Annotated in this window: 53 protein-coding genes and 2 tRNA genes; 18 read left to right on the top strand and 37 right to left on the bottom strand. The window is 34.0% G+C overall.

Annotation, left to right across the window (positions count from 1 at the left end):
• The first annotated feature begins 142 nt into the window (after positions 1-142).
• The 3 genes from groL (at position 143) to FND99_RS19170 (ending at position 5,999) form a co-directional block, all read left to right on the top strand.
• Positions 143-1,774: a chaperonin GroEL gene (groL, locus tag FND99_RS19160; protein WP_144339543.1), complete on the top strand. Its 1,632-nt coding sequence runs from the start codon at positions 143-145 to the stop codon at positions 1,772-1,774.
• A gap of 291 nt (positions 1,775-2,065) precedes the next feature.
• A complete protein-coding gene (locus FND99_RS19165; RefSeq protein WP_144339544.1) occupies positions 2,066-3,268 on the top strand; it encodes an alkaline phosphatase family protein in 1,203 nt (400 codons plus the stop codon).
• 367 nt (positions 3,269-3,635) lie between these two features.
• Positions 3,636-5,999, top strand: a complete 2,364-nt coding sequence (locus FND99_RS19170) for a hypothetical protein (protein WP_144339545.1) — start codon at positions 3,636-3,638, stop codon at positions 5,997-5,999.
• Positions 6,000-6,196: 197 nt separating this feature from the next.
• On the opposite strand, the gene FND99_RS19175 is transcribed toward FND99_RS19170, so the two are convergent.
• Both FND99_RS19175 and FND99_RS19180 read right to left on the bottom strand, forming a co-directional pair.
• Entirely contained in the window at positions 6,197-7,726 is a 1,530-nt protein-coding gene (locus FND99_RS19175) for a SulP family inorganic anion transporter (protein ID WP_144339546.1), read from the bottom strand.
• Between the two features lie 63 nt (positions 7,727-7,789).
• Complete coding sequence (locus FND99_RS19180) at positions 7,790-8,002, bottom strand: hypothetical protein (RefSeq protein WP_144339547.1); 213 nt, start codon at positions 8,000-8,002, stop codon at positions 7,790-7,792.
• Positions 8,003-8,832: 830 nt separating this feature from the next.
• Here FND99_RS19180 and FND99_RS19185 point away from each other — a divergent pair.
• From FND99_RS19185 to FND99_RS19195, 3 genes are all read left to right on the top strand, one after another.
• Entirely contained in the window at positions 8,833-10,071 is a 1,239-nt protein-coding gene (locus FND99_RS19185) for a TMEM143 family protein (protein WP_144339548.1), read from the top strand.
• A 160-nt stretch (positions 10,072-10,231) separates the two neighbouring features.
• Positions 10,232-10,696 carry an Mpo1 family 2-hydroxy fatty acid dioxygenase gene (locus FND99_RS19190; RefSeq protein ID WP_144339549.1) on the top strand — a complete coding sequence of 155 codons (465 nt, stop codon included), beginning with the start codon at positions 10,232-10,234 and terminating at the stop codon, positions 10,694-10,696.
• Between the two features lie 294 nt (positions 10,697-10,990).
• On the top strand, positions 10,991-11,737 hold the full coding sequence (locus FND99_RS19195) for a hypothetical protein (RefSeq protein ID WP_144339550.1): 747 nt from the start codon (positions 10,991-10,993) through the stop codon (positions 11,735-11,737).
• 61 nt (positions 11,738-11,798) lie between these two features.
• On the opposite strand, the gene FND99_RS19200 is transcribed toward FND99_RS19195, so the two are convergent.
• The gene (locus tag FND99_RS19200; protein ID WP_144339551.1) at positions 11,799-12,596 is read right to left on the bottom strand and encodes a zinc-dependent peptidase; all 798 of its coding nucleotides are present in this window, start codon (positions 12,594-12,596) and stop codon (positions 11,799-11,801) included.
• Positions 12,597-12,746: 150 nt separating this feature from the next.
• Here FND99_RS19200 and FND99_RS19205 point away from each other — a divergent pair, with 150 nt between their 5' ends.
• On the top strand, positions 12,747-13,349 hold the full coding sequence (locus FND99_RS19205) for a dihydrofolate reductase family protein (RefSeq protein ID WP_144339552.1): 603 nt from the start codon (positions 12,747-12,749) through the stop codon (positions 13,347-13,349).
• 269 nt (positions 13,350-13,618) lie between these two features.
• Here FND99_RS19205 and FND99_RS19215 read toward each other — a convergent pair whose 3' ends face one another.
• From FND99_RS19215 to FND99_RS19295, 17 genes are all read right to left on the bottom strand, one after another.
• Positions 13,619-13,915 (bottom strand): type II toxin-antitoxin system RelE/ParE family toxin, encoded by a 297-nt coding sequence (locus FND99_RS19215; RefSeq protein ID WP_144339554.1) that lies wholly within the window; start codon positions 13,913-13,915, stop codon positions 13,619-13,621.
• Positions 13,908-14,153, bottom strand: coding sequence for a ribbon-helix-helix domain-containing protein (locus FND99_RS19220; RefSeq protein ID WP_144339555.1), 246 nt, complete (start codon positions 14,151-14,153; stop codon positions 13,908-13,910). The genes FND99_RS19215 and FND99_RS19220 overlap by 8 nt, the downstream gene beginning before the upstream one ends.
• A 162-nt stretch (positions 14,154-14,315) precedes the next feature.
• Positions 14,316-14,389: transfer RNA gene (locus FND99_RS19225), tRNA-Arg, on the bottom strand.
• Between the two features lie 93 nt (positions 14,390-14,482).
• Positions 14,483-14,932 carry a GatB/YqeY domain-containing protein gene (locus FND99_RS19230; RefSeq protein WP_091492577.1) on the bottom strand — a complete coding sequence of 150 codons (450 nt, stop codon included), beginning with the start codon at positions 14,930-14,932 and terminating at the stop codon, positions 14,483-14,485.
• A gap of 205 nt (positions 14,933-15,137) precedes the next feature.
• Positions 15,138-17,114, bottom strand: coding sequence for a cell division protein FtsZ (ftsZ, locus tag FND99_RS19235; RefSeq protein ID WP_144339556.1), 1,977 nt, complete (start codon positions 17,112-17,114; stop codon positions 15,138-15,140).
• Positions 17,115-17,212: 98 nt separating this feature from the next.
• Positions 17,213-18,634 carry a cell division protein FtsA gene (ftsA, locus tag FND99_RS19240; RefSeq protein WP_144339557.1) on the bottom strand — a complete coding sequence of 474 codons (1,422 nt, stop codon included), beginning with the start codon at positions 18,632-18,634 and terminating at the stop codon, positions 17,213-17,215.
• A gap of 6 nt (positions 18,635-18,640) precedes the next feature.
• Positions 18,641-19,363 (bottom strand): cell division protein FtsQ/DivIB, encoded by a 723-nt coding sequence (locus tag FND99_RS19245; protein ID WP_144339558.1) that lies wholly within the window; start codon positions 19,361-19,363, stop codon positions 18,641-18,643.
• A complete protein-coding gene (gene murC, locus FND99_RS19250; RefSeq protein WP_144339559.1) occupies positions 19,350-20,699 on the bottom strand; it encodes a UDP-N-acetylmuramate--L-alanine ligase in 1,350 nt (449 codons plus the stop codon). Before murC ends, FND99_RS19245 begins: the two co-directional genes overlap by 14 nt.
• A 134-nt stretch (positions 20,700-20,833) precedes the next feature.
• Positions 20,834-21,922, bottom strand: coding sequence for an undecaprenyldiphospho-muramoylpentapeptide beta-N-acetylglucosaminyltransferase (gene murG / locus FND99_RS19255; protein WP_144339560.1), 1,089 nt, complete (start codon positions 21,920-21,922; stop codon positions 20,834-20,836).
• Positions 21,923-21,967: 45 nt separating this feature from the next.
• Positions 21,968-23,278, bottom strand: a complete 1,311-nt coding sequence (locus FND99_RS19260; RefSeq protein ID WP_144339561.1) for an FtsW/RodA/SpoVE family cell cycle protein — start codon at positions 23,276-23,278, stop codon at positions 21,968-21,970.
• Between the two features lie 77 nt (positions 23,279-23,355).
• Complete coding sequence (gene murD, locus FND99_RS19265) at positions 23,356-24,687, bottom strand: UDP-N-acetylmuramoyl-L-alanine--D-glutamate ligase (protein WP_144339562.1); 1,332 nt, start codon at positions 24,685-24,687, stop codon at positions 23,356-23,358.
• Positions 24,688-25,920 (bottom strand): phospho-N-acetylmuramoyl-pentapeptide-transferase, encoded by a 1,233-nt coding sequence (gene mraY / locus FND99_RS19270; RefSeq protein ID WP_144339563.1) that lies wholly within the window; start codon positions 25,918-25,920, stop codon positions 24,688-24,690. It lies immediately after the preceding gene.
• A gap of 78 nt (positions 25,921-25,998) precedes the next feature.
• A complete protein-coding gene (locus FND99_RS19275; protein WP_144339564.1) occupies positions 25,999-27,462 on the bottom strand; it encodes a UDP-N-acetylmuramoyl-L-alanyl-D-glutamate--2,6-diaminopimelate ligase in 1,464 nt (487 codons plus the stop codon).
• Complete coding sequence (locus tag FND99_RS19280) at positions 27,459-29,465, bottom strand: penicillin-binding protein (RefSeq protein ID WP_144339565.1); 2,007 nt, start codon at positions 29,463-29,465, stop codon at positions 27,459-27,461. Before FND99_RS19280 ends, FND99_RS19275 begins: the two co-directional genes overlap by 4 nt.
• Positions 29,456-29,803: an FtsL-like putative cell division protein gene (locus tag FND99_RS19285; protein WP_144339566.1), complete on the bottom strand. Its 348-nt coding sequence runs from the start codon at positions 29,801-29,803 to the stop codon at positions 29,456-29,458. Before FND99_RS19285 ends, FND99_RS19280 begins: the two co-directional genes overlap by 10 nt.
• 12 nt (positions 29,804-29,815) lie before the next feature.
• Positions 29,816-30,724 carry a 16S rRNA (cytosine(1402)-N(4))-methyltransferase RsmH gene (gene rsmH / locus FND99_RS19290; protein WP_211356645.1) on the bottom strand — a complete coding sequence of 303 codons (909 nt, stop codon included), beginning with the start codon at positions 30,722-30,724 and terminating at the stop codon, positions 29,816-29,818.
• Positions 30,699-31,172 carry a division/cell wall cluster transcriptional repressor MraZ gene (locus FND99_RS19295; protein ID WP_026730580.1) on the bottom strand — a complete coding sequence of 158 codons (474 nt, stop codon included), beginning with the start codon at positions 31,170-31,172 and terminating at the stop codon, positions 30,699-30,701. Before FND99_RS19295 ends, rsmH begins: the two co-directional genes overlap by 26 nt.
• Before the next feature lie 377 nt (positions 31,173-31,549).
• On the opposite strand from FND99_RS19295, the gene FND99_RS19300 reads away from it, so the two are divergent.
• The gene (locus FND99_RS19300) at positions 31,550-32,314 is read left to right on the top strand and encodes an alpha/beta fold hydrolase (RefSeq protein ID WP_144339568.1); all 765 of its coding nucleotides are present in this window, start codon (positions 31,550-31,552) and stop codon (positions 32,312-32,314) included.
• 44 nt (positions 32,315-32,358) lie between these two features.
• Complete coding sequence (yihA, locus tag FND99_RS19305) at positions 32,359-32,979, top strand: ribosome biogenesis GTP-binding protein YihA/YsxC (RefSeq protein ID WP_144339569.1); 621 nt, start codon at positions 32,359-32,361, stop codon at positions 32,977-32,979.
• Between the two features lie 91 nt (positions 32,980-33,070).
• Here yihA and FND99_RS19310 read toward each other — a convergent pair whose 3' ends face one another.
• The 3 genes from FND99_RS19310 to gldB form a co-directional block, all read right to left on the bottom strand.
• Positions 33,071-33,466, bottom strand: a complete 396-nt coding sequence (locus FND99_RS19310) for a hypothetical protein (protein WP_144339570.1) — start codon at positions 33,464-33,466, stop codon at positions 33,071-33,073.
• Positions 33,467-33,902: 436 nt separating this feature from the next.
• Entirely contained in the window at positions 33,903-34,238 is a 336-nt protein-coding gene (gene gldC, locus FND99_RS19315) for a gliding motility protein GldC (protein ID WP_155102616.1), read from the bottom strand.
• The gene (gldB, locus tag FND99_RS19320) at positions 34,238-35,194 is read right to left on the bottom strand and encodes a gliding motility lipoprotein GldB (protein ID WP_144339571.1); all 957 of its coding nucleotides are present in this window, start codon (positions 35,192-35,194) and stop codon (positions 34,238-34,240) included. The genes gldC and gldB overlap by 1 nt, the downstream gene beginning before the upstream one ends.
• 121 nt (positions 35,195-35,315) lie before the next feature.
• Between gldB and nadE the strand changes: the two genes are divergently transcribed.
• Together nadE and FND99_RS19330 are read left to right on the top strand one after the other, a co-directional pair.
• A complete protein-coding gene (gene nadE, locus FND99_RS19325) occupies positions 35,316-36,122 on the top strand; it encodes an NAD(+) synthase (protein WP_144339572.1) in 807 nt (268 codons plus the stop codon).
• Positions 36,123-36,216: 94 nt separating this feature from the next.
• Positions 36,217-36,846 (top strand): response regulator transcription factor, encoded by a 630-nt coding sequence (locus FND99_RS19330; protein ID WP_026730588.1) that lies wholly within the window; start codon positions 36,217-36,219, stop codon positions 36,844-36,846.
• 84 nt (positions 36,847-36,930) lie between these two features.
• Here the strand turns inward: FND99_RS19330 and dnaG are convergent, their stop codons facing one another.
• From dnaG to FND99_RS19355, 5 genes are all read right to left on the bottom strand, one after another.
• A complete protein-coding gene (gene dnaG / locus FND99_RS19335; protein WP_144339573.1) occupies positions 36,931-39,000 on the bottom strand; it encodes a DNA primase in 2,070 nt (689 codons plus the stop codon).
• Positions 39,001-39,304: 304 nt separating this feature from the next.
• On the bottom strand, positions 39,305-40,354 hold the full coding sequence (locus tag FND99_RS19340) for a hypothetical protein (protein ID WP_144339574.1): 1,050 nt from the start codon (positions 40,352-40,354) through the stop codon (positions 39,305-39,307).
• Between the two features lie 150 nt (positions 40,355-40,504).
• Positions 40,505-41,227: a hypothetical protein gene (locus tag FND99_RS19345; protein ID WP_144339575.1), complete on the bottom strand. Its 723-nt coding sequence runs from the start codon at positions 41,225-41,227 to the stop codon at positions 40,505-40,507.
• Positions 41,214-41,774, bottom strand: coding sequence for an RNA polymerase sigma factor (locus FND99_RS19350; RefSeq protein ID WP_144339576.1), 561 nt, complete (start codon positions 41,772-41,774; stop codon positions 41,214-41,216). The genes FND99_RS19345 and FND99_RS19350 overlap by 14 nt, the downstream gene beginning before the upstream one ends.
• Before the next feature lie 212 nt (positions 41,775-41,986).
• A complete protein-coding gene (locus tag FND99_RS19355; RefSeq protein WP_035651733.1) occupies positions 41,987-42,964 on the bottom strand; it encodes a polyprenyl synthetase family protein in 978 nt (325 codons plus the stop codon).
• 158 nt (positions 42,965-43,122) lie between these two features.
• On the opposite strand from FND99_RS19355, the gene FND99_RS19360 reads away from it, so the two are divergent.
• Positions 43,123-43,983: a hypothetical protein gene (locus tag FND99_RS19360; RefSeq protein ID WP_144339577.1), complete on the top strand. Its 861-nt coding sequence runs from the start codon at positions 43,123-43,125 to the stop codon at positions 43,981-43,983.
• Between the two features lie 241 nt (positions 43,984-44,224).
• Here the strand turns inward: FND99_RS19360 and rlmN are convergent, their stop codons facing one another.
• Positions 44,225-45,274, bottom strand: a complete 1,050-nt coding sequence (gene rlmN, locus FND99_RS19365) for a 23S rRNA (adenine(2503)-C(2))-methyltransferase RlmN (protein ID WP_144339578.1) — start codon at positions 45,272-45,274, stop codon at positions 44,225-44,227.
• Between the two features lie 336 nt (positions 45,275-45,610).
• On the opposite strand from rlmN, the gene FND99_RS19370 reads away from it, so the two are divergent.
• The 5 genes from FND99_RS19370 (at position 45,611) to FND99_RS19390 (ending at position 49,457) form a co-directional block, all read left to right on the top strand.
• Positions 45,611-46,180 (top strand): YceI family protein, encoded by a 570-nt coding sequence (locus FND99_RS19370; protein WP_144339579.1) that lies wholly within the window; start codon positions 45,611-45,613, stop codon positions 46,178-46,180.
• Positions 46,181-46,185: 5 nt separating this feature from the next.
• Positions 46,186-47,505 (top strand): hypothetical protein, encoded by a 1,320-nt coding sequence (locus tag FND99_RS19375; protein ID WP_246074249.1) that lies wholly within the window; start codon positions 46,186-46,188, stop codon positions 47,503-47,505.
• A gap of 78 nt (positions 47,506-47,583) precedes the next feature.
• A complete protein-coding gene (locus FND99_RS19380; protein WP_144339580.1) occupies positions 47,584-48,135 on the top strand; it encodes a hypothetical protein in 552 nt (183 codons plus the stop codon).
• Positions 48,136-48,336: 201 nt separating this feature from the next.
• Positions 48,337-48,702, top strand: a complete 366-nt coding sequence (locus tag FND99_RS19385; RefSeq protein ID WP_144339581.1) for a hypothetical protein — start codon at positions 48,337-48,339, stop codon at positions 48,700-48,702.
• 113 nt (positions 48,703-48,815) lie between these two features.
• Complete coding sequence (locus FND99_RS19390; protein WP_144339582.1) at positions 48,816-49,457, top strand: O-methyltransferase; 642 nt, start codon at positions 48,816-48,818, stop codon at positions 49,455-49,457.
• Positions 49,458-49,674: 217 nt separating this feature from the next.
• On the opposite strand, the gene FND99_RS19395 is transcribed toward FND99_RS19390, so the two are convergent.
• The 7 genes from FND99_RS19395 to FND99_RS19425 all read right to left on the bottom strand — a co-directional run bounded on the left by FND99_RS19395 (position 49,675) and on the right by FND99_RS19425 (position 55,875).
• Positions 49,675-50,238, bottom strand: a complete 564-nt coding sequence (locus FND99_RS19395) for a phosphatase PAP2 family protein (RefSeq protein WP_144339583.1) — start codon at positions 50,236-50,238, stop codon at positions 49,675-49,677.
• Position 50,239: 1 nt separating this feature from the next.
• A complete protein-coding gene (locus tag FND99_RS19400; RefSeq protein ID WP_144339584.1) occupies positions 50,240-50,587 on the bottom strand; it encodes a Sec-independent protein translocase subunit TatA/TatB in 348 nt (115 codons plus the stop codon).
• 241 nt (positions 50,588-50,828) lie between these two features.
• Positions 50,829-53,075 (bottom strand): M1 family metallopeptidase, encoded by a 2,247-nt coding sequence (locus FND99_RS19405; RefSeq protein WP_144339585.1) that lies wholly within the window; start codon positions 53,073-53,075, stop codon positions 50,829-50,831.
• Between the two features lie 66 nt (positions 53,076-53,141).
• On the bottom strand, positions 53,142-53,648 hold the full coding sequence (locus FND99_RS19410; protein ID WP_144339586.1) for a DUF6702 family protein: 507 nt from the start codon (positions 53,646-53,648) through the stop codon (positions 53,142-53,144).
• Positions 53,645-54,400, bottom strand: a complete 756-nt coding sequence (locus FND99_RS19415) for a hypothetical protein (RefSeq protein ID WP_144339587.1) — start codon at positions 54,398-54,400, stop codon at positions 53,645-53,647. Before FND99_RS19415 ends, FND99_RS19410 begins: the two co-directional genes overlap by 4 nt.
• Positions 54,390-55,118, bottom strand: a complete 729-nt coding sequence (locus FND99_RS19420; RefSeq protein ID WP_144339588.1) for a carboxypeptidase-like regulatory domain-containing protein — start codon at positions 55,116-55,118, stop codon at positions 54,390-54,392. Before FND99_RS19420 ends, FND99_RS19415 begins: the two co-directional genes overlap by 11 nt.
• Complete coding sequence (locus FND99_RS19425) at positions 55,105-55,875, bottom strand: carboxypeptidase-like regulatory domain-containing protein (protein ID WP_144339589.1); 771 nt, start codon at positions 55,873-55,875, stop codon at positions 55,105-55,107. The genes FND99_RS19420 and FND99_RS19425 overlap by 14 nt, the downstream gene beginning before the upstream one ends.
• Positions 55,876-56,039: 164 nt before the next feature.
• On the opposite strand from FND99_RS19425, the gene pepE reads away from it, so the two are divergent.
• Entirely contained in the window at positions 56,040-56,747 is a 708-nt protein-coding gene (gene pepE / locus FND99_RS19430) for a dipeptidase PepE (protein ID WP_144339590.1), read from the top strand.
• Positions 56,748-56,884: 137 nt separating this feature from the next.
• On the opposite strand, the gene FND99_RS19435 is transcribed toward pepE, so the two are convergent.
• Positions 56,885-56,957 (bottom strand) — tRNA-Gly (locus FND99_RS19435).
• Between the last annotated feature and the right edge of the window lie 2 nt (positions 56,958-56,959).

A 56,959-nucleotide genomic window follows, 5' to 3' on the forward strand; every position in this document is an offset into this window, starting at 1 on the left:
AAGCAAATAAAAAAATATTAACTCAGCAGTAGAAAAGCCTAAAGCTTAAAGCCTACTGCCTAAAGCAAATAAAAAAATATTAACTCAGCAGTAGAAAAGCCTAAAGCTTAAAGCCTACTGCCTAAAGCAAATAAAAAAAAAAATGGCAAAAGATATAAAATTTGATATTGAAGCACGTGACGGATTAAAACGTGGTGTTGATGCATTAGCAAATGCTGTAAAAGTAACTCTTGGACCAAAAGGTCGTAACGTAATTATCGGAAAATCATTTGGTGGACCAACAGTTACTAAAGATGGTGTTTCTGTTGCAAAAGAAATCGAATTAAAAGACGCACTAGAAAATATGGGTGCGCAAATGGTAAAAGAAGTTGCTTCTAAAACCAATGATTTAGCTGGAGACGGAACTACAACTGCTACAGTTTTAGCTCAAGCAATCGTAAAAGAAGGACTTAAAAACGTTGCTGCAGGTGCAAATCCAATGGACTTGAAACGCGGAATCGACAAAGCAGTTGAAACTATCGTTGCTGACTTGGCAAAACAAGCTAAAGTTGTTGGAAGCGACTCTGACAAAATCAAACAAATTGCTTCGATCTCTGCTAACAATGACGAAGTTATTGGTGAATTAATCGCTACAGCTTTCGCTAAAGTTGGAAAAGAAGGTGTAATCACGGTTGAAGAAGCTAAAGGAACTGACACTTTCGTGGATGTTGTTGAAGGAATGCAGTTTGACAGAGGATATCTTTCTCCTTACTTCGTAACAAATCCTGAGAAAATGGAAGTTGAATTAGATTCTCCTTACATTTTATTATACGACAAAAAAGTATCTTCTTTAAAAGAATTACTTCCAGTTTTAGAGCCAGTTGCTCAATCAGGAAAACCATTATTGATCATTGCTGAAGATGTTGACGGTGAAGCGCTTTCTACATTAGTAGTAAACAAATTAAGAGGTGCTCTTAAAATTGCTGCTGTTAAAGCTCCAGGTTTTGGAGACAGAAGAAAAGCAATGTTAGAAGATATCGCAATCTTGACTGGTGGAACTGTAATTTCTGAAGAAAGAGGTTATACTTTAGAAAACACAACTATCGAAATGTTAGGAAACGCAAAAAGAGTTTCTATCGATAAAGACAATACCACTATCGTAAGCGGTGCTGGTGAAGCTGATATCATCAAAAACAGAGTAAACCAAATTAAAGGTCAGATGGAAACTACTACATCTGATTACGATAAAGAAAAATTACAAGAGCGTTTGGCTAAATTAGCTGGCGGTGTTGCTGTTCTTTATGTTGGTGCTGCTTCTGAAGTTGAAATGAAAGAGAAAAAAGACAGAGTTGATGATGCTTTACACGCAACTCGTGCTGCTGTTGAAGAAGGAATTGTTGCCGGAGGTGGTGTTGCTTTATTAAGAGCTAAACTTGCTTTGGCTGACTTAAAAGCTGACAATGCTGATGAAGCTACAGGAATTCAAATTGTTTCTCGTGCTGTTGAATCTCCATTGAGAACTATCGTTGAAAACGCTGGTCTTGAAGGATCTGTTGTTGTGGCTAAAGTTGCTGAAGGTTCTGGTGATTTTGGATACAATGCAAAAACTGACGAATATGTAGATATGCTTAAAGCTGGAATTATTGATCCTAAAAAAGTAACTCGCGTAGCTCTTGAAAACGCTGCGTCTGTTTCTGGAATGATCTTGACTACAGAATGTGCATTAATCGATATTAAAGAAGAAAATGCTGGTGGCGGAATGCCAATGGGAGGCGGAATGCCAGGAATGATGTAATTCATTCTCTTCTTAAAACTTAAAACGCCGGATATTTATCTGGCGTTTTTTTTCGCCACGAATTCACGAATTATTTTTTCTAATCTTTACACATATTTTTATTAGTGAGAGATTACACAGATTAAAAGGATTATAATCTGTGAGAATCTTTTCAATCTGTGGCAAAAAAATTAAATAAAAAGATTTTAAAAAAATAATTCGTGAATTCGTGGCTATCCCTTTATTTAACATTCTCTTTTTCTTTAAAAAATCTGTTATTTCTACCTTTGCAATTCTATTTAAAATTGTAAAATGAGAAAATTCACAACTCACCTTTTATCTTTCACATTCTTATTTCTTACCACTTTTTTACATTCGCAAACTAATAAAGATACTTACGTCGTTTTAGTTTCGATGGATGGATTTCGTTGGGATTATCAAAAACAATTTAATCTTCCGAATTTAAAAGAAATAGCAAAAGAAGGCGTTCGTGCCAAATCAATGAAGCCGTCTTATCCAAGCAAAACTTTTCCAAATCATTATTCGATTGTAACAGGACTTTATCCAGATCATCACGGAATTATTAATAACGTTTTTTATGATGCTCAATTAAATGAATCTTTCTCATTATCAAGCGATGCAAAAAATGATTCAAGATTTTATGGCGGAAATCCGATTTGGAATTTAGCCGAACAGCAAGGTGTCAAAACTGCCTCGTTCTTCTGGCCAGGTTCTGATATTGATAACAGAAATCCAAGTATTTACAAAAAATATGATAATAAGATTCCGTATGGAGCTCGAATTGATACGGTTTTAAAATGGTTGCAGCTTCCAGAAAAACAGCGCCCGCATTTGGTTACTTTATATTTTGACGAACCAGATCATACGGGACATAATTTTGGCCCGCTTTCGCCAGAGAACAAAAAAATGGTCATAAAAATGGATTCAATTATGGGCGAATTGTCACGAAGATTGGATCAGCTTGCTATTGGAAAACAAATCAATTTAATTATCGTTTCTGATCACGGAATGGCCGATATAAGTGATGCTAAAAAAATCGCTGTTCTTGATTATTTAAAACCAGAATGGTTGGGATATAAAGATGTAATCAACCCAATTATGAGTCTTCAGGCAAAATCTGGCTATCAAGATTCTATTGCAAATGCTTTGAAAAAAGTACCTCATATCCATTTTTGGAAATCTACAGAAGTTCCAAAAAGATTGCATTACGGAACAAATCCGCGTGTGCATGATTTTGTTATTGAAGCCGATAAAGGCTGGAGTTTGGTAACCAAAAAATCTCAAAATGTAAAAGGCGGAACGCATGGCTACGACAATAATGAAAAAGATATGCACGCCATTTTTTATGCTAAAGGACCCGTTTTTAAGGTTGATAAAACAGTCAAAACATTTCAAAATGTTTCTGTCTATCCTTTAATTGCACATATTTTAGGATTACAAATTGGCGAAATTGACGGAAAGTTAAGCGATGTAAAATCAGCTTTAGCTAATTAGAAAATTTGTCAATTTGATAATTAGATAATGAAGCTTGTGTCACCCTGAGCGAAGTCGAAGGGCGCTCCAATTGGTACGTGGGCTTCGACTTCGCTCAGCCTGACATACTAGATCTAAATAAACAACAGTAAACCCGACAGGTTTTTGAAACCTGTCGGGTTTGTTGCGTTTATAATCTTTATGTATAAGACGCACTACTGTACGCCTCTACGATATACATTGTCAATGCAATCATCACATTTATTAATTATCTGCTGTAACGCAATAAAACTTTAAACATTATACTTTTTTTAACCATTACAGATTAGTATTACAATTAAATTTATAATTTTACTACAAACATCACAATCGCCCCAATATTTTTTGTATGAAATTAATAATCAAGTTTTTTAGTTTTCTATTTTGCCTTCAATCTTTTGCACAGGCTATTTCTAATCAAGACAAAATTACCAAATACCTTAATGATTATTTTTTTCAGGATCGAGAGATCATCCATGTACAATTCAACAAAGACCTTTTTACAAATACCGAAGATATTGCCTTCAAAGGATACATTCTCAGTAAAAACAATGATATCCCAAACACCAATACTACAAATGTTCAATTAATGGTTTATAATGACGAAAACCAGATTGTACTGAAACAATTACTTTTTGCGCAATACGGAGTTTTTTCTGGTGGAATTCACTTAAACGAAAAATTCAAATCGGGCAAATATCATTTTCATTTCTATACCAATTGGATGAATAATTTCAAGGAAGACGATTCCTTTAATCAGACAATTGAAATTATTGATAAAAACGTCCCATATGCATTTCAAACCAATGAACCGAATTGGAAAACAGCAGAAGTAAGCTTATTCCCTGAAGGCGGAATTATATTAAATGACATGGTAAATACAATTGGAATCAAAATTACAGATTGCAATAAAATAGGAATAGAAGTAGCAGATGGCGTTATTTTGGATTCTAAATCAAATGAAATTACACAATTTCATACCAACCAAACCGGAAACGGAGTTTTTTATCTAAGAGCCGATTTAAACGAAAAATATACTCTTAAAATAAATAATGACAAATTAAAAATAACGCAGCCTTTGGACAAAATTGCAGAAACTGGAATTATTTTAAGCGCTCCTAATAATCCTGCAAGAAACAATTTGCTTGTTGTTGTAAAAACAAATGAAAAAGGCCTTCAAACGTATCAAAATAGAAAATTCACCGTTCTTATTCAACAAAATGGAAATACGATGCATCAGGAAGTTACCTTCAATAATAACAAAACGGAACAGCCATTTTATTTTGATAAAAAATATTTGCCAAATGGAATAAATACAATTAGGGTATTAGATGAAGATCTAAATGAAATCACAGAAAGATTAACCTACATTGAAGAAGGCAAAAATCCGTCTACTACATTAGATGCAAAAATAACAGCTAACGACAGCATTATATTATCCGGAAAAACTGACGTTAGCAAGGCACATTTAAGTATTAGTGTACTACCTGAAAAGAGCGTGTCCTTCAATCAAAAGAGAACTATTTTAGGCACTTTTTACCTAAATGCTTATTTAGAAAAACCAGAAACTAATACTTATTTTTATTTTAATCCAGACAATAAAAACCGCAGGCAAGATATAGAGCTATTATTGCTTAATCAAAATAAAGGGAAATATTTATGGGAAAATATCAAATTAGGTCCACCAAAAATCAGTTTTGAATCTGAAAAAGGAGTAACCATAAACGGAAAAGTCGAAAAAGAATTAAAATCGAATTCTAAAAACAAAATTTCTCTTCTTGCAATAAAAAACAGTCTATTTGACCAAACCTCTATCGATCAGAACAATGATTTTAAATTTGAACATTGTTTTGTACAGGATTCTACTGTTGTAGCTTTACAAATGACCAACGAAAAAAACGTTACACTAACGACCAAAATAGAAGCTCGAATTGCCAGAACTGAACCACGATTTGTTTTAGGACCATCATTCGAAAAACCAATTTGCCCAATAATTAAGGGTGCTGACAATGTTTTTAATTTCCCACCACCTAAAACAAAAAGCAGCGAATTAAAAGAAGTAGCTGTAAAGAACACCTTCAAAAAAGAGGTTTTTACCCATAAAGCCGAGATGAGTCCAATGGCAAAAGCTTTTAAATTTGATGGCAACGATTTTAGAACTGTATTGAGTTTCTTGTCTTTTAATGGTTATAAAACAGGTTTTAATTCGATGGATGGCAGTGTATATATCGTAGATAACCGAAATCCGTCATTTCAAGGATCTGGGCATTCTCCTAATATATATATTGACAATTTTTTAGTCTTCGATTTCAACCAGCTTTTTAATATGACGTTAGATCAAGTGGATGAAATCTACATTGATAAAACTGGAAGCTCGGATATTTCAATTACAGGACAAGGAACGATTAAAATTTTCATGAAAATTGGGCAAAAAGACGATTTCTTCAAGCGAAAATTTACGACACTAATTGTGACAAAAGGCTTCGCAAAAAGCATCAATTACAAAACTGCTTCATTTGAAAATCAGGAGGAGTTCAATTATTTCGGCACATTAGGATGGGCTCCAAACATCGAACTAAAAGAGTATTCCGACTATCAAATTAAAATCCCAAAAAATCAGCAAAAAGAAATACAGGTTTTTATTGAAGGTTTTACGAATGACGGTCAATTAATTTCGGAAGTTAAAAAAGTTCCGGTTAATGGGAATTTTTAATTTGATAATTCGGAAATGTGGCAATTAGAAAATTTGATAATTAGGTAATGAATCTATCGTCACCCTGAGCGATCCCGAGGCTTCGGAACTGTCGGGTTTGTCGCATTTATAACCTTTGCGCATAAGACGCACTGCTGTGCGTCTCTACTGAAAATTGGAGCGTTAATTCACAATTAATAATTCATAATTAACCATTATTAAGACACCACTTTATACGTTGGATCATCGATTACATTAACTTTAATTACTGCATCAGCATTTTTAAGCAATTGTCGGCAGTCTGGACTTAAATGCTGTAATTCTATCGTTTTATTTTCCAGACTGTATTTTTTGGTCAGATTATTTAAAGCTTCAATCGCCGACATATCAGAAACACGGCTTTCTTTAAAATCGATTATTACATGATTTGGGTCGTTTTGAATATCAAATTTTTCCATAAAAGCAGTTATGGAACCAAAAAACAATGGCCCATAAATCTCATAATGTTTTGTGCCATTTTCGTCAATAAAATGTCGGGCGCGGATCCTTTTAGCACTTTCCCAAGCAAAAACCAAAGCCGAAATAATTACTCCAATTAAAACCGCTAAAGCCAAATTGTGCAACACAATTGTAATTACAGCGACCAAAATCCCCACAAAAATATCATGTCTCGGCATTTTGTTTATAATCCTGAAACTTGCCCATTCAAAAGTAGTAATGGCCACCATCATCATTACGCCGACTAGTGCAGCCATTGGTAATTTTCCGATAACAGGAGCTCCAAAAAGGATAATCATCAAAATGGTCAAAGCAGCAATTATTCCCGAAAGGCGAGCTCTGGAGCCAGCCCCAAGATTCACTAAAGTTTGTGCAATCATAGGACAACCACCCATCCCGTAAAAAAAGCCGTTTAAGATATTTGAACTTCCTTGCGCAATACATTCTCGGTTGCTGTTTCCTCGGGTTCCCGTAATCTCATCTACTAGATTAAGCGTCAGTAAACCTTCAGTCAAACCAACTGCAGCAACAATAACCGAATACGGAAAAATCACTTTTAAAGTCTCATATGAAAACGGAATATTCGGAATATGAAAAGGAGGAAATCCGCCTTGAACTGAGGCAATATCTTCAACAGTTTTAGTTTCAATATTAAAGATAATAACCAAAGCAAAAACGACCATAATCGCCACTAATGAAGCCGGAACTGCTTTTGTAATTTTTGGAAAAATCAAAACAATTGAAATCGTCAGCGCGACCAATCCCATCATAATGTACAAGGGCGTTCCCTGAAGCCAAGAAACCTGACCGTTGATCACGGTTTTAAACTGCTCCAACTGCGACATAAAAATCACGACTGCCAATCCGTTTACAAAACCAAACATTACGGGCTGGGGAACCAACCGAATAAATTTTCCGAGTTTAAAAAGTCCTATGCAAATTTGCACTACTCCGCCGAGTGCGACGGCTGCAAAAACATATTCTATTCCGTGGGATTTCATCAAAGCAATCAAAACAATAACCGTTGCTCCTGCTCCGCCAGAAATCATTCCGGGTCTTCCTCCAAAAATTGCAGTTACCAATCCGGCTATAAAAGCAGCGTATAAACCAACCAAAGGCGGAAATCCGGCCAGAATAGCAAACGACAACGACTCCGGAATCATGGTCATAGCGACAGTTAAACCGGCTAAAATTTCATTTTTGTAATTGACTTTTTGAGTAAAATCGAAGAGTTGGAATGCTTTTTTCATAGGTCACAAATGTAGAAAATATTGACCGAAAAGAAGGCAAAGCATTTTACACGAAAAAATAAATTATTCTAATCTCACACAAGTATAACCCAGACAATGCACATAATCAATTATATTATCACATTCAAGATCAATGCCTTCGACTCTTAATATTTTATCGCAGTCTTCTAGATCAAAATTAATTTTGTAATCTGGAAACTGACTCTGAATAACGGCAATAACATAATTTTTATCTGCCTCTTTCTGAACATTTGTTTTAAAAACTTCCACTACCATAACCCGCTAGATTTGAGTAATTTAAAGTTAAGAAAAAACTTTCATTCATACAATTAGAAAATGTAGCAATTAGAAAATTTGACAATTAAATAATAAACTATAAAACAATCAAAAATCCCGTAGAAATACCTAGTATCCAATCATTCTTAATCATTATACTTGTATTCATAAACAGATTGTTAAGATTAGCATGATTTTCAGTAGGTGAAAATCTATAAATGTTTATACTAAATTTTGGGGCATAAAGTGAGATCAATAATTGGCAGCGATTATTATCTCACTTTTTTTATTACTTATCTTTTAAAATATAATAATTGGCGTATAAAATCTCAACGTTAAACCTTTTATTATGTACTTCTCTGAACCTTTTCTCCACAAAAAAACACGTACAAATACGTGGTGCTCAAATTTTAAATAGTAGTAATATTGCCCCCGAATAATTTTTACTGTAGAATATAATTTCCGTAAGGCAAATTAGTAAAATGTTGTCATTTTTTTTGGAACGCTAAAATGAGATTTCAGGTCGCTAGTAACGATTTGAAATCTCATTTTTTTTTTTAGCGTAAAGTTTATCATCCTGAGGAATGAAACTCCACAATCATAATCGACAATCTTTGTCGAATCCCGCGTGTGATCCTTCGTTCCTCAGGATGACAAAACTGTGTGGTCAATTCTTTGTGTCTTTAATTCTCGGAGTTTCTTATGTGGCCTTCATTTCCGACAAAACTCTGTGATAATGATAAACTTGATTAAAAAAAATCAAAAAAATCAAATTTCAGGTGGTACTTTTGTGTTTTGTTTATGCACCGAAATTAAGTCCCAAAATCAATATGATACGAGAACATTACATTCCTTTTAATAAGGAATTCTTACTCGAACAACAAATTACCGCTTTTGCTGAAGATGCAGAAAAAGCTGCCGATTTTAGAAATCTATTCGAAATAATTGAGCATTATTATCATTACGAATCTTTTAATCTCAATAAAAATTTAAAACAGAATTACGCCTTATTCGACCCTGATTTGAGCGAAAAAGAACGCGAAGGATTTATTGGAAAAAGTGATTTTTCGATTTTTAAAGAAACTTTGCTTACGGTTTTAGAACGTGGCAATTACCACCGAATTGACAAGCAAACTTTAGAAACTGCTCTTGCCGAATCAGACTTGATTGGTCTGGATTTATCAATTGATTTTAATGCTTTTAAAGATTACGAACTTTATGTACGCGGTCAACATAAAGCCAAAGAAAAAATCAAGAAGTTTATTTTCTGGAAGAAAGAAGTCGAAATCGAATATTATGATCGTGTGCTGATTTACCTAAATTACAGCGACGCTGATTATTTAGCGGCAAAGAAAGTCAAACTGGGAAAAATGCCTATTGATCCAGGTTCGATTGTATTGAAAATATTTAAGCGAGTTCCCAAAAACGACTTGGAAACGATTTTCCCAAATGCTATTCCGAGAATGTCTCTGAAGGATAAAATGCTGCTTTGGATTCCGGGAATTTTTGGTGGAATTTCACTATTGAGTGCCAAAGTAATTCCTGCCCTAATCAATATGTATAATGCATATGAAACAGGCGAAGCAATCGATTTGCTAAATAGCAAAACTTCGCTTAATCAAGGTTTGATTGCATTAGGAATTTTGTCTATTTATTGTTTTCGCCAGTACAACAATTTCGTAAACAAAAAAATCAGATATTCTAAAATTCTTTCGGATAGTTTGTATTTTAAAAATCTCGGAAACAATAGTGGCGCTTTTTATTCGCTTTTAAATTCATCTGAAGAAGAAGTTTTAAAAGAAACTATTCTGGCTTACTCTTTTTTAAACCGAAACAATCATCCGTTGACCGCCGAAGAACTGGATACGCAAATAGAATCTTGGTTTGAAACAACTTTAAAAACCGAATTAGACTTTGACGTAAATGATGCTTTATTGAAATTGAAAAGCATTGGCCTGGGAATTGAAAACAACGGAAAATGGAGCGTAATTCCGCTAAAAGATGCGCTTGTTAAAATTGATGAATTGTGGGATACTATTTTTGAATATAATTCGATTCAGAAAGTTTAATTTAGTTTTTCTCGCAGATTTGGCAAATTGAGCAGATTTTTTCAAAGTCTAAAAAGAAAATCTACCAAATCTGCGAGAGAAATTTTACTCCATTTTCTGCAAATAAATAAAAAGAATTTTCATTAGATTTACAGCAACCTAACTATTAAAACCACAAAAAATGAGAACATTAGATCAATGGTTTGCAGAATATGCTGTAAGTCACCAAAACCCAAAAAACAAAGCAATACACTATATTTGTGTTCCGGCTATTTATTTTTCAATCGTTGGTTTATTAATGAGTATTCCGAGTGGTATTATTGCCGAAACTTTAAAACTGAATGCACCAATTATTGAAAATTGGGCTTTTATTGTTTTACTTTTTGTTCTCGTTTTTTACATTCGCCTATCGATTGCGATGGCGGTTAAAATCGCCATTTTCTCCGCAATTTGTCTAATTGCAAATTATTACATCTCACAGTTTGTGCCGTTGTGGATGTTCTCCATTGGCGTTTTTGTAATTGCATGGATCGGGCAATTTTACGGACACAATATTGAAGGCAAAAAACCATCTTTCTTAAAAGATCTTCAGTTTTTACTGATTGGCCCAGCTTGGGTTGTAGAGAATATTTTTTCTAAGAAATAGATTTCTAATGGCACGCGGATGACACAGATTTAAACAGGTTAACGCGGATTTTTTTTTAATTTTCTGCTTGATAGATTTTTGTCATTTCAAAGAACGAAACCCGAACGATAGCGAATAGGCGAAGCAAATCTCCGCAAGAAACTCCATCTAAATCGCCAATCTTTGTAGAGCTACTTGCGGAGATTTCTCGTTTCTCGAAATGACAAACTCACGCTAAAAAACATTATTACACACTAATTATCAAATACTTAGGAAATATTCTCATAACTTTATCTTACGATAAATCAAATAGTTATGAAGATAAACGACAAAGAAGTGAAAATTGAAAGTTTTGATATTTTTACCTACCGACGAATCAGACGCGCAATTGGGTATTTAGGAATAAGTCTACCCATTCTTTTGGTTAGTTTTTCTCTGATTTCGTTTTTTCAGACTCAGATTCAGCCCTCGATTAGTGATTATTATTACACAAATTTGAGGGAAATTTTTACTGGTACTTTGTGTGCAGTTGGTTTATTTTTGATTCGGTATAAAGGTCACGGAAATACTTCGATCTTGAAAAATGATAATCTGTTAACCAATATTGCCGGAATTATGGCAATTGGCGTCGCCTTGATTCCGACAAACCCAACGGATATTTCTCAAAAAATATACACGTTTATTCCCTCAACAAAAACTTGGCTTGGCTGGCTTCACTATGGCTTTGCCGGAGTATTCTTTTTGATATTGGCTTTGCTCGCGATTAATGTTTTTACAATTGGTCAAGCCAATGAAATGCGGGAACCAAAAAGCATTTTAAATGAAAATAATATTTACAGATTTTGTGGCTATATGATTTTGGTTTCATTGATTTTAGTTCCCGTTTCTGGAAAATTCAAACTGTTTTCTTATTCAACTTTAGTTTTTGAAACCATTGCTTTATTTGCTTTCGGAATTGCCTGGCTTATTAAAGGTCGTGCACTTGGCGATCAAGGAAAAATTGGCCAGAAATTATATCAAGAAAACAATGCTGTCGATACTGAAAAAACAGTGGAGAAGTGAATGGAATTTTGTTTGACAATCATAAATGGCAGAATATAATCCTGAAGAAAAATTACTTTCTTTAAACTTCTTTATAATTGATCATTGTTTTTACATTTTCAAACAGTTCCGGGAATTCTTTTCTGAAGATTTCCGGAGTTTCAAAAAAATGCTCCAAAATCACGGCAAGAAATTCAAACTTGTTAGTATAGGCGTAATCTCTAAAATAGTGCTTTTCTTTAAGTTTATTTGCTAGATTCTCTTGGTCAAAATACTTTTCTATTTCCATAAATTCATCGTAGAAAATTATCGCATTAGGATCGCTTCTTTTTCGGGAATTAAAATGCAGCACATGCGTAAATTCATGTAACCCAAGATTAATATTGTCTTTTGTCTGGTGTCCGCTCAGGAAATCTTCCCATGAAAAAACAATCGTTTTCATTCTCGGATTGTATTCTCCTTTATGATATTCCTGATTGATTGTTGAATAATAAACGGTAGGATAAATGACAATATGTTCAAATAAGTCGATGAGATACGCTCGCATTCCAAAAGTCAGCATTACATAAGTTCCAGCAATAATCAGTTTCATTTCTTGCGTTACTTCAATACTTTTTCCATCAAAATTATAGTGCCCAATGAAGTTTTTTACCCGATGTTCAAAATACCTTTTCTTTTTTTCAGGAAGGTTTTCGTAAAAAGGGAATTCTCTTTCTAAAACCGTTTTGTCCTGTGGATCAATTTGTTGTAATATCGGATAAAAAAACAAATATAACGGCTTGTTAAACAGCAATAAATAAATGGGCTCGATTACTCTGAAAACGATTATCAGGACAAGAATGACAATAAAAATGATTCCGATAAAAAATATAAAAAGCATAATTTATGATTTGTGGCAAAACAGAAATTTTTAGGAATCTCTGCTTTGCTAAAATAGAAATTTAAAAACTGTAAATCGAGTTTTTTTACTTTCACAATATTATTTATTTCTGAATATCCTAAATTTACATAAACACAAAATCAATATATTATGAGAAAAATAATTGTTTTGTCGATGATTTCGCTAGACGGCGTAATGCAGGCTCCGGGCGGGCCAGAAGAAGATAAATCGGACGGATTCAAATACGGAGGCTGGACAGCGCCTTTTGGAGATGAAGCTTATAGTAAAGCTGTACGAAACGAACTCAAACCTGCAGATTATCTTTTAGGCAGAAAAACTTTTGAAATTTGGGAAGATTACTGGCCTAAAAATTCAGAATTTTGGCCCGGAATTAATGACGGTAATAAATATGTACTCTCTAAAACCAGAAAAAATTCAGAATGGAAAAATTCTTCTTTCATAGAAAATCTAGAAGATATAAAGAACCTCAAAAACTCAGAAGGTAAAGATATTCAGGTTTGGGGAAGCAGTGAATTAGTTCATTCATTATTAAAAAATGATTTGGTTGATGAATTGAGATTAAAAATTCATCCGTTATTGCTTGGCAAAGGCAAAAAACTTTTTGACAGTAATGCATATCCATCAGGATTTACTTTAACAGAAAGTAGCACTACCACAACTGGGGTAATTTTAGCCAGTTATAAAAGAGCTGGAGAAATAAAAACAGGAAACGCTGGAGAAACTATTAAGTAACGAACCTTTAACTTTAAAACAGATGAAAAACAATGTACCCGTATTTACTTTTAGTATTGTAGCAATAATTGTAGGCGCTGCACTTTACAAGCAATTCAATTTTGAAACCTTAAGATTTGAAAAACCAGCGCTGGCAATTGTTTATTTAATTGTTTTTTTGTTTTCGATTTTTATACTGATTAAGGGTTTTAGGAAAAAACGATCTGAGAAATAAAAGGAGTGCCATTATAAAAAGAAAAAAGCCAGTCTCACAAACGAAAATGGCTTTTCTATGATGGTAAACTTTTACTGAAATTTTGCCTACCAATTATTGAAATTATTTCAATTCGATTATCACTTACTATTCTATAATAAATTGTATCTACACCGCAGACGCAATATCTATATCCAACTTTAATATGCCTAGCCGATGGAAATAAAAACGGATTTTCCTCTATTCGTTCAAAGCAGTCATGAATAAGACTGAAGTATCTATCAGCCTGATCTAAACCAAATTTACTAATTCCATAATAGTAAATCCTTTTTAAATCATCTTTGGCTTCGTTGCTCAAGAAATAATCATACATCTGGCAGATCTTTCTTGAATTCCGTTAACATTTCTTCTCTTGTCTGTTTTTTAGCAAATCCGCTTTTTTCTCCACTATCTATTTTATTACGAACAAATTCATAATATTCTTCTTGGGAACGAGCTTGTTTAATTAGATAATTAATAGCTTCACTCTTACTCGAAAACTCCTCACTTTTAACTTGCTTTTTTAACCATTCATCATTTTGATTAGCTAAAGAAATACTTTGTCGTGGCATAATAATACTTTTAAAGTTGGTGTAAATTTACACCAACTTTAAATAAAATCGTTCAAAATATTTTTTTTTAACGTTTATTACTTATTGCTATAAATTATTGGGAAGAAGTAGGGAATAAAAAAAGCGTAAACCTTCATTTTAAAGGCATACGCTTTTTTACAGTGACCCAGGAGGGGTTCGAACCCCCAACCCTCAGAGCCGAAATCTGATATTCTATCCAGTTGAACTACGAGGTCATTTTATTGTAGATTGTTGATTTTAGATTTTAGATTCCTTTTTGCAATCTAAAATCTAAAATCTAGTCCCGAAGCTTCGGGATAAAATTATATTTACGAAAGTAATTTCTTTACAATTGTAGAAATGGTTTTTCCTTCAGCAGTTCCTCCTAATTGAGCAGAAGCCAATCCCATTACTTTACCCATTGAAGCAATTCCTGAAGCTCCAGTTTCAGCAATAATTTTTGCAATTACAGCTTCTACTTCTTCTTCGCTTAATTGCGCTGGCAAAAATTTCTCGATTACAGCAACTTGAGCCAATTCTGGTTCAGCTAAGTCAGGACGATTTTGCTCTGTAAAGATTCTTGCGCTTTCTTTACGAGTTTTTACCAATCTTTGAAGCAATTTAATTTCTTCATCTTCTGATAATTCTTCTTTAGAACCTGACGCCGTTGAAGCTAATAATAATTCAGATTTAACTGCTCTTAAAGCCTCTAAAGCTACTGTATCTTTTGCTTTCATGGCCGTTTTGATCTCGTCCATGATTTGTGTTTGTAAACTCATGTTTATGTTTTATTTAAAATAAGCAAATGCTTATTAATTGGTATATTAATTTGGATTTTTTTCTCGACTTCGCTCGAACTGACAATAAGATTCACTTTAAAAACCTATTTAGGAAGTCAAATTTCTAAATTCTGTGCGAAGATAAAAAAAATAACCCGAAAATTAAATCCAATTTTCGGGCTATCCTAATATTATGATTTTAAAATTAATCTACATTGTCATGCAAAAATGAATTATTTGAGCGCAATTGTAAATCATTATTACTGTCTGTTCCAACCGAGATTCTTGAATTGGTGTTATTTGACTGAGAATTCGACAAATCGATTCCTAATCTTTTGTAAGCTGGCTCTTTTTCCAACTCATCAATTCTAGAAACATTATTGTGGAATTTATAATTAAACTCTTTTAGTTTCTTTCTTCTTTCTTCGGCACGCAAACGCAATGTTTCTTCAATTGTCAATTCCATTGGAGAAACCTCTGCAGTTGTTGTAAAATCTGGCTGGCTAGCAAAATCAGCTCTAGATTTCAAAGTAATGTTCAACTCTTCAGGAACAACATCTTCAACCACTTTTTCAACTGGTTTCGAAGCTGTCAATTCATTCTCTACTTCCATATACTCTTCTAACGAATATTTGATAATTCCATTATCAGAAAGTTCTGTTACGGGAACAAATGAAACTGGGTCATTTACTTTGATATTGCGCGTTTCGTTTGTTAATTCAAACATGATTTTCGTTTCCTGCTCAGCAACCGGCTCTCTTTTTACCTCTGGCTCTGATCTGAAAAGCGGCAAATCAAATGAAAAAGTCGTTTGTTCTTCTTTTTCAAAAGTTCTTTGCTGTGCAGGTTTTACTTCTTGATAAGCTGGAACTTCTGGAGTCGAGATTTTAAAATCGATATCTGTAATTGGAGAAACGATTTCAAAAGTCACATCAAGATTTTTGATAAACTCAGACATCACTACCAACTCTTCTTGATTGATTGTTGGCGGCGTTACCGGAACCGCAGGAGCTACGGGAGCAACCGTATCTTCCATTAAATCAAAAACAACTTTATCTTCCGATTTTGCAATAGGTGTTTCAGCATTTAAATCAAAAGAAGCAAGCGGTTTATTCGTTAAATTATGAACACTTCTCTGCTCATCTTCTAACGTGTGAATGATTTTCTTAGGCTCTGTATTAACGATTTCGTTTTGTTGTTCAACATCAAAACCAGTAGCGATAATAGTTACGGCAATAGCTTCACCAAGAGTTTCGTCTTCACCAACTCCCATAATAATATTTGCATTGTAACCTGCTTCTGCCTGAATGTGATCGTTGATTTCTCCGATTTCGTCAAGCGTTATTTCATTAGATCCAGAAACGATAAGCAACAATACGTTTTTGGCACCCGTAATTTTATTGTCATTCAATAATGGAGAATCTAATGCTGATACAATCGCATCTTTAGCTCTGTTTTCTCCCTGTGATACCGCGGAACCCATAATCGCAGTTCCGCTGTTTGCTAAAACTGTTTTAGCATCACGTAAGTCGATATTTTGAGTATAGTGGTGCGTAATAACTTCAGCAATACCTCTAGAGGCAGTTGCCAAAACTTCGTCCGCTTTAGAGAATCCAGCTTTGAAACCTAAATTTCCGTAAACTTCTCTTAATTTATTATTATTAATTACGATCAACGAGTCAACTTGTTTACGTAATTTTTCGATTCCTAAAAGTGCTTGTTCCTGGCGCACTTTCCCTTCAAATTGAAACGGAATGGTCACGATACCAACTGTAAGGATTTCTCTTTCTTTTGCTAATTGTGCGATAACCGGAGCAGCACCTGTACCAGTACCACCACCCATACCAGCGGTAATAAATACCATCTTAGTACCACGGTCTAACATTTTTTCAATATCGGCAATACTTTCAATAGCAGACTGCTGTCCCACATCAGGATTTGCTCCTGCTCCAAGACCTTCTGTCAAATTCATACCTAACTGAATTTTGTTAGGAACCGAACTGTTCTGCAATGCTTGTGAATCGGTATTACAAACGATGAAATCAACGCCTTTAATACCTTGTTTAAACATATGGTTGATAGCATTGCTACCTCCTCCACCTACACCTATTACTTTGATTACATTTGATTGGTTTTTTGGTAAATCAAATGAAATGCTTCCAAATTCTGAGTTGCTCATCATCTTTTTGGTTTTTTAATTCTTATTTAGTACATTTTTTACTTCGTGACTTGGGGCCAGAAAGTAATCCTCTTCTTTTATTATCTCTATTCGGCTTATATTTATTCAGCGTTGTCTAAAAAATCTTTGATTTTGTCGACGTATCTGTCAAAAAATGATCTCCTAATTTTGGTTTCTGTAGATTCTGCTTCGGCCTTGTTCGTTCTTGTCTCTCTAGGCTCTTCAATAGTTTCTACTCTTTCAACGTAGTTTTCTTCAACTTCGTATCGTTGCTGCACTGGCTGTTGTGGCTGAACTGGCGGATTTCTGTAAACTACTTTTGGTTGTTCATTTACAATTTCCATTCTCACAGCGCTTTGTGTACTGTTTTCGATACTGTTCATCACTAAACCAACAGCTGTTGCAAATAATGGACTTGAAATTTCTTCACTTGAATTTCCTGCTAAATGCTCATTTGGATAACCAATTCTGGTATCCATACCAGTAATGTATTCAACTAATTGTTTAATATGTTTTAGTTGAGCTCCACCACCTGTAAGAACAATTCCTGCAATTAATTTTTTGCGTGGATCTTCGTGTCCGTATGCTTTAATTTCGGCAAAAACCTGTTCAATAATTTCCACAACTCTTGCATGGATGATTTTTGATAAATTTTTAAGCGAAATCTCTTTTGGCTCTCTTCCTCTTAAACCTGGAATAGAAACAATTTCGTTGTCTTTATTTTCGCCCGGCCAAGCTGATCCAAATTTTATTTTTAAAAGCTCTGCTTGTTTTTCAATTATCGAACAACCTTCTTTAATATCATCTGTAATTACGTTTCCTCCAAAAGGAATTACAGCAGTATGACGAATAATTCCATCTTTAAAAATGGCCAAATCTGTTGTTCCGCCCCCGATATCGATAAGCGCAACTCCAGCCTCTTTTTCTTCCTGGCTTAAAACTGCATCTGCCGAAGCTAATGGTTCTAAAGTCAATCCTGAAAGCTCAATTCCTGAACTCTGAATACATCTTCCAACATTTCTGATTGAAGAAGCCTGCCCAACTACAACATGAAAACTAGATTCTAGTCTTCCGCCATACATCCCGATTGGCTCTTTAATCTCAGATTGTCCGTCGATTTTAAATTCCTGAGGTAAAACGTGAATAATTTCTTCACCCGGCAACATTGCCAATTTATTTACCTGATCAATTAAAAGCTGAATATCTTTTTCGCCTATTACCTCTTCTGGATTATTTCGGCTGATGTAATCAGTATGCTGAATACTTCTGATGTGTTGTCCGGCAATACCCACAACAACATCTTTTATTTTATAACCTGAATTGTTTTCTGCTTCAAGTATTGCTTGCTGAATTGACTGAATAGTTTGCGTAATGTTGTTTACAACTCCTCTCGCAACACCCAGACTTTTGGATTTCCCAATACCCAAAATTTCCAACTTGCCATACTCATTTTTCTTGCCTATCATGGCAACTATCTTTGTCGTTCCAATATCTAGACCTACTGCAATGTTATCTTTTTCCATTTTCTATTATTTTGTGCAAACTACTTGTTCCGTAAACCTAAGGTCAATTTTTTTGTATTTGTATAACGAACTATCCAAAACTGCTTTTTGAAAAAACGCTTTATAGTTTCTAAATTTTTTATCAACATTCATCGTTCTTCCAAAATCTATGAAGTAATCATAGTTTCGATTAAACATTTTTAGGCTGCCATTAGGCATAATTTGTATTGCAATGATGTTTTTTTTCAAAAACGCATCGTCATAAATTGTGCGAAATAAAGCAGCTAAATCTTCGTTATTTTTTTCATTTATTGCCCCCGAAACAAGAGGAACTCGCGCTGTAAAATTGTCCGACAAGGGCATTTTACCACCCTCATAGTCAATATAAAAAGATCGATCACCATCATAAACTCGCGCTATTGGTGTCTTCTGTTTTACTACCGCTTTTAGAACTCCATCGATACTTACAAAAACATCTGACTTCTCAATCATGTCTTGCGTATCAAGGGTTTTTTCTATCTTATTCAAATCTAGTTCATCTTTTCTAATACTGGAAGCGTCTCTTTTATTTTCTATCAACAATTTATTAACCGTTTCTGCCTTTACAAAAAGCGCATTTTCTCCTACAAAAACAACCATAGATTTCTTCAATTTTCTATCTCCATTTCGATGCTGTGCGAAAGAATACAGAAAAAGTACTAGGCCCAAAATGAGTACTAATCGAATATTTGTCCAATTAAATATTTTCATTTAGCATTTTTTTGATTGACGGAACCATTTCTCCAATATCACCAGCTCCAATTGTCACAATTATTGGCGCATCACTGGCTTTGATTTGCGCTAATAAATCTTCTTTTGCAACAATTTTTTTGTTCGAATTTGTCATTTTCCCCAATAACCATTCCGATGTAACTCCTTCCATTGGAAGTTCTCTCGCTGGGTAAATATCCATCAAATACACTTCATCAAATTTTGACAAGCTTTCTGCAAATCCATCCACAAAATCTTTTGTTCGGCTGAATAAATGCGGCTGAAAAATTGCCAATACTTTTCGTCCTGGATACAACTCTCTAACTGCTTGATGAACAGCATTTATTTCTGTTGGATGATGTGCATAATCATCTATATAAACTAACTTATCTGATTTAATTTGATAAGAAAAACGTCTTCTGATCCCTCTGAATGAAGCAATGGCTTTTGCAATAGACTCGGTCGGGGTGCCGAAAGTTTTTGCCATCGCAATAGCCATTAATCCATTCATTAAATTGTGTTTTCCAGGCAATCCAAAATGAAGATCTTTCATAATTTCTGATGGCGTCTGCACATCAAAAACATAGCTTCCATCTTCAATTCTAACATTATACGCCTTATATACAGCATCTTCGTTTATAGCGCATTGAACACCTTCTAAAGGCAATTCTTTGGTTATAAAAAGATTGCTTTTATCTTCAACTTTTGAAGCAAATTCAACAAACGAAGCTTCGATTGCATCACTCGTTCCATAAATATCCAAATGATCTGCATCCATAGAAGTCACACAAGCAATATTTGGATGCAAATGCAAGAACGATCTATCGAATTCATCTGCTTCAACAACAGTTACCGTTTTTCCGGTTCCAATTAAATTTGAATTATAGTTTTCTACTATTCCACCCACAAATGCCGTAACATCTGCACCGCTTTCAAATAAAATATGTCCAAGAATACTAGAAGTTGTTGTCTTTCCGTGTGTACCAGCAACTGCGAAACTAAAAGTGTCTTTGGTGATAATCCCTAAAACCTCGGCACGTTTTTTAATTTCGTAATTTCTTTCAATAAAATAATTCCACTCCGAATGTGATTTTGGAACCGCAGGCGTAAAAATCACTAACGTATTCTCAACATGATAATCAGTCGGAATCAAATTGATATTATCTTCAAAATGAATATCAATACCACTTTCAATCAATTCACTTGTCAGCATTGAAGGTGTTTTGTCGTAACCTGAAACCTGTTTTCCAATATATTTGAAATAACGAGCCAGAGCACTCATTCCGATGCCTCCAATACCAATAAAATAAACGTTTTGTATTTGATTTAAATTCATTTCTTTTCTGCTTTAAGCATTAAGCTTTAGGCTATAGGCCTTCAACTATTTTATCTTTATTACTTAATCCTATTATACTTTATTATTCTTTTGAACTGCATCATGCTTAAAGCTTATTGCCTATAGCTTACAGCCTATCGAATTAACTTTACAATCTCAGCTACGATATCTTTTGTAGCTTTTGGCATTGCCAGTTTTTTTATGTTAGCACTTAATTGCTTTTGTTTGCCTTCATCTTTCAGAAGCGCTTCAAAAACAATACTGAATTCATTGTCTAATTCTGATTCTTTCAACAAAATAGCGCCTTTTTCATCTACAATTGCTTGTGCATTTTTAGTTTGATGATCTTCAGCAACATTTGGCGACGGAATAAAAATTACCGGTTTACCGACAATGCACAATTCTGAAACCGATGACGCTCCGGCTCTAGAAATAATCACATCAGCCGCCGCGTAAACAAAATCCATTCTTTCAATAAAATCAACCACTTTTACATTTGGCTGATTGTATTTTTTATAGTCTTCAAAATATAGTTTTCCACATTGCCAGATTACCTGAACATCTTGTGAAAGAAAATTTTGCAATTCCTTTTCAATTAACTGATTGATTCTTCTTGCGCCTAAACTTCCGCCTAAAACCAACAATGTTTTTTTATTAGGATCTAAGCCGTAAAATGCAATTGCTTCATCACGTTTGCTTTCAATATCGATCAAATCCTGACGAACTGGATTTCCTGTCAAAACGATTTTCTCTTTTGGAAAAAAACGCTCTAAATTTTGATAGGCAACACAAATTGCATTTGCCTTTTTGCTCAATAATTTATTTGTTATTCCAGGAAAAGAATTCTGTTCCTGAATAACTGTTGGGATTCCTGCTCCGCCAGCCGCTTGTAATAATGGTCCGCTGGCAAAACCTCCGGTTCCAATTACAACATTTGGTTTGAATTTTTTAATAATTCTTCTTGACTCTAACAAACTGCTTGCGAGTTTCAACGGAAACATCATATTTTGCAAAGTCAGTTTTCTTTGTAGACCAGCAATCCAAAGTCCTTTTATCTCGTAACCTGCCTGAGGCACTTTTTGCATTTCCATTTTATCTTTGGCACCCACAAAAAGAAATTCAGCATCAGGGAATTGTAATTTTAACTCATTTGCAATTGCAATCGCAGGATAAATGTGCCCTCCTGTTCCTCCTCCGCTAAGTATGAATTTATACTTTGTCATCTTTCTAAAAATTACAACTTTTTAAAAAATTTTTATATTTTAATCTTATCTGTTTAAAACTGCATTCATCGGGTTTTTTGAATTATCTTCGATTGAATACATCGGTTCTTCTTCATATATTTCGTCAGCAGGCAAATCTTCTTCTGCTAATTCTTTATCAATTAATCTTTGAAGCGCTTCTTTTCGTTTCTTTTTCTCTTCTTTTTCTTCAGCAATTTCTTCTTCTTTTTTAGTAACGCTGATGATGATTCCAAGACCTAAACACGTCATCCAAATTGAACTTCCTCCAGAACTTATCAGCGGAAGTGTTTGCCCAGTTACCGGCAATAATTCGACTGCAACTGCCATATTGATCATCGCCTGAAATATCATTGGGAATCCGAGTCCGACGACTACTAATTTTCCGAACAACGTATTTGCTTTATGTGATGCAATTACAAATCTGAAAAGCAATAATAAATACAAAATCAAAATTGCTACGCCACCAACAAGACCATATTCTTCAACTACGATTGCATAAATAAAATCGGAAGAAGATTGTGGCAAGAAGTTTTTCTGAACGCTTTTTCCTGGACCAAGTCCGCCGAGTCTTCCAGATGCAATGGCGATTTTAGCTTTCTCTATCTGATAATCATCTTCATCAGGTTTATCTGTGGTAAAGTTCATGATACGGCTTTCCCAAGTCGAAACCCTGCTGAAAAATCTTGAATCTGGAAATGCTTTTGCAACCAAAAGGAAAAACGCCAGCATGACAACTCCTGAACCAATAATGATTCCGATATATTTTAATGGATATTTCCCGATGAACGTCAACATTAAAACCATTGCAAATATTAATGCCGTGGTCGAAAAGTTTGCAGGCAAAATCAATGCCAATGTGATAAAAACCGGAATCCAAAGCTGCACAAATGACACTTGAAAAGGCTCGTTTTCTTCTTTAGTTTTTGACAAATAACGTGCTACAAATATGAAAAGAACAATTGATGCCAAAGTGGAAGTCTGAAATGTAATACCGATAAACGGCACTTGAATCCACCGACTCGCATTTGCACCTGCAATGACTGTCCCTTTCAACAATGTATAAAGCAATAAGAACCAAACTATTGGTAAAGCAATTTTTGAAATCGCTCTGAAATAATGATATGGAACTCTGTGAACCCAATAAATAATCAAGAAACCAATACAAATATGAGCTAAGTGTTTTACCAAATACCCGAGCGTATTTCCTGTTCCATGACCGATGTATGCCAAATTACTACTTGCACTAAAAACAGGCATAAACGAAAACAATGCTAATAAAGCCACGAATGACCATATTACTCTGTCTCCCTTTAATTTGTTTACTAGTTCTTTCATTTTAGTTTTGTTTCAGGTTTTTCTTGTTTCAAGTTTCAGGTTCCTCCTAACGTGAAACCTGAAACTTGAAACTATTTTTACAAATTATGTACTGCTTGTTTAAATTGCTTTCCTCTGTCTTCGTAGTTTTCGAATAAATCGAAACTTGCGCAAGCTGGAGACAATAAAACAGCATCACCTTTTTCTGTTAATCTTTGAGCCGTTTTTACAGCATCGTTCATGTTGTTCACTTCAACCATAATATCAACAACGTTTCCGAAAGCATCAATAATTTTACGGTTATCGATTCCTAAGCAAATAATTGCTTTTACTTTTTCGCGTACTAACGGCATTAATTCGTTATAATCATTTCCTTTGTCAACACCTCCAACAATCCAAACTGTCGGCACATTCATGCTGTCTAAAGCAAAAAAAGTAGCATTTACGTTTGTTGCCTTTGAATCGTTGATATATTGTACATTCTGAATTTTTAATACCTTCTCTAAACGGTGTTCAACACCTTGAAAATTAGATAAACTTTCGCGAATTGTTGCATTTCTAATCTGCATCAATTTTGCTACGGAGCTTGCTGCCATTGCGTTTTTCATATTATGTTTTCCTTCTAACGCAATGTGTTCTGTTTCCATTGTAAACTCTTCTTGGTTGATCTTTATTTCCATTTTGTTGTTATTTATAGAAGCCCCTTCTGCAAAACTTTTTGTTAGAGAGAAAGGAATTAATTTTGCTTTCGTTGTATTATTTTTTAACCATTCTGCACTTGCTTCATCATCGGCATCATAAATCAGATAATCTGTTTCGGTCTGATTCATCGTTATTCTGAACTTCGAATTGATATAATTTTGATATTTATACTCGTATCGATCTAAGTGATCCGGACTGATATTTGTAATTATGGCAATATCTGGCCTGTAATCAATAATTCCGTCTAACTGAAAACTGCTTAATTCAAGAACGTACGCATCAAACTTATTTTCGGCCACTTGCCAGGCAAAGCTTTTTCCAATATTTCCTCCCAATCCAACATTCAAACCCGCTGATTTCAGTAAGTGAAAAGTCAGCATTGTTGTGGTTGTTTTTCCGTTGCTTCCAGTAATTCCAATTGTCAATGCTTCTGTATAAGGCTTTGCAAATTCAATTTCCGAAATCACCTTTATTCCAGCCGCAACCAACTTTTTTACAATCGGAGATTTCTCTGGAATTCCCGGGCTTTTCATCACCACATCAGCATTCAGAATCAAATCTTCCGTGTGCTGTTCTTCTTCCCAAGGAATTTTGTTAATGATAAGAACTTCTTTATAGCTTTCTTTTATTTTTCCAAAATCCGATACAAAAACATCATATCCTTTTTTCTTTCCAAGGATCGCAGTACCTACACCACTTTCTCCTCCTCCTAAAACCACTAGCCTCATCTATCTTAATTTTAAGGTAACGATCGACAATATGGCTAACATGATGGCAACAATCCAGAAACGGGTCACAATTTTACTTTCGTGATATCCTTTTTTCTGGTAGTGGTGGTGCAGTGGCGACATCAAGAAAATTCTTCGTCCTTCGCCGTATCTCTTTTTAGTGAATTTGAAATAACTCACCTGCAAAACCACTGAAAAATTCTCTACTAAAAAGATTCCACACAATAACGGAATCAATAATTCTTTACGAACTGCAATGGCTAAAACCGCGATGATTCCCCCAATTGTCAAACTTCCTGTATCTCCCATAAAAACAGATGCCGGATAAGAATTGTACCAAAGAAATCCAATCAAGGCTCCCACAAAAGCAGATATAAAGACTGTCATTTCTCCCGAATTTGGGATGTACATGATATTTAGATAATTTGAGAAAATAATATTCCCCGAAACGAATGTAAATATCCCGAGCGCGAGCACAGAAACCGCGGAGGTTCCGGCTGCGAGTCCGTCAATTCCGTCTGTTAAATTTGCTCCGTTTGAAACCGCTGTAATAATAAAAATTACAACCGGAATGAAAATCAGCCAAGCCCATTTTTCGTATCCATCTCCTGTCCAAGCTAATAATTCGGCATAATCAAATTCATTGTTTTTTACGAAAGGAATTGTAGTTGCTGTTGATTTTTCTTCAACTGGAGCTGGCAAAACAATTGTTGTATTTTGTGATGCTTTAAAAACATCTGTTCTTCCTGTATCAGTACGAACTGTAACTGCAGGATTAAAGTAAAGAACCGCACCCACAATTATTCCTAAACCAACTTGACCAATTACTTTGAAAATTCCTTTAAGCCCTTCTTTATCTTTTTTGAATATTTTGATATAATCATCAATAAAACCAATTGTTCCCATCCAAAGCGTAGTCACAATAAGCAAAACGATGTAAATATTATGCAAACGGGCAAATAACAAAACAGGTACAAGAGTGGCAAAAATAATAATCAGTCCACCCATTGTTGGTGTTCCCGCTTTTTCATTTTGCCCTTGAAGACCAAGCTCACGAACTGTTTCACCAACTTGCTGATTGCGCAAAAAGTTGATAATTCTTTTTCCGTAAATTGTTGATAAAAGCAATGAAAGCATTAATGCTAAAGCCGATCTAAAAGTAATGTACTGAAAAACTCCCGTTCCAGGCACATCTAATGTTTTGTCTAAATATTCAAATAAATAGTATAGCATATTTTTCTATTTTTTTAAATTCCAATTTTGAAATTCCAAATTCCAATCATTCTGGTGGTCTTTGAACTTAAAAACTTATTATTTCTTCAATTGTTCTAAAATTTCTTTTACAGTTTCCATATCATCAAAATGATGGCGAACACCATTTATTTCCTGATACGTTTCGTGTCCTTTTCCTGCAATAAGAATAATATCATTTGGCTGCGCCAATTGACAAGCTGTTTTTATAGCCTGTTTTCTGTCCGTAATTCTTAATATTTTTTTGTAATTATGAGCCTCAACTCCTTGTTCCATTTCATCTAAAATCACTTCAGGATCTTCGTTTCTTGGATTATCAGAAGTCAAAATTGCTTTATCACTTAAGTCTGAAGCAATTTTTGCCATAATTGGTCTTTTCGTTTTATCTCTGTTTCCACCACAACCAACAACCGTAATCAATTGTTCGTTTTTAGTACGGATATCATTTATTGTTTTCAAAACATTATCCAAAGCATCCGGCGTATGAGCATAATCGACAATCGCTGTTATGTTTCCATCTGAAACGATATATTGAAAACGGCCCGAAACACTTTCTAAATCAGACAATAAGCGCAACGCTTCAAGACTATCCATTCCCAACTCAATTGCGGTTCCGTAAATCGCTAAAACATTGTACGCATTAAAAGTTCCGATTAATTTCACCCAAACTTCATTGTCATTTACTTTTAGTAATAAACCAGATAATTGGCTTTCTAAAATTGTCGCTTTAAAATCAGCATACGATTTTAGAGCATAAGTGAACTTTCTAGCAACCGTATTCTGCAACATTACAGTTCCGTTTTTATCATCAATATTTGATAATGCGAAAGCTGTTTTCGGCAATGAATCAAAGAACGATTTTTTTACATCTCTGTATTCCGCAAAAGTTGGATGATAATCTAAATGATCATGCGAAAGATTCGTGAAAATCCCGCCAACAAAATGCAACGCCTCTGTTCTCTTTTGATGAATTCCGTGCGAACTCACTTCCATAAAACAATGTGTTACGCCAGCTTCAATCATTTCATTTAAATAATGATTAATCGTGATTGAATCTGGAGTTGTATGTGTTGCAGGATATTCTGTTTCATCAACCATTATTTTTACAGTTGATAAAAGCCCTACTTTAAAACCTGCTTTTTTAAACAATTGAAACAATAACGACGCAATTGTAGTTTTTCCGTTTGTTCCAGTTACGCCAACTAATTTTAATTTTTCAGATGGATTTCCGAAATAATTAGCCGCCATAAAAGCTAAAGCCGCATTGGTATCTTTTACTTGAATATAAGTGATTCCTTTTTCAATATTTGAAGGTAACGTATCGCAGATAACAGCGACAGCACCAAGTTCAATTGCTTTTTGAATGTAATCATGTCCATCAGAAAGCGAACCGCGAATGGCTACAAAAATATCACCCGATTCTACTTTACGAGAATCAAATTCAATTTTTTGAATGCCAACTTCAGTCGAACCCGTTACAGACTCAATTGCTACTTTATATAATATGTCTTTCAGTACTTTCACGATAATTCTAATACTATGATTGCGTTTTTAGTAATATTTCCTCCAGCTTGTAAAGACTGTTTTTTAACCTTTCCTACTCCGTTTACTTTAACTTTTAAACCTAAATTTTCAAGTAAAGCAATGGCATCCATCCCTGGCATTCCTTTTAAATCTGGAATCACATTTGTTTTTGTGTTTGATTCTTTTTCAAACTTAGCATAGCTGATTTCTTGTTTCGGAATTTTAGAATCCAGCTGTTTTATTTTATTTGTCGAAGGTGCATCAGTAAAAATCTTTTGGGCAATTCTTTTAAAAACTGGCCCTGCAACATCTGCTCCGTAATAATTATTTTTAGATGTATTTGGCTTATGAACTACGACAATACAAGAATATTTAGGATGATCAGCCGGAAAATACCCAACAAAAGATGATGCATAATACATTCCTTCTCTTCCTGCTTTATTATAATTAACCATGGCCGTTCCCGTTTTTCCCGCCATCGGAAAATCTTTGGAATAAAGCTTAGAAGCTGTTCCTTTTTTTACCACGTTTCCTAAAACTGCTCTTATTTTTTTAAGCGTTTCATCTGAGCAAATCTTTGGATTAATCACCTCTGTATCGAATTTTTTAATCGTTTTATTCCATTCCTTAATTTCTGAAACAAATTGTGGTCTTACCATTACACCATTATTTGCAACCGAATTATAAAATGCTAATGTCTGCATTGGAGTAACCGAAACCGAATAACCGAAAGCCATCCACGGAAGTGAGATTCCCGACCAGATTTTATCTCCAGGATGAGGAATAACTGGTCTTCCTTCTCCTTTAAAATGCAATCCTAAAGGTTTATCCAAACCAAAACTTTTAATATGATTTACAAATTTTGATGGATTACTTTTATAATTATCGTAAACTGCCTGAACCATTACTGTATTTGACGAAAGTTCAAAACCGCGGGCCAATGAAACTTTTCCGTAACCTCCTTTGTGTGAATCACGAACAGAACGTCCATAATATTTAATCACACCATTGTGACTGTCATAAACTGTACTTGTATCCGCTACTTTATCTTCTAAAATTGCCATTAAATCAACCAATTTAAAAGTCGATCCTGGTTCATGAGATTCTGCTACTGCATAATTTACAGTTTCTGTATACGATCCATCTTCACTTCTTCCTAAATTCGAAATGGCCTTTATATAACCCGTTTCTGTTTCCATTACAACAACACAACCATGGTCAGCTTCGTAATCTTGAAGTTGTTTCAATAAAGCGTGATGTGCAATATCCTGAATAAAAACATCAATTGTCGAAATCACATCGTAACCATCAATTGGATCTACTTCGTTTACGTCACGAATTGGTTTCCATTGCCCTTTTGCAATTTTTTGTTTCAGAATTTTCCCGTCTTTTCCGTTCAAATAACTTTTAAAAGCCCATTCAATTCCTTTTCCAACTTCAATTCCGGTCGCCGGATCAATTCGGTCATAACCAATGGTTCTTTCTGCAATTTGTCCTATCGGATGTTTTCTAACAGTTTCTTGCTCAATTATAATTCCACCTTTAAAAGCGCCTAGATTAAATAATGGAAATCCTTTTATCTTTACATACTCTGTATAACTCAACTTACGAGCAATCAAATAATAACGATTTTGATTTGCTCTCGCTTTTCTTAATTCTTGTTCGTAATAACCAGCCGGCCTGTCTAAAACAGTTGCTAATGAATCTGATAATGCTTTTACATATTTTTCGAAAGTTTCTGTTTTTGGTGCTTTTGCATCAAAACGAATTTCATAATTCGGGATTGATGTTGCCAATAAACTTCCGTCAGCCGAATAAATATTTCCTTTGTTTGCCGGAATTACAAAATTTCGAACTGTACGCTGTTTCGCCAGTTGTCTGTAATGATCACCTTCAACCCATTGAATATTGGTTAATTTAACGACAATAGCAATTGCCATCAAAAAGATGAAAACTGCTACGAGGTAAATTCTGTAGGATATATGTTTATCTTCTACTGCCATATTCTTTTAAAGAAACTTTTTTCTTCTTCTTTTTTAACTTCTATTTTTATTGGAGGAACCGTTGATGGATAAATCTGTTTTTCAAGCATTTTATCTGAAATCGTGGACTCCATTTTTAATTTCATCAATTCTGAACGTCGATCAACAAATTCAGATCTTAGTTCTTTTACTTCATTATTCAGTTTTGCAATTTCAAAAACCTTTTGTTCGTATCGTTGTGTATTTGCAATCATCAAAATGGCAAGCAAAATGATAAAAACAATGAATCGCCAATTTTTGATTGCGTCATCATTGATCAGAAATCTTGCTTTTAATATGCCAAATACTCCACTTTTCATTTCTACCTTATATTATACCTTTTCAGCAATTCTTAATTTTGCGCTTCGTGCTCTGTTATTGATTTTGATCTCAGCTTCATCAGGAACAATCAATTTTCCGATTGTTTTAAACGGAACTGAAAAATTTCCGTAAAAATCGCGTTCTGGTTCTCCCTCAAACATTCCGTTTTTAATGAATCTTTTTACCAATCGATCTTCTAAAGAATGATATGAGATAACCGAGAATCTTCCGCCTGGTTTTAAAATCTCTAATGATTGCTCAATAAATTCTTTTAAAACATCCATTTCCTGATTTACCTCTATTCGTATGGCCTGATAAATTTGAGCCAATATTTTGTTTCGAACTTTCTCTGGCAAATATTTCTTTAAAACTTCTTTCAGTTCATCTGTCGTTTTGATTGGGTAATCTCTTCTTGCTTCAACAATTGTTCTTGCCAAAACCGGCGCGTTTTTCAACTCCCCATAATCAAAAAAAACACGACGTAAATCCTGTTCTTCATATTCGTTAACCACCCGATAAGCATTTAAATCATTTTTCTGACTCATCCGCATATCTAGTTCGGCATCAAATCTTGTTGAGAAACCTCTCTCTGGAACATCAAACTGATGTGATGAAACTCCTAAATCGGCCAAAATTCCGTCAACACTTTTTACCCCATGAAAGCGAAGAAATCTTTTTATAAATCTGAAGTTCTCATTAATTAAGGTAAACCTTTCATCTGGCAATGCATTTGCAAGCGCATCTTCATCTTGATCAAAAGCAAACAATTTCCCATTTGGCCCTAAGCGTTTCAAAATTTCTTTTGAATGTCCGCCGCCACCAAAGGTTACATCCACATACACGCCATCTGGCTTAATGTCTAAACCATCAACTGTTGGATGAAGCAAAACCGGATTATGATATTCCATTGTCGTCGTCATTAATATTTCCCATTACCTCCTCGGCTAAATCAGCAAAATCCATATCTTCGCCGCTTATTGATTTTTCATATAAATCTTTATCCCAAATTTCCACAATATTAACAGCAGATGAGAAAACAACATCTTTAGAAATACTTGAAAAAGCAACCAAATCTTTTGGAACCAGCAATCTTCCTAATGCATCAATCTCTACCATTTTAACGCCAGCAGTAAATCTTCTAATGAAATCATTATTCTTTTTCACAAAGCGATTTAGCTTGTTGATTTTTTGCATCATCAAATTCCATTCTTCCATTGGATACAATTCTAAACACGGCTGAAAAACGGAGCGCTTCAAAACGAAACCGTCCTGAAGTGATGAAGCCAATTGCTTTTTTAAAGGTGCAGGCATCATTAGCCTTCCTTTAGCATCAACTTTACACTCATATGTCCCAACAATTGTGTTCAAAAAAATCAATTAAGATGTTATAGGACAAAAATATAAAAAATATTACCACATTTTACCACAATATACCACTTTGTTAATAAGTTTAACCACTTTTCTACCACCTCGATTAACCAATAGACAATCAATACTTTAACTTATTATTAGCGTTTTCTTAATAACGTTAATCATTCAAAAAAAATAAGCACTAATTTTCTTAAAAAAATGCTTATTATACCAATTTCTTAACATTTGACGATTTTATCAAAAAACAGTCTAAAAGCTGATTTTTAACCACTTACATGTTCTACAAAAATTATCTAGTTAAAAAACAGCAGCAAAAATTCATTTTTATTTATTTAACCCTATATTTGTCGAAATTGAAATTGGCATAAGATTAAATGGACAAACACTACAAAAAAGAAGGCAAATACAGCTATTTTGAAGCTGGAGAAGGAACTCCTATCGTAATTTTACACGGGTTAATGGGAGGCCTTAGTAACTTTGATGGTGTAGCGCAATATTTCCCATCGAAAGGATACAAAGTTGTTATCCCGGATTTGCCAATCTACACGCAAAGTATTTTAAAAACTAACGTAAAAAGTTTTGCTAAATACGTAAAAGACTTCATCACTTTTAAAGGTTTTGACAAAGTAATTTTGTTAGGAAATTCATTGGGCGGACATATCGCTTTATACCACACCAAATTATATCCTGAGAAAGTTGCCGGACTTGTAATTACCGGAAGTTCTGGTCTTTATGAAAGCGCAATGGGAGACAGTTACCCAAGAAGAGGCGATTATGAATACATCAAAAAGAAATCTGAAGCTGTGTTTTATGACCCTAAAATTGCAACTCCTGAGCTTATCGATGAAGTGTACGCAACCGCTAATGACCGAATCAAACTGATCAAAACTTTAACGATTGCCAAAAGCGCAATTCGTCATAATATGGCTAAAGATTTACCAAAAATGACAGTGGAAACCTGTATTATTTGGGGTAAAAACGACTCTGTAACACCTCCAAATGTGGCAGAAGAATTTGATAAATTATTGCCTAATTCAACTTTGTATTGGATTGACAAATGTGGACACGCCGCTATGATGGAACATCCTGATGAATTCAACGAGATTCTTGAAAAATGGCTTACTGAGAAGAAATTTTAGCATTTGACTTTTATTTTTTAAAGAAAGTCTAAAAACAAAAAAACATGAAAATTACTTCTGCCGAATTTATTGTCAGTAATTCTGATGCTTCTAAATGTCCGGCTGAATTTTTGCCGGAATATGCATTTATTGGCCGATCAAACGTTGGAAAATCTTCGTTGATCAACATGATTACGAATCATAAAAATTTAGCAAAAACATCTGGAAGACCTGGAAAAACACAGTTGATAAATCACTTTAAAATCAATAATAATTGGTTTTTAGTCGATTTGCCAGGTTATGGCTATGCTAAAGTTTCTAAAAAAACCAAATCTGTTTTTCAGCAGTTTATCACTGATTATTTTGAAAACAGAGAACAGCTTGTGTGTGCTTTTGTTTTAATCGACATTCGCCATGAAGCTCAAAATATTGACGTCGAATTTATGTCGTATATGGGAGAAAGCGAAATTCCGTTTTGCATCATTTTCACCAAAGCCGATAAAATCAGCAAAACAAAAGTCGACTCACATATTGCTGCATACAAAAAACAGATGTTCGCAAACAACTGGGCCGAAATGCCTCATTATTTCGTTACCTCATCAACAGAATCAATAGGAAAAGAGGAGCTTTTAAATTATATCGACGAAGTAAATCAGGAAGTTTTTAAAAACAACTCTGGATTTTAAAGTTTAAATTCCAATAGAGAAAAACATAATCAATAAAAAATCCCAAATGCCAATTCAAACTTGGAATTTGGGATTTTTTTATTTGAATCTTTTATTGAAATTTCTTCTTAGTTTCTCTTCTGAAATTCAAAGTTTTCCATTCTTTGTATATCATAAACTGATACAGAATATAAAACAGAGAATTAAAAAACCAGAAATCAAGCAAAAATGGTTCTGTAAAAATTACCGAATCACTATTTCCCGAAAGAAAAATGCCAGCACTGCTTGTTACATAAATAATGAGTCCGTTGCAGAAATAGAAATAATTATGCTTATGTTTTTTAAAATTTGAAATGATAAAATACACCGCGTAAAACAACAAAGGAATAGATGTTATTGCAATTTCGACTAAATTAAATCCCCAATAAAGAGAAGGTTTGCTATAATACTGATATCCTAAGAAAAGCAGCACCGAAACAAACACGATTACCATTATCCGCTTTAACATCTTATTTGAAAAACTTTTATAAAAAAAGAGGTTAAGCGTAATAAATTGGAAAATAAAATAATAGTGTGAGAGAAAAAAATTAGAATTAGGATAAAGAAATCCGATTATGTTGCAAAGTAATTCTACACAAAACAACAACACCAAATATGCTGTTATAATACGGTAAAGCACATCTCTATTCCTGCAGGTGGCAAAAAACCTTATCGCATTGGCAAGTAAAAAAAATAATCCGACAAGACTCACAAGAAAAGGAAACAACATATCATTTGGGTTTACCAAGACAATTTACAAAATAAAAAACAAAAAAATCCCAAACTCAATCTCTAAGATTGGAATTTGGGATTTTTATTGATCACTTTAATTCATCGGCATAAGAAAACCCGATAGGTTTTAAAAACCTGTCGGGTTTATATTAGCAATCGTTTGTCATTTTTAATTACTTCGTAAGCTCCAGTTTTTCTGCAAAATAATCACAGAAATCTTTCATTGTGTCCGACATTTTCTCATCATCGGTTGCGCGCTTAAAAGTATCAGCCATAGCAACTAAAGTTTGATGGAAAAAGATTTTCATTTCGTCTACCGGCATATCTTTTGTCCATAAATCGATACGCATCGTTTCTTTTGCTTTGCTGTCCCAGATAGAAAGCATAATCGCTTTTGCTTCTTCTGCCTGAACACCGCCGTCTTGCGCACTCCAAGTTAATTTTTCTGGAACGCGATTTTCATCTAATTCTATATTGAATTTAATTTCTGAATTTATTGTATTTGACATTATTTCTTAGGTTTATATTTTGACTTTTCGAAAATCTCTTTCGCATTAACTTTTAATAATTCCGGCAAAGTTACGTTATTGTTTTTCATGTACGAACGCACAATCTGCCAGCCAATCCAAGCACCAACTCTTCCTGGCGAATCGTTGTCGATTTCTAAATAAAATTTAGAAAACGGAGCCGGAGCAATAAATCGGGTTGTAAGTTTTGGATCATCGCTGTACAGCATTTCTTTTTCCATAAAATAACGCCACATATACGCTTCATTTTCCTCACACCATTTAATTTGTTCTGGTGTATATCCAATCTTATCAGCATCTGAATATTCAGGCAGCAATAAATCTTTTGCATATAATTGCTTTCCTTCAAAAATCATTTGAGAAACCAGATTTTTTTCACCATAAACAGGAATATTTCGGTAAGTAAAACTCGAAACCACATCTGGCATGATTTGTTTCTCTTCAAAATTTTGTTTCAAATAATTGGGAAACTCATAAAATTTATGCTCTTTTCCTAAATACAATTCTAACGCGACAATTACCAGACTGTCTGCATAAATTGCTTTTGCATTATAATCCATTTCTCCAATAACGGTAATTACTTTTGGCGTTTTGGTTTTGGGAAAATAATATTTTACATGCTGAAAAAGCGAATTGAATTCTTGGTGAACAGGTTCAAAATTGCTGTATTTTTTCTGCACTTCGCTGTACACTTCGCGCCAAATTGGCTCCTGCATTTTTTTTATCCATACTGCATCATCATTTCCAGCTGGAAAAAAGTAAGGATATTGCTTTTTTAATTTTCCTAGATCTTCAGGTTTTGCTTCAAAAAATGCTTTATCAAAACGTTCTACCTTAACATCAACCGGAATTTCTTCAACTTCTTTTTCGACTTTGCTTTTTTGTTCACACGACAAAAAAAACAGACACAGAAGCAACGTAAAGCGGTATAATTTCATTTTATTTTAATTAGATTTGTGTTGCTGGAATTAAACTACATATATATGTTATTTATGTAATATATGTAATCAAAAATATTTGTGCAAATATACACCCCTGTATCTTAAAACTTGAATTATTATGGCTAAAAAAAGTACTATTCAAACAGAAAAAGTAAATATCCACATTGTAGAGTGGCTAAAAAATTATGCTGAACGCGCAAAAGTGAACGGTTTTGTAATTGGAATTTCTGGCGGAGTTGATTCTGCGGTTACCTCAACTTTATGTGCACAGACTGGTTTACAGGTTTTATGTGTTGAAATGCCGATTCATCAAGCCGAAAGTCAAGTTTCGAGAGCAAAAGAACATATTGAGCAATTGAAAAAACGATTCCCTAATGTTTCAAGCGTAGAAACCGATTTAACGGCTACTTTTGAAGCTTTTAAGGCCTCGGTTCCAAAAACTGATGACGAAGCAAAGGTTAGCCTTTCTTTAGCTAATACACGCGCTCGTATTCGAATGACTTCTTTATATTATTTAGCAGGAATTCACGGCCTTTTAGTTGCAGGAACAGGAAATAAAGTGGAAGACTTTGGTGTAGGATTTTACACAAAATACGGAGACGGCGGTGTCGATTTAAGTCCAATTGCCGACTTGATGAAATCTGATGTTTATGCTTTGGGAGAATTTTTAGAAATTCCACAATCCATTTTAACAGCAGCTCCAACAGACGGATTATTTGGCGACAATCGTACAGATGAAGACCAATTAGGAGCAAGTTATGACGAACTCGAATGGGCAATGTTGGCAGCGGAGTCAGGAAAAACGGCAGATGACTTTAATGGGAGAGAAAAATCTGTCTTCGAAATTTATAAACGATTAAACACCAGCAACAAGCACAAAATGGATGCAATTCCGGTATGTTTGATACCAAAAACGTTAAAATAAAACTTTTTAACATTTGTCTGTTATAAACTACAGAATTTATTTATTAATTTTACCGTTCCAAAAACATGATAACAATTCTAAAAAGGTAAAAATTATGATTAAAGTATGTCTAGCAGACAATCATCCTGTGACGCACTTTGGCGTTAAGTCTTATTTCAAAGACCACGATCAAATTTCAATTGTTGCCAACGTAGGCAATTTTTCAATGGTTAGAGATATTCTTCAAACGAAGGAGATCGACATCCTAATTCTAGATTTAGAGTTAGAAGGTCTTTCGAGCATCTTTGAAGTTAAATCTATCTTGAAAAACTTCCCAAAAACAAAAATTGTAATTTTTAGTGACCTCGCTGAACAAATGTATGCTCCAAATGCAATTAAAGCAGGGGTTTCTGGGTATGTACACAAAACAGAAAAACTTGAAACATTAGGTCTTTCTATTATTAAAGTACACGAAGGAAAAATTATTATCAACGAAACAGTTCGCAAAAACATGGCCCTTATTGCTAAACAAAGCAAAAGCGAACGTTTGTACAGAAAACTTTCTAATCGCGAGATTGAAGTTTTACGTTACTTAAGTGACGGAAAGAAAAACAATGAAATTTCTAAAATCTTAAATCTGAACGAAAAAACGATCAGTACTTACAAATTAAGATTATTGACTAAATTGAATGTTACTAATTTAGTTGACTTAGTAAACAAAGCTAAGACTTTAGAAATTATTTAAATTAATGGTTGATTTGCCCCGGCAAAACCATCAGTCATAAAAAAAAGCTCTATATTGATTATCGATATAGAGCTTTTTGAATTATTAGTGATATGGAACTACTACCCGTCCTAATTTCTTCGAAAAATTATTGAGCAGTTTCGAATAATCAACCACCATCGATAATACTTCCGAATTATCTTCCTGCGGATCTGTCATCAAAGAATTTTTCAAATCCTGAATGATTTTTGAAACCAAATACCAACGTAGCGAAAATATAGTATCTGATACATTTTGCTCGATTGTTACATTTTTGTGTTTCGGAAAAATATTTTGCCCTTCCCAATCGTGAATGACTACTTTTTCATCTTCCATTAAAATATTTGTTACTTCCTGAGCAAATTCTGGAGGCAAATGCATTAAATATTTATCTAGACTAAATGTCTCATTTTGATTGTAAAAATCGATTAAACCATTGAAAATGCTTTGAAACAAAGTATTTGACAACTCAATCTCATCTTCTTGAAGACTCAAATATATTTTTTCAAAAACTTTATATTCTTTTTTTTCAGAAACCTCTTTTATATTTCCCTCTTCATCAGCTTTTAGGAAAACATCTTCGAAACTTTCAACGACGCTTCCGTACAAAAGAAGGATTTCAATAACCTTTCTTTCGAATTCATATAAAATATCGACTTTTTGATTTTGCTCTGCTGAATATCCTGCGTCTCCAGGATAATCATAACCTTCTGGCGGTCCAGTTCTTGGATCTTCCGGATCTCCTCCTGAGAATGTACCTGCTTGCGGAGGCTGATTTCTATGAACTTCAAAAGGCCTTTGTTCTTGTTTTTGCTTTTTATTAGCTTCGGCAATATCTTTTTGAATCAACTGCGCCAAAGTACTCACCAAAACCTGCTCAGAAATATCCATTATTCGGGCACATTCCTGAATATATACTTCACGCTGGATGCGATCTGGAATTTTTGAAATACTGGCTACCATATCCCGAATCAAATCGGCTTTTTTTATAGGATCGTTTTTTGCTTCGTTCATCAAAATCGAAGCTTTAAACTGTATAAAATCTTTGCTGTTGTTTTCTAAATAAGCGACTAATTCATCATGTGAATTTTTGCGGGCGAAACTATCTGGATCTTCTCCATCGGGAAATGAACAAACTCTAACATTCATACCTTCTTCTAGAATCAAATCGATTCCTCGGATAGAAGCACGCAAACCAGCAGCATCTCCGTCAAAAAGCACAGTAATATTTCGTGTCAATCGATTAATCAAACGAATCTGATCTGGCGTTAAAGCAGTTCCGGATGAAGCTACAACATTCTCAATTCCGGCTTGGCTAAACTGAATTACATCGGTATAACCTTCAACCAAATAACAATTGTTTTGTTTGGCGATCGATTGCTTGGCATGATAAATTCCGTAAAGCACTTTACTTTTATGGTAAATATCACTTTCTGGCGAATTCAGATATTTTGCAGCTTTTTTGTCATTGGTTAAAATACGTCCGCCAAAACCTAAAACTCTGCCCGACATACTTTGAATTGGAAACATCACACGGCCTTTAAATCGGTCAAAAGGACGATCTTCTCTAGGAATGGTCAATCCCGTGCTTTCTAAAAATTCTAATTTATAGCCTTTTCCTAATGCTTCTTTTGTCAAAGCATCCCAAGTTTCCGGAGAATATCCTAAATTGAATTTTTTAATGGTTTCATTTGTAAATCCTCTTTCTTTAAAATAAGACAAACCAATGGCTTTTCCTTCCTCAGAATTTAATAAAACATCCTGAAAATATTTGGCAGCAAATTCAGAAACCAAATACATACTTTCACGAATATCTGTATTTGCTTTTTCTGCTTCAGACTGCTCTGTTTCTTCAATTTCGATATTGTATTTTTTGGCTAAATACCGAATCGCTTCTGGATAAGTAAACTGCGAATGCTCCATCAAAAATTTAACAGAATTTCCGCCTTTTCCGGTACTGAAATCTTTCCAAATTCCTTTTGCGGGCGAAACCATGAACGAGGGAGAGCGCTCATCTGAGAATGGACTCAACCCTTTAAAGTTGCTTCCTGCACGCTTCAAATTAACAAAATCGCCGATAACCTCCTCTACTCGAGCAGTTTCAAAAACAGTATCAATTGTATTTTGTGAAATCAAAACGTAAATTTATTTTTAAAGTTGAAAGCCTGTAAAAGTACATAAATCCATCCTGAAATTTATTTTAAAACTAAAAAAAGTGCCCCTCACGAAGCACTTTTTCTACTAACTAAACTTAAGCCATATACATATCGTATGTTGGGCGAAATCAATTTTAACACATAGAAACATAGATCCAATTAGCTAAAAAAAGGCGTTTCCCTTATTTAAAACAAACATAGTTAGGTAAGTGTTGAAACTAGTTTCTTTTTAATTCTTTTTTGTAAATAAAATCTATGTTTCTATGTGTTTGAAAAAAATATAATTAATTACAATCAAATCGAAGTCCAATAGAAATATTGTTTTCTTTAATTAAATTGTTCTGAAACAACGGATTCAAATCGTATTTCACATACAAGCTTAATTCTCTGTAACCAATGTATGAACTCACACCATAAATGAAATTATTTACGTTGTATTCGCCTTTTATGGTGCTTTTATATTTCAAATCTTCCTCTTCAAATTTTAAAATCTGTTTTGATTTTACATTGATTCCGGCGTAACCTCCCACTCCAAAACGGAAGCTTTTATGTGTTTTAAAATAGGTTTTCCCATCTTTTACTGTTGGTCTTGTAAAATCAAATTCTAAATGAGCAGGAAGCACTAAATAAACATTTCTAAAACGTGATTCGGTTAAATTTATCGCGTTCGTTTCCAAGTTTGTCTGATCGCCATTTACGACAAAATAGCGATTATCCGTCGGACGAATATTGTTATACATTAATGAAAGCCCATATTTAGCGTGAAGCAAATTATCGTTTTTCATCAATCTTGAATTATACGTAAAACCCCATTCATAAAAATGTGAACCTATAAAACTGTAATTTGAATCCTGATATTTTCCATCAACCATCATATTATTCAAGCCTAGCGCGAAGACAAACTGCGTTGTTGTTCTTCTTTCGCCGTGAATCGAGTCTTTGCATTTTTTATGATTCCAGTCATTTTTATCCCAATAAATAACAACTTTGCCTTTCTTTGTCGAATCTTGTTCTTTAAGTTTTCCGTCTACTTTTTGCTGTACAAGATCGTTTAATTCATTTTGAGCCAAAGTCACTTTTTCTTCAATAATAACAGCTCTGGCTTCTGCCAATTCTTTCTTGCGTTTATCAGCTTGTTCTTGCGTAATTTTCCCTTCAGATAATTGCACATTTACGGCTTCAACTTCTTGCTTCAAAGTTTCTTTTTCTTCTTTAGTAACTTTCTCGATTTTATTGGCAATTTTCTTCGCTTTTGATTCAAAAGTTTCCTGTCCCAGAACCTTGCTGACAAATAAGAAAATTAGAACTACTAGATAAATGGTAAAATTTTTCATGATTGATTTGATTGATGATGATTAATTTAATTGTGAATGGTAAATTGTGAATGGTAAATTTTCATTGACTCTTTATCGAGTTGTCCCGAACTGAAAATCTATATCTTTTTCTTGTTTCTTGCTTCTTGCCTCTTTATCCTAGCTTCTTACTCACTCCTGCTGATTTCTATTTGCCAAAGCCACTTTTACCGTCTGATAGTTTCTATTGACTTTTGTGATTACTTTTTCTCGAAACGACTCTTCTAATTCGCCGTCAACTTGATTCAATAAGTCATCGGCGTTGACTTTAATTTTTGCTTTTGGCTTCGGTGTATTTTCGACAACAATTGTTTTTTCGGCCGTATTCAGCAATTGATCTACATTTTCTTTTTTAGGTGTTTCGGCAATTGTAGTTTGATTATTTACTGATTGTTTTTCTTGATTGTTTTTGATGATGACTGAAGACTCCGCTATTTGATTTGATTCATTCTTCCTGATTTTCTCTGATTTTTGTTCTGAAGGCTTAGTATTATTTTTTTCTTCTTTATTTAAAGTTTCCTTTGAAGGATTTTCAGAAACTGCGATTTCATTTTTAACCGAATCAATGTTGTTTAAAACTGGCTTTTCAACCGAATCTTTTTCAGCTTCTTTTTCAACTACCCTATTTTTTGGAGTTTCAACAGCATTTTCTTTTTGATTAAAAAAGAAAGTTCCAGCCAATAAAAATCCGATAACACTTGCAGCGATGTACAACCATTTTTTGCTTTTCTTTTTAGGTTTTTCTTCGGCAACACTCAACATTGCATCCAATCGATCCCAGGCTTTGTCGCTTGGGTCAATTTGTCGCTGATTTAGTTTTTCACGGAAATCCTTTTCAAAATTATTCGGTTCCATTATCTTGTTTTTTTAAAATAGTAATTTGTGTTTGCAGCATTTTTCTAGCGTGCGACAATTGCGATTTCGATGTTCCTTCATTAATTCCTAACATCTTGGCAATTTCATTGTGTTTGTAACCCTCGATCGCATATAAATTGAAAACCATTTTATAGCCGTCAGGCAAAGCATCAATTAAAAACTGAATCTGTTCAACAGTAAACTGGCTGTCGATTTCATTAAAACTCTCTTCAACAAAAAATTCATCTTCAGCAAATTCTACCTTTTTCTGAACTCTTAAATATGAAATACATTCGTTAACCATAATTCGGCGAATCCAGCCTTCAAAACTTCCTTTGTGTTCAAATTTGTTTAAGTTGGTAAACACTTTCATAAAAGCCGTTATCATTACATCTTCTGCCAGCTGAATATCTTTTATATATTGTCGACAAACGCTTAGCATTTTTGAAGAAAACTTACCATAAATCTGTTGCTGTGCCTGACGATTGTTTTCGACAGCCAGCTTTATGATTTTGGTTTCTTCTTGATGTAACGAAATAATTTTCATTAATAAGCTTTCGGTTTTTGGTTTTAGAAACAGACTTCTATTAGCATAGACGATTGTCGATTTAAAATGGTTGCATGAGGGTGAAAAATTTTCAAAAAAAAAAAAATAAAAAAATAAACTCCAAATTACAATCCACAGAAATACATAACTGATTTACAACAAAGTAAAACAATTATCTAATTGACAAATTTTCTAATTATCTAATTAAAAAATTATTTTTTTCTTTCGATGACGTAGTTGACCATTAAAGTCAAAGCGTCTTTATACTCTGAATCTTCGAAGTTTTGAAGTAGAGAAAGTGCTTCTTGCTGGAATTCGACCATTTTGTTTTCGGCGTAAGCCAAACCATTATTATCTTTTACAAAAGCAATAACTTCTTTTACACGTTTTTTGTCTTTGTTGTGGTTTTTGATGGAGTTTATCAACCACTTTTTTTCTTGCGGAGTACAAGTATTCAAAACGTGAATTAAAGGCAAAGTCATTTTTTGCTCTTTAATATCGATTCCGGTTGGTTTACCAATTGCTTCTTCGCTGTAATCAAACAAATCATCTTTTATTTGAAAAGCCATTCCGATCAATTCACCAAACTTTCGCATATTTTCAACCTGCGCATCATCTTCAATTACCGCTTTTGCACCAAGCGCACAACAAGCAGCGATAAGTGTTGCGGTTTTCTTTCGGATAATTTCGTAATAAACATCTTCGGTAATATCGAGTCTTCGGGCTTTTTCTATTTGAAGCAATTCACCTTCGCTCATTTCGCGAACGGCTACAGAAATGATTCGGAGTAAATCAAAATCGCCGTTGTCAATAGAAAGCAGCAAACCTTTTGAAAGCAAATAATCTCCAACAAGAACAGCAATTTTGTTTTTCCAAAGCGCATTGATTGAGAAAAATCCACGTCGGCGATTACTGTCATCCACCACATCATCGTGAACTAAAGTTGCCGTATGAATCAATTCGATTACCGAAGCTCCTCGATATGTTCTTTCGTTTACAACACCTCCAGAGACCATTTTTGCCGTTAAAAAAACGAACATCGGACGCATTTGCTTTCCTTTTCGATTTACGATATAGTACGTAATACGATTCAGCAGCGCGACTTTTGAAGTCATCGATTCATGAAACTTTTTTTCGAAAAGTTCCATTTCGTTAAAAATAGGCTGTTTTATTTGGGAAGTAATATTCATTTCGATTTCAAATATACTATTTTAAATAAAAAAACGTTGTGTATTTTATGTTAGTATATCAACAATTTGCATACTAATATAAATTCACCACCAAAAAACACAATCTAGTTAAAGCCTAATTTGAGTTCATTAATTAAAATCACGAAAACTAATTTATTATGAAAACAAAAATTTTCTTTATTGGAACATTAGCAGCTTTATCTTTTTTTATCAGCTGTAACTCTGATGAAAAAACAAACGACGGCTCATCTACAGCAATTACAAAGGATGAAATCGTTACAAATTCTAAAATTGACGCCTCAATTGATGATGTAACGAATATTGCTGAAGATCAATTTAGCGCACAGCAAAACGTAACCGCAAAACCAAGCGGCGTGGTTAAAAATTTCCTTCCGAGTTGTGCTACTATTACAACAGTATTAACTAATAACACCTGGACAAGAACTGTCGATTTTGGTGTTGATGGCTGTACTTTAGGAAACGGAAACACAGTTAAAGGAAAAATGATTATTTCTTTTTCTAATGATTTTGCATCTTCTACACAAACTATCAGTTATACTTTTGATGGATTTTACCACAATGGCAAAAAACTTCAAGGAAGCAAAAGCATCGTGAGAACGGTAAAAGCAACCGATTTGCTTGCAACAGCACATCCTGTTTTTACAGCAGCAATCGATATGACTATTACTTTTGATGATGGAGGTGTATATACCAGAAAAGGTAATTTAGTTAAAGAAATGGTTGAAGGTTTTGACACTTGGTTCGACTGGGATGATAATGCTTATTTAGTAACTGGAAGCGGCACAACAACTTTCCCAAACGGAGATACTTTTTCTGCTGAAATTACAACACCTTTACAATTTAAAGCATCTTGCAAAACATCTTTCCCTGTCAAAGGAGTTGTATCTGTTACCAAAAATGCAGCTACGGCAGTTATTGATTATGGTGGCGGAACATGCAATACGCTCGCAACAGTTACAAAAGACGGAGTTACGGAAGAAATCGATTTGAAAAAATAAGAATCCTTTTTGCCCAAAAAAAAAGCATTAAGATTGAGGGTATTTCTCATTCTTAATGCTTTTTTTGTTTTTGACAATTATAATTTATCTTAAACATATAGTCCCTACGGGACATTTGCATGTATGTGTATTCTTTATCTACCAATATGATGCTCCTAATGGAGCATTTTCATTTTGATTATCTCGGAGAGATTATATATTGGTAGAATATTAATCGCGCCTCACCTTTGTCCCGTAGGGACTATACTTCAGCTTCTTTATTTGCTAATTGCCCACAAGCAGCATCGATATCTTTTCCACGGCTTCGTCGCACTTTTACAACCACACCAATATTCTCCAAAGCTTTAATGTAAGCCATAATCGATTCTTCTGAAGCTTGCTGAAACTCTCCGTCGTCAATTGGGTTATATTCAATCAAGTTGACTTTGCAAGGAACATATTTGCAGAATTTCACTAAAGCATCAACAGAAGCTTTGTCATCGTTGATTCCTTTCCAAACTACATATTCGTATGAGATTTTACTTTTTGTTTTTCTGTACCAATATTCCAATGCTTCACGCAAATCTTTTAAAGGAAAATTTTTGCTGAAAGGCATGATCTTCGCGCGGGTTTCATCAATCGCGGAATGAAGCGAAACTGCCAATTTAAATTTTACTTCGTCATCGGCCATTTTTTTGATCATTTTAGGAATTCCAGAGGTCGAAACCATAATGCGTTTTGGCGACATTCCTAAACCTTCTGGCGAAGTAACCATGTCGATCGCTTTAATGACATTGTTATAATTCATTAAAGGTTCTCCCATTCCCATAAAAACAATATTCGAAAGCGGATGATTGTAATACAAACGACTTTCTTTGTCGATTGCCAAAATCTGATCGTAGATTTCGCCCGGCTCTAGATTTCGCATACGCTTTAATCTCGCAGTAGCGCAAAAATTACAATCTAAACTGCAACCAACTTGGCTCGAAACACAGGCTGTTGTTCTAGTCTCGGTCGGAATTAAAACCGATTCCACTACTAATCCGTCGTGCAGGCGTACAGCATTTTTCACTGTTCCGTCACTGCTGCGCTGCATTGTGTCAACCTTTATATGATTGATCACAAAATTATCTTCAAGCATTGAACGAGTGGCTTTAGCAACATTTGTCATGTCGTCAAAGCTATGTGCACCTTTGCTCCACAACCATTCATAGACTTGGTTTCCGCGGAAAGCTTTGTCATTATTTGCGACAAAAAAATCTCTTAATTGTTCTTTTGATAGGGCTCTTATGTCTTTTTTCTCCATTTGCATGCTGCAAAGTTAAGCACTTTTGTCCTTTTTTCTGATTTTTAGATGGATTCTTCCTTAAAACCCAAGATTTTTAAATCAAAAAATCTACAAATTAAAAACTTCTTTACGTTAAAATTTTCAGATTTCTATCGTGATAATTTTCCAATAATTGGTTTTCCTAGAAATGAAAACGATGTAGTTATTAAATACTTTTTTAATAAAATTTTAACAATGATTTATATCATGTATTCCCGAAAAATAAAGGATGACCTTTGATACAAGTTAAAAAACAATCTTAGTACTAAATAAAATCGGACCGATAAATTAACTTATTTTTTATACTAAAAAAATTACAAAATGAAGACTAATAAAATTAAATTAATTGCAATCGTGATTGCGTTTTTTGGAATCACAACATTTGCGTCAGCACAAAAATCATATACGTTAGACCCTAAATCTAGTTTTTCGGTTGCAGGCACTTCAACATTGCATGACTGGGAAATGAAATCGGGATCTGGAACTGGATCGGCAAATTTGACTATTGTCAATTCAAAATTGACGAATCTGGAATCATTAACAGTTTCCCTTTTGGCAGAAAGCGTGAAAAGCGAAAAAACAAGCATGGATAAAGTTGCTTATGAAACTTTGAAAACAGACAAAAATAAAAACATCAAATATATTCTGAAATCTGCGGAAAAAATAAACGAAACAACGTGGGAACTTACAGGAACTTATACAATTGCTGGAGTGAGCAAAATTTATAAAACTACCGCAAAAACAACTGTTACAAAAGACGGGCTAAACCTTCAGGGATCAAACAAAATCACTTTTACTGATTTTGGAATGAAATCTCCAACTGCATTGCTCGGAACAATCAAAACTGGACAAGATTTGACTATAAAATTCAATTTAAACTTTAATTTATAACCGCCATGAAGAAGATTTATGCCCTATTTATTACGTTAGCAAGTACATTTGCTATTAACGCACAGGTTAGTTTTGGCCACATTCAAAATCAAATCCCGAGAGGTCAAAAAGGAATTAATCAATTTGATGTTAAAAAAGACACTGTTGCTTTCAAAGGATTAAGCGTTGATATGGGTGCAGCGTTTGCACTTCAATTTCAAGCTGTAAATTCGTTCAACGATCAGCAAAACCTTGCGACTGCACCAAACTACAGATTAAACAATCTTGAGAATAATTTCAATTTGCCAAATGCCAACTTTACGATTGGAGCTCAATTATATGATGGTGTCCGTGTGAATTTAGATCTTTATCTGGCTTCTAGACACCATAATGAAACTTGGGTAAAAGGAGGGTATTTGCAAATTGACAAATTAGACTTTATTAAAAAAGATTTTCTTGCTGATTTCATGAAGTATACTACGATCAAAATTGGTCAGATGGAGAACAACTACGGTGATGCTCACTTTAGAAGATCTGATAACGGAAATGCCTTTATGAATCCATTCGTAGGAAACAATATCATGGATGCCTTCATTACAGAAATGGGAGCTGAAGTTTATTATAACAGATCTGGATTTGTAAGCATGATTGGAGTAACAAACTCAAAATTAAATCAAAACGTTCAAGAAATTGTTGCATCTCCTGCCACTCCGTCAAAACCGGATAACAATACAACTATAAGTCCTTCTATTCTTGCAAAATTAGGTTGGGACAAACAAATCAATCAAGATTTAAGAATCAGATTAACCGGATCTTATTACCATACAGCAAACTCTAGTGGCAATTTATATGCTTCAGACAGAGCGGGAAGTCGTTTTTATGGCGTAATGAGCCACTCTGATTATGACATTATAAATCCAGCAAGCGGAGCAATTGTAAGTTCTGTTGCAAATAATTTTGATCCAGCTGCGAATAAAGACACAGGAAGATTTAATCCTAATTACGGAAACTGGGCTACTTCTTATATGATAAATCCTTTCATTAAATATAAAGGTCTTGAATTCTTTGGAACTTTAGAATTTACTTCTGGAGGTGATTATAAAGGAACAGATGATAGCAGAAAAGTGAATCAATATGTTGCAGATTTGGTTTACCGTTTTGGAGAAAATGAAAGATTTTATATCGGCGGAAAATACAATTTAGTTGACGGAAAATTGGCAAATGCAAATGCTGAAGCTATTCAGATTAATAGATTTGAAGCTGCAGCAGGTTGGTTTATGACTAAAAATGTTTTGGCTAAACTAGATTATGTAAATCAGAACTATAAAAAACTTCTCTCAATTTAACGGCGCAACACCAAACGATCTTTTTGGTGGAAGCTTTAAAGGATTAATGTTCGAAGCAGTAATTTCATTCTGACACAAATGTTAAGTAGACTTTATATTTTAATTACGGGTTTAGCGATTTTCTTTTTCTTAGGAAGTGCTAAACCCACTTTTTTTCCAGAAGATACAATACTGATAATAAACAAAATAAAAATAGAAATTACAGGAGCATCGACTATTGGCAAATACAATTGCTCAAACACTTTTACGACAAAAGATACGGTCTATGTAAATTCTTCAAAAAAAAATACTTTTAATACTGAAATTAAAATGTCCAATTTTGACTGTGGCAACAAAATTATGACCAAAGATCTGCAGGGAACAGTTAAAGTAAAACAATTTCCAAACAGTTCTGTTTCTATTACCGATGTAAAACCGTACGGAAAAAATTACATATGCAGATTAAGTTTTTTTATCACAGACAAAACGTTAAAATACAAAGACTTTGTTTTGTATAAAACCGACGATAAAATCCAAGGAACACTTGGCTTAAAGTTCTCAGATATAGCATTAGAACCACCCGTAAAAATGGCTGGTTTGATAAAAGTAAAAGATGATATAGTTATAAATTTCAGCCTTTACAAAAACTAAAAAATTTGTATGTGCCAATTAAGATTTTTTATCTTAAAAAAAATATCAAGTATAAAAAAAATAAAAAGTTTGGCACAAGAATTGTCTAGCATTTAAAAGAAAAATAATCTTACAAAGCGCGCAATTATTTTAAAATTTGTATTTTTATTATTCGACGATATAACCTTTTATTTTTTAATAAACCTAAAAAGAAAACTCATTATGAAAAAACAAATTTTAAGCTTAGCTGTTGTTGCTTTACTAGCGTTCGCTGTACAATCATGCGATAAAAAAGAGCCAAAACCTACAGATGAAGAATTGACTCTTGGAAACAAAGTTGATTCATTGACAACAGATATTAAAGAAGTTAAAGACACTGCGGTAAGCAAAACAGAAAAAGCAGCTCAAGATGTAAAAGACGCTACAAAAAAAGCAGCTGATGATGTTGAAGATGCTACTAAAAAAGCTGCTGAAGACGTAAAAGATGCTACTAAAAAAGGAGCAAAAAAAGTTGAAAACGTGGCAAAAGCTGCAAAAGACGGAACTGTAAAAACAGCGAAAGAAGTAAATGAAGCTTTGAAAAAATAATTTTCATTTAAAATTGAATCCAAAACCATTCGCTTAAACGAATGGTTTTTTTATGCACCAAAAACGGAGCTTATATTTTTGTATTTTTGCTTCAAATTTATAAGACTCTACAAATGCATTTTATTTCACAAGAACTTGAAGATTACATCGAACAGCATTCTGAAAACGAACCAGCGTTATTAGCAAAACTGAATAAGGAAACCTATCAAAAAATTCTTTTGCCGAGGATGTTGAGTGGTCATTTTCAAGGACGTGTTTTGAGCATGCTTTCTAAGTTGATTCATCCGGTAAATATTCTTGAAATAGGAACATACACCGGTTATGCAGCTTTGTGTTTATGCGAAGGAATGCAGGAAAATGGTCAATTGCATACGATCGATATTAAAGAAGAATTGGTTGATTTTCAAAGAAAATATTTTGATGCCTCACCTTGGGGAAAACAAATTTTTCAGCATTTGGGCGAAGCTGTAGATATTATTCCGACACTTGATGTAAAATTCGATTTGGTTTTTATTGATGCCGATAAAGAAAATTATCTGAATTATTGGGAAATGATTGTTCCAAAAATGAATAAAGGAGGCATTATTTTATCTGATAATGTTTTGTGGAGCGGAAAAATTCTAGAACCAGTTCATCCAAATGATGTGAGTACAAAAGTGCTTTTAGAATACAATCAACTTTTAAAAGATGATCCTAGAGTTGAAACGGTTTTATTGCCAATTCGTGATGGATTGACGGTGAGTCGAGTTTTGTAAGACTCCAATTTGTCATTTCGACTGAAAGGAGAAATCACATCAGAAATTCCACAAAGAAAATCACCAATCTTTGTCGAGCCACTCGTGTGATTTCTCCTTTCAGTCGAAATGACAAAAAAAACTCCAGCATTTGCTGGAGTTTTTTTTATAACTTTATATTTATTTTAAAAAACCTTAGAATCTTAGTCTCTTAGAACCTCAGAACCTTCTGATAAACTTATTCTGGAAAATATTGTGGCTTCAATTTTCGGTAAACCAAATAAATCAAAGATCCAAAAAGTACTCCGAAGAAATATCCAGCCAAAATATCACCTGGATAATGCAATCCTAAATAAATACGGCTGTAAGCAAAAATTAGCGGCCATAAAAACAAGAATCCTAAATATTTAATACGGTCTCTTAAAACCAAGAATAAAAAGGTTGCAACCGCCATAGTATTTGCAGCGTGCCCTGAGAAAAAACTATAGGATTGTCGAACCTGAACAATACGAATAATTGATTTTAAGTCAGGATTGTTACATGGTCGCAAACGCTCAAAAGTATGTTTGAACAAATTGCATGTTTGATCTGTAAAAGCAATTAAAACCGCTATAAAAAGCAGTAAATACAAGGTTTGTTTTCCTCCTATTTTTTTATAAATAAGATAAAAAAGAAATAGAAAAAAAGGTGTCCAATACAGCTGATTTGTAATAATCAACCAAAGTTTATCGTATGTTTCAGAGCCTAAACCATTCAGATACACAAAGAGGTTTGTATCCAGTTCTTGTATTTTTTCAAGCATATTACATTTGGCGTTTTATAGGTCCTGAAAGGGAATCAATATCTTCTTTTACTTTATCAATTTCTGTTGCAGTATCTCCTAAAAGATTTCCAGAATCTCCCAGCAGATTTGTTTTTGCTTCATTGATTTGAGCATTGATGTTTCCTGTTATACTATTAAGGGATTTAGTGTCAAGGCCATTAGCCTCAGCTCCTTTTTGAATCTCGCTTTTAATATCATTGGTAGCGTTTTTTAATTGCGCCATTGCTTTACCCATTGTACGAGCAATTTCTGGCACTTTGTCTGAACCAAAAAGCATTAATACTATAAACAGTATGAAAACTAATTCTCCTCCTCCTATACCGAACATATCTATAATTTTTGTGTGGTCACAAAGATATTAAATTTTGCTGCGTAGAGTTTTAAAATTTACTTAAAAAAACGACTGCCGGCTTAACTTAATAAAGCACACAGATAACACGGATTAAACAGATTTTTACTGATACAATATAAAATCTCTTTAATCCGTGTCATCCGTGCGCCATTTTCATAATCAGGTCATGGATTATCAAAAAAAAAAGACTCTTTTCAGAGTCTTTTTAGTTTTATTCTTAATCAAATTTTGATTTTTCTTCTGTTTTTGGCCAAGCGTTGTTGGTTACATCAATATCAGCAGTCATTAATTTTGGGTCAATCTGAATGCTTTTGATTGCTTTTGTAGTTGCATAAACTTTCTTAGCAGTATCATTATTCTTTCTCCAGATTTGTGCAGGATATTGATAATTATCTTTCGAACCATCTTCATAAGTTATCTCTACTAAGATTGGCATGATCATACCTCCTGGTTTATTAAATTCTACTTCGTAGAAATATTTCGGAGATTTTAAACTTGCTTTTTCTTCAGCAGTAAAAGATTGATTTACGTAATCAGATAATAATTTTACGTCTTCAACTTTCAATGCTTTTTTGCTAGAAGCGTTAACCTCAGCATTATCTCCAGAAACTAAATAAACAAAAGGTCCTTTATCAGTTCCAAAACGTCCTTTTCTAACTTTTACATCTTTTAAATCAGTTGTCGGAGTTTCAGAAACATAATATTGTTTTACATCTTTAATTCCGATATCTACGAAATCAGTTGAATAAAACCATCCTCTGAAGAACCAATCCAAATCAACAGCAGATGCATCTTCCATAGTTCTAAAGAAATCCTCTGGAGTTGGGTGCTTGAACTTCCATCTGTTTGCATATGTTCTGAAAGCGTAATCAAACAATTCTCTCCCCATAACTACTTCTCTCAAAATATTAAGACCTGTAGCAGGTTTTCCGTAAGCGTTATTTCCAAATTGAGCAATTGTTTCAGAGTTTGACATAATTGGCTCCAAAAACTTTTGGTCACCGCTCATGTACGGAACAATATTTTTAGCTGGCCCACGTCTTGATGGGAAATTTGAATCTAATTCTTGTTCTGCTAAATATTCCAAGAATGAATTCAAACCTTCGTCCATCCAAGTCCATTGACGCTCATCTGAATTTACAATCATTGGGAAGAAAGTGTGTCCTACTTCGTGAATAACAACACCAATCATTCCGTTTTTAACTTCTTTGCTTGTTACTCCATTTTCGTCAGGACGACCAAAATTCCAGCAAATCATTGGATATTCCATTCCTTGATCTTCTGCCGAAACAGAAACTGCTTTTGGATAAGGATAATCAAAAGTGTGAGATGAATAGCTTTTTAAAGTATGCGCGACAACCATTGTCGATGTTTCTCCCCAAAGCGGATTTGCTTCTTTTGGATAAACCGATTCTGCCATAACAACTTTACCACCTAATTTTACAGCCATTGCATCGTAGATGAATTTTCTTGAAGAAGCAATTCCGAAATCACGTACGTTTTTAGCACTGAATTTCCATGTTTTTTTCTTTTCAGAAAAACCTTTTTCAGCCGCTTCAGCCTCTGCTTGAGTTACAATTACGACAGGTTTGTCAAATGATTTTTGAGCCTGCTCATAACGTTTAACTTGTTCTGCAGTGAAAACCTCGCTTCTGTTCATCAATTCTCCTGTTGCATCAATTACGTGATCAGCTGGAACTGTGATATTTACATCGAAATTTCCAAAAGGAAGTGCAAATTCTCCACTTCCCCAGAACTGCATATTCTGCCATCCTTCAACATCATTGTAAACTGCCATTCTAGGATAGAATTGAGCAATTACATATAATTTATTTCCGTCTTTTTCGAATAATTCATAACCAGAACGTCCGCCTTCTTTTCTATAATTATTGATGTTATACCACCATTTAATAGCTAAAGAAATTTTCTCGCCCGGCTTCAAAGGAGTTGCCAAGTTAATACGCATCATTGTTTCATTGATCGTATATGACATTGGGTTTCCTTTAGCATCTTTTACCTGCTCAATATTAAAACCGCGCTCTAGATCTTTTTTCAAATATTTGCTTGAAAAACCATCTAATGGTAAAACTTGACTGATTTTTTCGCTTTCCGCTAAAGTGCTTTGCGTATTAGCGCGAGCCTGATTTTGATCAAGCTGAACCCATAAATATTCTAAATTGTCTGGAGAATTATTAGAATACGTAATAACCTCAGATCCTGTTATTTTCGAATTTTTATCGTCTAGTTCGATATCAATTTTGTAGTCTGCCTGCTGTTGGTAATAAGCTGGTCCTGGAGCTCCAGATGCCGTACGGAACATATTTGGAGTTGCCAGCAAATCATACATTTGGCTGAATTTGTTTGTGTCGTACTTTCCTTGTTGCCTTGGAACTGCTGGAGTATTTGCCTTTTCCTGAGCAACTAGCATTGCAGGAAAAAGTAATAATAATGAAAGTTTTTTCATAAAAGCTTAATGGTAATTTTATCAGGGTGTGAAAATAACAATTAAAATGATAATTTCACCTCCTGTTTAATACTTTAACACTTCTTTCCTTGAAGATTCTGTAAAAAGCACACTCTTTTTAGTACCAAATGCTGTAATATGTGTAATGTTTTGCTGTTCAGCGTTCCAATCAACTAAAATAGAGTTTGAAATTTCGAGCGTTTTAAACTTCTCGATATCTTTTATTCGGGAATAACAAACCAAAACATCATCAGATTCAACTTCTTTGGATAAAAAACTGATTGTTTTTGCTTGGCCGTTTACTTTAATCGCAAAATTTTCGGCAAGATATTTTTTCAGAAGTTCAACATCTTCAGGAGTTTCTTTTTCCGTACCAATGAATGTTTTTTTATGGTATTTTTTCTCCAATCCTTTATTCAAATCGTCCACAAATATGCGGGAAGTAATTTGAATCATTTTTTTTTCAGAAGCATAATTCACCTGAAAAACACCCATATAAAATTTATGAAATGCAAATGCGGACAGCGATAAAAACAATATCCCGATTAAAGGATAAATTAATCTATTTTTCATTTTTGAACAACGTTCGATTTTTTGAATTCTTTATTCTTATTGATTAGGAAGTCTATAAGTTCAAATTTCTGATCTGGATCAACGTGTCTTTTTGATTCTGGATCGTTAGAACAATACATTAAAAACAGATCGATTTCATCTTCTTTTAACCCTAAAGTTTTAGTAAAAAAATCAGGTTTGAAATTATCTTTAGCATAGGTAACAAACGCAATATCTGATATCTCTTCTTCTTTTACATCCTCTTTTTTCTTCAAAAGCTTTTTGACATCTTTGAAAATTCGAACAAAATCAGTTCCGTATTTAATTGTTTGATCAGAGTACATCACAGTGTTTTTTGCTACTGACTGCTTGTCATCTTCAAACTGCATATCTACAATTGACTGAGAACCAACCCCCAATGATTTCACTTTTAAATCCTTATGAACCACAACTTCTTTCAGTTGATTATTTACCAATTCTAAGGGAACAGCAAAAAGAATTTGTGCACAATCTTTTTCAGTAAGAACAATTTTTTTAGATTGAAATGCCATTCCGGTAAATACCAAAGTATCTTTTGGCTGCGCCAAAATATCAAACAATCCTCCAACACCTATAAAGGTTCTGGTGTTTGCATTAATATTCATTACATGACCGCTTTCAATCGCTAATGACGGATTTACCACTTGTCCGTGAAGTGGCTTTCTGTTTGTATTTTGCCCTAATGCAATTTGACAAAACACACAAACAACGAATAGTACTAAATTATTTTTCATTTTCGAGGATAATTAAATATTTTCTGGCTAAATCTGTGATTAAAAACATACTCATTGTTTTGTTCTTTGTATTCAAAGATACGGCAAATTGAGCATCATCCACACAAAATAATTGAAATCCTTTAATATCATCTACAGGAATTTTCAATCGCTCCGTATAATAATTCTCCTCAAAAAGGTATTCCAATTTTCTGAAAAGCATCTCCTTTTTCTCCACAACCACTTCCTTTTTGAGCATCGTGGTGCGTCCTGAAATTTTGTTTAATAATTTATCAATTGATGTTGAAGTTGCCGTGTAGACTTTTCTTTCTGCCGGCGTATATGTTTTTTGCCCATAAGGAACAATGCCCAGATTTTGAGTTGTAATTTGCGGATTTTCATTTACAACAACTTCCTTCAATTCAATTTCTTTGGCAGTCATTTTAATCAGAAGTTTATCCAAATTCAAATCTTCAGGAGTAATTCTGTGCTTAAGCGGATCCAGATTTACAGATGAAAAAACAAGAACATCACCTTCTTTTACAGCAATCGAAAACATTCCGTTTTCATCTGAAACTGTCGAAACCTGAGTTGTATTATTGATAATATTAACCCCATCAACAGAAGTAGATTGTTCTAAAATTTGCCCAATAACTTCTTTGCGAACCAAATTTTGCCCGAAACCGAACTGCGCCAGCAGCAAAAACAAGGCTATATTTAAAAAACTACTTAATTTCACTTGCAATCATTTCTTTGTATTTCGTCGCTAGTTCTGCCAGCAAAAACTCCGTCGAAGTTTTATTTTTTGAGTTCAAAATTACCGTAAACTTATCATTTTCGACAGCATAATACTCAAAACCTTTTACATATTCACTAGGAATTTTCAAAACATTTACAAAATGCTCCAACGTAAACATACGCTCCAAAAGTTTCATAAAAGCTTCCTTCTTCTCTACTTCTGCTTCTTTTTTAAGCATTGCCGTTCGTCCTGAAAAGAAATTAAGCAAAGGATCCATAGAAATCGATCCTCCAGCCATGCCATTTTCACTATTTGCCTCAGGATCTAAAGCGGTCGCAGTACGTAATCTCCTTTCGGCTTGAGTATATGTTTTTTGTCCGTTTGGAACAATTCCTAATGCGACAGCGTTTATACCATTATAATTCCGAACCACAACTTCCTGTAATTGATTCATAACCATACTCAATTTAACAGTGAAATTGATATCTGAAAAATTATCAGCCGTTAATAAAACTCTCTTTTCCTTAAACTGTATTGATGAAAAAACTAATGTATCGCCAACATTTGCCAAAATCGAAAAAGCACCAGAAGCGTTTGTCATTACCATTGCTTCTGTTTTAGCATTAATGACATAAACACCCTCTAAGTCGGAACCTACAGAAGCTATTTTACCATTAATAGTAGTTCGTTCCTGAACTTGCGAACAAGCATTTTGTCCCCAAACCACAAGCAAAAAACAAGCAATTTTATTAATCAAAATGATAAAAATTTAAAATTATTCTTAAAGCCGTAAAAATATCTTAATGTGTTCCAAATTTAATATTAAGGACTTGGTAAAAATATGTTAATTAAACCTTGGCAATCACCTTCAAAATGAGAGTTTTTAATATCTTTAGCAAACAGAATCTGATTTTAAAAATTATGAAAAGCGTCATTATTGCAAGCACTTCTACCCTTCACGAAGGCAGTTACTTAGAGTATTTATTACCCACTTTACAATCCCATTTCAAAAATTGCAAAAACCTTTTATTTATACCATATGCACGTCCGGGGGGTATTTCGCATGATGATTACACAGCAAAAGTTTCTGAAGCTTTTGCATCAATCAATATTTCCGTAAAAGGAATCCATGAATTTGAAGATGCACAAGAAGCAATTAAAAACGCAGAAGGCATTTTTACAGGCGGAGGCAACACTTTTTTATTGGTAACGCAATTATACAGACATAATATCATGCAGCTTCTTGCTGAAACCGTAAAAAACGGCACTCCTTATTTAGGAACCAGCGCAGGAAGCAATATTTGCGGTTTATCAATGCAAACCACGAATGACATGCCTATAATTTACCCGCCAAGTTTTCAGACTTTAGGATTAATTCCGTTTAATTTGAATCCGCATTATTTAGATCCAGATTTACAGTCAAAACACATGGGAGAAACTCGTGAAACTAGAATTAAAGAATTCCATGCCTTCAATTCAATTCCGGTTTTAGGCTTAAGAGAAGGAAGTTGGCTTGAAGTAAAAGGTGATAAAATCACTTTGAAAGGAAATCTTAAGGCACGTTTATTCAAACAAAACGAACAACCAATAGAGCTTGAAACAGAAAGCGATTTGAGCAACCTGAACTAAAATTCTTAAACCATATAAGTTATATAAGTTCATTTAATTAAAACTTAAGCTAAAAACTTAATTCACTTATATAACTTATATGGTTTAAAAAGAAATAAAAACAAAAAAGCCTCAAACAATGTTTGAGGCTTTTGAAGAGCGAAAGACGAGGCTCGAACTCGCGACAACCAGCTTGGAAGGCTGGAGCTCTACCAACTGAGCTACTTTCGCAT

The organism is Flavobacterium daemonense (assembly GCF_007341385.1).
In the GTDB taxonomy this organism is placed as follows: Bacteria; Bacteroidota; Bacteroidia; order Flavobacteriales; family Flavobacteriaceae; genus Flavobacterium; species Flavobacterium daemonense.

Coding starts and splice junctions, on each gene's coding strand:
- FND99_RS19375 (WP_246074249.1), top strand. CDS start 46,186: ATGAAGAAGATTTATGCCCTATTTATTACGTTAGCAAGTACATTTGCT.
- pepE (WP_144339590.1), top strand. CDS start 56,040: ATGAAAAGCGTCATTATTGCAAGCACTTCTACCCTTCACGAAGGCAGT.
- FND99_RS19340 (WP_144339574.1), bottom strand. CDS start 40,354: ATGAAAAATTTTACCATTTATCTAGTAGTTCTAATTTTCTTATTTGTC.
- mraY (WP_144339563.1), bottom strand. CDS start 25,920: ATGCTATACTATTTATTTGAATATTTAGACAAAACATTAGATGTGCCT.
- FND99_RS19180 (WP_144339547.1), bottom strand. CDS start 8,002: ATGGTAGTGGAAGTTTTTAAAACAAATGTTCAGAAAGAGGCAGATAAA.
- FND99_RS19370 (WP_144339579.1), top strand. CDS start 45,611: ATGAAGACTAATAAAATTAAATTAATTGCAATCGTGATTGCGTTTTTT.
- FND99_RS19215 (WP_144339554.1), bottom strand. CDS start 13,915: ATGTATGATTATTTCTTGAGCAACGAAGCCAAAGATGATTTAAAAAGG.
- FND99_RS19310 (WP_144339570.1), bottom strand. CDS start 33,466: ATGTTAAAGCGGATAATGGTAATCGTGTTTGTTTCGGTGCTGCTTTTC.
- ftsZ (WP_144339556.1), bottom strand. CDS start 17,114: ATGATGAGCAACTCAGAATTTGGAAGCATTTCATTTGATTTACCAAAA.
- FND99_RS19400 (WP_144339584.1), bottom strand. CDS start 50,587: ATGTTCGGTATAGGAGGAGGAGAATTAGTTTTCATACTGTTTATAGTA.
- rsmH (WP_211356645.1), bottom strand. CDS start 30,724: ATGACGACGACAATGGAATATCATAATCCGGTTTTGCTTCATCCAACA.
- FND99_RS19410 (WP_144339586.1), bottom strand. CDS start 53,648: ATGAAAAATAGATTAATTTATCCTTTAATCGGGATATTGTTTTTATCG.
- FND99_RS19175 (WP_144339546.1), bottom strand. CDS start 7,726: ATGAAAAAAGCATTCCAACTCTTCGATTTTACTCAAAAAGTCAATTAC.
- FND99_RS19345 (WP_144339575.1), bottom strand. CDS start 41,227: ATGGAACCGAATAATTTTGAAAAGGATTTCCGTGAAAAACTAAATCAG.
- FND99_RS19220 (WP_144339555.1), bottom strand. CDS start 14,153: ATGCCACGACAAAGTATTTCTTTAGCTAATCAAAATGATGAATGGTTA.
- FND99_RS19245 (WP_144339558.1), bottom strand. CDS start 19,363: ATGAAAATATTTAATTGGACAAATATTCGATTAGTACTCATTTTGGGC.
- FND99_RS19260 (WP_144339561.1), bottom strand. CDS start 23,278: ATGAAAGAACTAGTAAACAAATTAAAGGGAGACAGAGTAATATGGTCA.
- FND99_RS19280 (WP_144339565.1), bottom strand. CDS start 29,465: ATGGCAGTAGAAGATAAACATATATCCTACAGAATTTACCTCGTAGCA.
- gldC (WP_155102616.1), bottom strand. CDS start 34,238: ATGTCAAATACAATAAATTCAGAAATTAAATTCAATATAGAATTAGAT.
- FND99_RS19360 (WP_144339577.1), top strand. CDS start 43,123: ATGAAAACAAAAATTTTCTTTATTGGAACATTAGCAGCTTTATCTTTT.
- FND99_RS19330 (WP_026730588.1), top strand. CDS start 36,217: ATGATTAAAGTATGTCTAGCAGACAATCATCCTGTGACGCACTTTGGC.
- FND99_RS19185 (WP_144339548.1), top strand. CDS start 8,833: ATGATACGAGAACATTACATTCCTTTTAATAAGGAATTCTTACTCGAA.
- FND99_RS19285 (WP_144339566.1), bottom strand. CDS start 29,803: ATGAAAAGTGGAGTATTTGGCATATTAAAAGCAAGATTTCTGATCAAT.
- FND99_RS19170 (WP_144339545.1), top strand. CDS start 3,636: ATGAAATTAATAATCAAGTTTTTTAGTTTTCTATTTTGCCTTCAATCT.
- rlmN (WP_144339578.1), bottom strand. CDS start 45,274: ATGCAAATGGAGAAAAAAGACATAAGAGCCCTATCAAAAGAACAATTA.
- FND99_RS19165 (WP_144339544.1), top strand. CDS start 2,066: ATGAGAAAATTCACAACTCACCTTTTATCTTTCACATTCTTATTTCTT.
- FND99_RS19190 (WP_144339549.1), top strand. CDS start 10,232: ATGAGAACATTAGATCAATGGTTTGCAGAATATGCTGTAAGTCACCAA.
- ftsA (WP_144339557.1), bottom strand. CDS start 18,634: ATGGAAAAAGATAACATTGCAGTAGGTCTAGATATTGGAACGACAAAG.
- FND99_RS19390 (WP_144339582.1), top strand. CDS start 48,816: ATGCATTTTATTTCACAAGAACTTGAAGATTACATCGAACAGCATTCT.
- murD (WP_144339562.1), bottom strand. CDS start 24,687: ATGAGGCTAGTGGTTTTAGGAGGAGGAGAAAGTGGTGTAGGTACTGCG.
- FND99_RS19205 (WP_144339552.1), top strand. CDS start 12,747: ATGAGAAAAATAATTGTTTTGTCGATGATTTCGCTAGACGGCGTAATG.
- FND99_RS19350 (WP_144339576.1), bottom strand. CDS start 41,774: ATGAAAATTATTTCGTTACATCAAGAAGAAACCAAAATCATAAAGCTG.
- FND99_RS19355 (WP_035651733.1), bottom strand. CDS start 42,964: ATGAATATTACTTCCCAAATAAAACAGCCTATTTTTAACGAAATGGAA.
- FND99_RS19380 (WP_144339580.1), top strand. CDS start 47,584: ATGTTAAGTAGACTTTATATTTTAATTACGGGTTTAGCGATTTTCTTT.
- FND99_RS19405 (WP_144339585.1), bottom strand. CDS start 53,075: ATGAAAAAACTTTCATTATTATTACTTTTTCCTGCAATGCTAGTTGCT.
- FND99_RS19195 (WP_144339550.1), top strand. CDS start 10,991: ATGAAGATAAACGACAAAGAAGTGAAAATTGAAAGTTTTGATATTTTT.
- groL (WP_144339543.1), top strand. CDS start 143: ATGGCAAAAGATATAAAATTTGATATTGAAGCACGTGACGGATTAAAA.
- gldB (WP_144339571.1), bottom strand. CDS start 35,194: ATGAAATTATACCGCTTTACGTTGCTTCTGTGTCTGTTTTTTTTGTCG.
- nadE (WP_144339572.1), top strand. CDS start 35,316: ATGGCTAAAAAAAGTACTATTCAAACAGAAAAAGTAAATATCCACATT.
- murC (WP_144339559.1), bottom strand. CDS start 20,699: ATGAATTTAAATCAAATACAAAACGTTTATTTTATTGGTATTGGAGGC.
- FND99_RS19300 (WP_144339568.1), top strand. CDS start 31,550: ATGGACAAACACTACAAAAAAGAAGGCAAATACAGCTATTTTGAAGCT.
- FND99_RS19395 (WP_144339583.1), bottom strand. CDS start 50,238: ATGCTTGAAAAAATACAAGAACTGGATACAAACCTCTTTGTGTATCTG.
- FND99_RS19200 (WP_144339551.1), bottom strand. CDS start 12,596: ATGCTTTTTATATTTTTTATCGGAATCATTTTTATTGTCATTCTTGTC.
- FND99_RS19230 (WP_091492577.1), bottom strand. CDS start 14,932: ATGAGTTTACAAACACAAATCATGGACGAGATCAAAACGGCCATGAAA.
- murG (WP_144339560.1), bottom strand. CDS start 21,922: ATGACAAAGTATAAATTCATACTTAGCGGAGGAGGAACAGGAGGGCAC.
- FND99_RS19415 (WP_144339587.1), bottom strand. CDS start 54,400: ATGAAAAATAATTTAGTACTATTCGTTGTTTGTGTGTTTTGTCAAATT.
- FND99_RS19385 (WP_144339581.1), top strand. CDS start 48,337: ATGAAAAAACAAATTTTAAGCTTAGCTGTTGTTGCTTTACTAGCGTTC.
- yihA (WP_144339569.1), top strand. CDS start 32,359: ATGAAAATTACTTCTGCCGAATTTATTGTCAGTAATTCTGATGCTTCT.